Below are 55214 nucleotides of genomic sequence, written 5' to 3' on the forward strand. Positions count from 1 at the left end.
TACTCAGGCGGGCGTCAGCGCCGCGGCGAAGCGACGCGGCTTCAGAAGAGCATTAGCGCCTCTTGTTCGGCGACACGATCCTGCACCAGTGCAAGCGCCCGCTCGACATCAAACTCGACCCCCGCCTCAACCGCCGTCGCCTGAGAGTCTCGAAGGATAGCGTCAGGGTCGGTCGGGAGCTTCGACAGATCGATGCGCGCGAGGAGCTTCTTCGTGATCGGGCGCTTTGAGTCCCAGAACACCAGCGACTCGATGAAAAGCCGAGCCTCGGCGCTGTTGAGCTGAGCGGCCACGACGGCGGCCTCCGTGCCGTCCTCGAATGGCAGGAAGTAGCAGGTGTCATCAAGTACCACTGGCTGGTCCTGGATCGGCGCGACCAGGCGGAAGATTGCCTCCTTATGCAGACCCGACACGGCGACCTTGAAGGGCGCGTACGTGTAGTCACCGTGGCCGAACACCGAGAAGCGCGGACGGTTGCGATAGATCGACGACTTACGCCCGTCCAACGCCTCAGCATTAGCGCTCAGGTAGTCCCACAGCTTCGGTGCGACCATCGCGAGGTGCGACGTGTCCGCGCCAAAGGTCTTCTGGGGTACCAGCACCCACTTTCTGAGCGCGCGGTGCTTGCCTCGGAAGATGTCGGTGCACTTGAGCAGGGGAAAGACGTACTCACTCTCAACATCGAGAACGACCCCCTGCGCTGTCGTCGGCGCGGGCGTGGCATCAAGTTCGAAGACCTTGGAGGCGTCATGCTTCAACCCCGAGCGCCAGACCAGGGACGAAACCCCGTCGGCCTCGCGAACGGCGAGGTATCCATCGACATCAGATACGAGACGACCATCGACCACGCCAAACCGGCTCGTCGGCTCCGCGTCCGGAGCGAACACATCCTCAAAGACGTTCACCGTGTAATCGGGGGTGTTGCTCGGGTCAGCCGTGACGACGAACAGACACGCATCGACGGCGGCATCGAACCACCGCTTCGCATCAATCCGGTACACACTGGCGGAGGCGATGGGAAGCTTCGCCGCCGCCGCGTGCTCGATGACGTTCCGAGCAACCTGCGTCTTGCAGAGCATCGCAAGCTGGAGCGCCTCTTTGCGCAGGTCCCCGAGGCACTTCAAGATGATGTACTCGCACACGTCGAAGTTTGATCCTCCGAGCAGGGCGTCGAAGCCCTTTGCGCCCTTGAAGTTCTCCTTCGGCGGGAGGTTCTTGGAGTCCATGCGGTTGAGTTCCGCTGAAGTGACCCACGGTGGGTTGCCCACGACTCGTAGTGGGCCGTTGGTCTGCCACTCGACATCCGTCGCAAGGTCACTAAGGAAGATGTTGCCGACCGATACGCGCGCCCACTTCGATGCCTGTTCGGCGTACTCCGGCTGGATCTCAAGACCGACCCGCTCTGTGCCCGGCTGCAGGACTGCCGAGGCATGGAGGAAAGAGCCGACCCCGCACGTCGGCTCTAGAACACGCGCGTCATCCGGGAGCCCCACCACGCGGAGGCACTGCTCCGCCAATGCGAGCGGAGTCTGGAAGTCGCCGAACTCGTTGTTAGGCACTTAGATCCACCACTTCGGGCGCGATGGTCCCCGCGATAGCGGTCGAGATCGCTCGACTATACGCAAGTCTCCATTGGAGCGCGTTGGAGATCGTGAGCACACCCTGTTCCGGCACATCATCGACCAAGCGCTCGGCGAGTACACGCCGACTCACTTCATCAAGGGGAATGTTCTTGTCTTCGAGCAGGGCGTCGAGGTCGTCTATCACGGATTCCCGATTCCCGAACGGACCATCTGACAGTTGTTCGACCATCGATCGGATCTGAGTGGTCAATATATAGTCGCCGGTCCGCGCCTGATCGATGTAGACCACATGCTTGATGTCGAGGAAGGCCGCCCGTTGTTCGGAGTCGTCTACCTTGACGTAGACAATGACGAGCAGATTGTACCCGAGCCCGTAGATCTTCTGGGTGGCGTCCCGGTACGGGCACGACGACTGAGGCTTCGACAGGGAGGTTACTTTGAGGTCTGTGTTCAGAGTTGGGAAGTCGAGACCGTTTGCCGCGTTGCCAACGGTGAGGTCGAAGCGCTGTTGGAGGTACGTCTTGAATCCCGCCTCAACTGCGGTCCCAACCGCCTTGCCATCGGTGGCGTTATACAGGCCGGGGAATGGCGTCGTTCGCAACTCGGCGGCGAACTCGGATGCCGCAACGTGGAACAGATCACGTGTGAGCGGGGGTAGGGACGGCACAGGCGGGACCTCAGGATCTCGGAGAGCGGTTCGGTGGGAGCGCGCGTAGAGGCTCATCATTGATTACGTGCAAGAGTACCGAGCGCGTATGCCCGACCCCGTGAACGCCGCGCAACGGCCACAGGGACACTAGCCCGGCTGAGAAACTGCCTATCGCCGCCGCTCCGCTCGTCGCTGTCCATGCCACAGCCAACATCGGCGGGCAGCAACGGTCACAGGCGAGGCAGCTGGGATGCGCGAGTGAGATCAGTCGCCGGGCGTCGCAGCGGAGGGTCGACGCCCGGCGATGCGATCGGAGAGCAGCTTGGCTCCCGCCGGCGAGGTGAAACCGCCGTCGACCGGCGCCTCGGCTCCCGTGACGTAGGCGGCATCATCCGACAGCAGGAAGGCGACGACCGAGGCGACATCGGCGGGGGAGCCGACGCGCTCGAGAGGGGTGAGCTCGAGCTGCGCCTCGCGCATCGTCGGAGGCGCGGATGCCGTCATCTCGGTCTCGATGAATCCGGGGTGCACCACGTTGACGCGGATGCCGCGAGGGCCGAGCTCCGTCGCCGCGGCGTGGACGAGGCCGCGCAGCCCCCATTTCGACGCGGTGTACGCGGCCGGGTAGTGGCCCATCAGCGCTGCCGAGGATCCGATGCAGACGATCGAGGACCCCGCCGTCATCAGGGCGCTCATCGTCTGGATTCCCCGCAGCGACCCGGTGAGGTTCACGTCCAGAACGCGCTGCCAGTCGGCGACGGCGATCTCACCGACACGTGCGCGGTGCGTGGTGCCGGCGTTGCTGACGAGCCCCTTCACCGGCAGCTCGCCGAACGTGTCGACGAGCCACGCGGCGAGAGCGTGCCACGACGCCTCGTCTGTCACGTCGAGGCGTCGGTAGGCGATTCCCGGCCGATCGAGTGCCTCGGACGCCGAGTCGTCGAGGTCGGTCGCGACCACCTGTACCGCGTGGGCAGCGAGGTGCTGAGCGACGGCAGCTCCCAGGCCCCTGGCAGCTCCGGTGACGATGACGACGGACCCGTCGCCGAAAGATGCGTGCATCTCTCCGATGCTACGCACTGCGCCGCGTCCGCCACGATGGCAGTGGTGATGCCGGGTATCCACCACGCTGAGGTCGCTCCGACGCGGCGGTCGATGGCGCGTGCGGCTCTTCTGCGGGTCGGTTCCGTTCCGCGGTCTTCGGCTCGGTCCCGATATCGATGGAACGCCATCCGGTAAGGTCGCGGTCATGGCGACCGCAACGACGCAGACACCACGACGCGAGGCCTTCGGGTCGCGGAACGTGTTCATCCTCTCGGCGATCGGCTCTGCTGTCGGGCTCGGCAACATCTGGCGATTTCCCTACGTCGCGTATGAAGGCGGGGGTGGGGCGTTCCTCATCCCGTACCTGTGCGCGCTGCTGACCGCCGGCATCCCGCTGCTGTTCTTCGACTACGCGATCGGTCACCGCTTCCGTGGCTCTGCGCCGCTCGCCTTCCGGCGGATGCATCGTGCGGCCGAGCCCCTGGGGTGGTGGCAGGTGCTCATCTGCGTGGTCATCGCCGTGTACTACGCGGTGATCATCGCCTGGGCGGCCATGTACACGTGGTTCTCGGCGCAGCTCACCTGGGGCCCGGGGAACGAGAACGACTTCTTCTTCACCGACTTCCTTCGCTCGGCCGACGTCGCGGAGGTCGGGGTGTCCACCGACTTCGTACCGCAGGTCGGGATCCCGCTCGTGGTCGTCTGGCTCGTCGTCATCGGCATCATGGCGCTGGGGGTCAAGCGCGGCATCGGGCGCGCGAACATGATCCTGATGCCGTTGCTGACGGTCATGTTCGCGATCCTCGTCGTGCAGTCGCTCTTCCTGCCGGGAGCGGCGGAGGGACTCGACGCCTTCTTCGCCCCGAACTGGGAGGCGCTGGCCGACCCCGCCGTCTGGGCCTCGGCCTATGGCCACATCTTCTTCTCGCTCTCGGTCGCCTTCGGCATCATGGTCACCTACTCCTCGTACCTGAAGCGCAAGACCGACCTCACCGGCTCGGGTCTCGTCGTCGCCTTCGCGAACTCGGGCTTCGAGATCCTCGCCGGCATCGGCGTGTTCGCGGCGCTCGGGTTCATGGCGCAGGCGCAGGGGACGGATGTCGCCGGAGTCGCGACATCCGGCATCGGGCTCGCGTTCATCGCCTTCCCGACGATCGTGTCGCAGGCGGCGGGCGGGTCGATCATCGGCGTGCTGTTCTTCGGCGCGCTGGTCTTCGCCGGCATCACCTCGCTGATCTCGATCCTCGAGGTCATCGTCGCGGCTCTCCAGGACAAGCTGGGCTGGGGGCGCATCCGCACGACGCTCACCGTGTCGATCCCGCTGGCGGTGATCTCGATGGCGTTGTTCTCGACGACGACGGCGATCTCCGTCCTCGACACCGCAGACGCGTTCGTCAACGCGTTCGGGATCATGGCCGTCGCCTTGGTCGCCGTGATCGTCGTCGCCTGGTTCCTGCACAAGCTGCCGACGTTGACCGATCACCTCAACCGGCGCTCGAGCTTCCCGGTGGGCAGGCTCTGGAAGATCCTGATCGGTGTGCTCGCTCCGCTGGTTCTCGGCTACCTCTTGGTCACGGGGCTCATAGAGAAGATCTCCGAACCTTACGGCGGCTACCCCTCCTGGTTCGTCGCGGTGTTCGGCTGGGGGATGGTGATCGCTCTGGTGATCATCGCCTTCCTGCTCTCCGCGTTGCCGTGGGGACGCCGTTCGCACGCGAAGGACGATCCCGAGTACGACGACTTCCTCGAAGAGGAGAGCTATCCCGCCGACCCCGAGACGGCAGCGGTTCCCGTGTTCACGGCGAAGGAGACGCGCGCATGACCACGACAGCCATCGTCATGATGATCATCGCCATGGTCACGGTCTGGGGCGGCCTGATCGCCGCGGTCGTCAACCTCGCCCGTCATCCGGAAGAGTCCCAGACCGAGCCGGCGCCGCCCGTCGAGCTCTGACGGCGCCTCGTCCTCTCCGGCTCCCGTCGGCGCGACCCGATCGGATCGGTCGCGAACGATCGGGTCTGCGGCCTACCCTCGTGACGACGATGGAGGGGTAAGGAGGACCGCATGATCGGAACGCTCAACGCCCTGGTCGATCTCGCCGAGCAACACACGGATGACGAGATCGACGTCGCGGTGTTCGCCCGCGAGCACGGCACGACGGAGTACCATCTGCGCCGGATGTTCTCGGCGCTGGCGGGCATGCCGTTGTCGGAGTACGTGCGTCGTCGCCGGATGACGCGCGCCGGAGCGGAGCTCGTCGCCGGGGCGCCCAGCCTGCTCGATGTCGCCGTGCGTCACGGCTACGGATCGGTCGAGGCGTTCGGCCGCGCGTTCCGGGCCGTGCACGGCATCGGGCCGGCGGATGTACGCCGAGACGGTGGTCCTCTCCGCACACAACCCACGCTCCGGTTCCGCCTGAGCGTCGAAGGGAGCACCCCGATGCACGTCACCATCACCACCCGACCCGAGCTCGTGCTCGCCGGACATGCAGCCACCGTGCCGCTGATCCACGAGGGCGTCAATCCACACATCCAGCAGCACATCGCCGGAATCCCCGCAGAGGAGCACGTCCGCCTGAAATCGCTCTCCGACGCCGAGCCCGGCGGCATCCTGGCGGTCACCGCAGACGTCGAGCCGGATGCGCCGGAGGGGTCGCCCCTCACCTACCTGCACGGCGTCGCGCTGCAGGCGTCCACATCGGTGCCGGACGACCTGGACCGGATGCCTCTGGAGGCCGGCGCCTGGGCCGTGTTCGCGTCAGAGGGCCCGTTCCCTGAGACGCTGCAGAACCTGTGGGCGGCGACCGCGACGGAGTGGTTCCCGTCGAACCCCTGGCGACTGCGTCCCGGCCCGTCGATCGTGCGCTACCTCGAGTTCACCGGCACGCACGCGTCGTGCGAGCTCTGGCTCCCGGTCGAACCCGCGTGAGATCCTGACCCGGTGGGCGCGTCCTTCGGGGACGGGCCCACCGGTGTCCGCGCCCCGTGCCACACTGGCCCCAGAAACAGAGGAGGCCACGGCATGGCGATCGATCTGAAGAAGTCCCTCGACGCGTATCAGGCGAAGAGGGGTGTCTTCCGCATCGTGGAGATCCCCGCGATGCGGTACTTGATGATCGACGGTGCGGGAGATCCGAACTCCGCGCCGGAGTACTCCCACGCCGTCACCGCGCTGTTCTCGCTGGCGTACACGCTGAAGTTCGCGAGCAAGAAGCAGCTCGGCATCGACACGGTCGTGATGCCGCTCGAAGGCCAGTGGCATGCACCCGACATGGAGTCGTTCACCACGCACCGCGACAAATCGGCCTGGTTCTGGACCCTGATGATCATGGTCCCCGACCACGTGACCGACGAGATGTTCGCGGCGGCGGTCGATGCGGTGGCGAAGAAGAAGGATGCCTCGCCGAGCCTGCCGTCGGTCAGGTTCGAGACGCTCGACGAGGGGCTCTGCGTGCAGACGCTGCACGTCGGCTCCTACGACGACGAGGCGCCTGTGCTCGCCGACCTGCACGACCGCTTCATCCCGGAGCAGGGCCTCGCGATGCGCGGGCTCCACCACGAGATCTATCTCAGCGATGCGCGCCGCGTCGAGCCGGCGAGGCTGCGCACGATCCTCCGGCAGCCGGTGTCGCGCGTCGGCTGAGGTCAGGCGGTCGCGGGCTTCTCGCTCCACACCAGCAGGAAAGCTCCGAGGCCGATCATCATTCCGCCGCCGGTCGCTGACATGGCCGAGATCCGCCGCGGCGAACGGCCGAACCAGTCGCGGGCCGCGCTCGCGAGCAGCACCCACACGGCATCGCACGTGACGCCGATGACGACGACGATCGAGCCGAGCACGAACAGCTGGAGCGGCACCGATCCGGCGTGCAGGTCGACGAACTGGGGGAGGATCGCCAGGAAGAACGCGATCGACTTCGGGTTGGTGATCCCCACGACGAAGCCCTCGAACAGCAGCCGCCACCCTGACTTGCGCTGCACCGCGCCGGTGACGGCGGCAGCAGCATCCTTCCGATGCCGGATCGCCTGGATGCCGAGGAACATCAGGTAGCCGGCTCCGGCGACCTTGACGATCGTGAACAGCACGACGGACTGCGCGATCACCGTGCCGACCCCGAGCGCGACCGCGAGCACCAGGATGATCGAGCCGACGGCTGTCCCCACGATGCTGAGGAACCCGCCGAACCGCCCGAGTGCGATCGCGCGTCCGATCGTGAACAGCACGGTGGGCCCGGGGATCACGACCATGATGAACGCCGCGGCGATGAACGCGAGGAGCGTGGGCGTGGCGATCATGAAGCGAGCCTAGGGGGTCGGCGGGCGCGAGTGACAGGGCCGGGTCGTGGACGACTGGGCGACCGCCCACGCCCCGGTGGTATCAGGCTGCGCCCCAGAACCGATCTTCCGCCGCCTGGTCCTCGCTGATCAGCCACACCTCGGCGATCTGCCCGTCCACGACGCGGAACACGTCGATACCGTGCTGGTCGAGATCCGGCTGGCCGGCACGCTGCGCGCGGAACCGCACGGTCGCCGACACGAGGTCGCCGCTCTCGGTGGCGGACTCGGTCTCGAGAGCGAACGTGCCGCCGCTGAGCTCCATGAACCGGCCCAGGTGCGCGAGGATCGCATCGGGTCCGACGTGGTCGCCCGAGACCTGGTTCGCGCCGGGCTGGTGCCACACGGCATCCGGGTGGAAGGTGGCGGCCAGAGCGGCCATGTCTCCTGCGGCCATGGCCGCTCCGTACTGTCCCACGACGTCGATCGCCGACATGATGTTCCTCCTGATGGCTCGGTATTCTGAGCATCCAGCGTCTCGATCGGGGCGTGGTTACTTCAACGTCACCGGATGGAGCGATGCATGGGCGCCGGGTGGACCGTGTTCTCGGCCAAGTGCCCGTCGCGCGCCTCGCTCGCCCGGATCGCCAACAAGTGGACCGCGATGATCGTGGTGCTCCTGCACGAGGAGCCGCTGAGGTTCGGGGAGCTGCATCAGCGCGTGGACGGCATCGCGAAGAAGGTGCTCGCCGACACCCTCCGCGCCCTGGAGCGCGACGGCATGCTCACACACGGCGTCGACCCCGATGGCCATGCGCGGTACCGTCTCACCCCGCTCGGCCGCACCCTGCACGAACCGCTCCAGGCGCTGCAGGTCTGGGCGGAGTCCCACGTGGATGAGGTGCGCGAGGCGCAGGACCGCTACGACGAAGCGGCCGACGAGCGCGTGCTCGACGGCCGCTGATCGCCCCGGCGATGTTTCCGGATGGTAACCGCTGTGTGACCGTTCTGGCAACGCCGTTCTCTTGATCGATCTGTGCGTCTAGCGTGGGCGGCACCGACGAAAAGAGGAGTCCGCATGTCTGCGAAAGCCCCCATCGCTCCTGAATTCGACTCAGAGTGCCCTGCCGACCAGGTGGAGGAGCACGCTGCCCCTGACACACCGCACACGGAACGCGTCGATCTCGACCGCTACGTCGTGGTCACGGACGCAGCGATCGGCTACGTGGAATGGGTGGCGCCGGTGTTCGTCTGCTACGCGGGGCACCCGTATCGGAACTCCGAGGAGATCGCGCAGACGCATGGGTTCGACGAGGCTGTGAAGCTGGTCCTCGACCACGCCTCCCGGAAACGCGCTCTGTGAGCCACGAGGTCTGGCCAGGATCCCCGTATCCGCTGGGTGCGACTTTCGACGGGCAGGGCACGAACTTCGCCCTGTTCAGCGAGGGCGCGGAGCGGGTCGAGCTGTGCCTGTTCGACGAGCACGGCGAAGAGGAGCGTGTGCCGCTCTCGGAAGTGGATGCGTTCGTCTGGCACGGATACCTGCCCTCCGTGCAGCCGGGACAGCTCTACGGGTACCGCGTGCACGGTCCGGCCGAGCCCGCCGAGGGCAAGCGCTTCAACGCCAACAAGCTGCTGCTCGACCCCTACGCCAAGGCGGTCGCCGGCGACATCGAATGGGGGCAGTCGCTGTTCGGGTACGACTTCGGCGACCCCGACTCGCGCAACGACGACGACTCCGCCGAGGCGATGGCCAAGGGCGTGGTGATCAATCCGTTCTTCGAGTGGGCGGGCGACCGTCTGCCGAAGACCCCGTACGCGCAGACCGTGATCTACGAGGCGCACGTGAAGGGGCTCACCTTCACCCACCCCGACATCCCCGAGGATCTGCGCGGCACGTACGCCGGCGTCGCGCACCCCGCGATCATCGAGCACCTCGTGCATCTGGGCATCACGGCCCTCGAACTGATGCCGGTGCACCAGTTCGTGAACGACTCGACGCTGCAGGAAAAGGGTCTGTCGAACTACTGGGGCTACAACACGCTCGCCTTCTTCGCCCCGCACGCGCCCTACTCCTCGAGCGGCCAGCATGGACAGCAGGTGCAGGAGTTCAAGGCCATGGTGCGCGCGCTGCACGCCGCGGGTATCGAGGTCATCCTCGACGTCGTCTACAACCACACCGCGGAGGGCAATCACCTCGGTCCGACGTTGTCGATGCGAGGTATCGACAACGAGGCGTACTACCGCCTCGAGGAGGACCGCCGCTACTACACCGACTACACCGGCACCGGGAACAGCCTCAACGCCGGGAGCCCGCACGCGCTGCAACTGCTCATGGACTCGCTGCGCTACTGGGTCACGGAGATGCATGTGGACGGCTTCCGCTTCGACCTCGCATCGACCCTGGCCAGGGAGTTCTACGACGTCGACCGCCTGTCGACCTTCTTCGAGCTCGTGCAGCAGGATCCGGTGGTGTCACAGGTCAAGCTCATCGCCGAGCCCTGGGACGTCGGGCCCGGCGGGTATCAGGTCGGCAACTTCCCTCCGCAGTGGACGGAGTGGAACGGCAAGTACCGCGACACCGTCCGCGATTTCTGGCGCGGCGAGCCGCAGGCGCTGGGCGAGTTCGCGTCACGTCTGACCGGATCCGCCGACCTGTACGAGCACTCCGGTCGCCGCCCCGTGGCATCGATCAACTTCGTCACCGCGCACGACGGGTTCACCCTGCGCGACCTGGTCTCGTACGACGAGAAGCACAACGAGGCGAACGGCGAGGACAACAACGACGGCGAATCGCACAACCGCTCCGACAACCAGGGAGTGGAAGGGCCGACGGACGACGAGCAGATCAACCGGCGTCGAGCGCGCCAGCAGCGCAACTTCCTCGCGACGCTGCTGCTGTCGCAGGGCGTGCCCATGATCGCGCACGGCGACGAGTTGGGGCGCACGCAGGGCGGCAACAACAACGGCTATGCGCAGGACAACGAGATCACCTGGATCGACTGGGAGTCCGCGGATGCGCCGCTGATCGAGTTCACCGCGGCGGTGGCGCGCCTGCGGCGGGCACATCCGACGTTCCGACGCAGCCGATTCTTCAACGGTCGCCCGGTGCGCACGGACGACGGTGAGCGCGTGCCCGACGTGGCCTGGCTGCGCCCGGATGCCGCGCCCATGGCTCCGGAGGACTGGGATTCGGGGTTCGGTCTCGCTGTGGGGATGTTCCTCAACGGGGGAGGGATCCGCGAGCGGGATCTGCGCGGGCGGCCGGTCACCGATGTGAACTTCCTCGTGTACTTCAACAGCGGCGACGAGGTCGAGATCACGCTTCCGGATGACCGCTACGCGCCGCGCTGGCAGGTCATGGTCGACACCGCCGGCGAGCACGGGAACGAGCCGGCGCTCGCCGCGGGGGCAGAGTTCACGCTCGATGCGCGGGCTCTCGTGGTGCTGCGCGCGACCGATGGGGAAGAGGTCGTGCCCGATGACTCGGTCGACGCGTCGCTGCGCATCCAGACCGAGCAGGCCGGCATCGCCTCTCCTGCACCGACAGCGGAGCACCGCGCATGACGTGGCGACCGCTGTCCACGTATCGGCTGCAGATCCGTTCGCAGCTCACGCTCGACGACGCCGCCGGTCTGGTGCCGTACCTCGCCGACCTCGGCGTCTCCTGGGCGTACCTGTCGCCGCTGCTGGCCGCCGTGACGGGTTCCGATCACGGCTACGACGTGGTGGACCACTCCCGCGTCGATCCCAGCCGCGGCGGAGAGGCCGGGCTGCGCCGGTTCGCCGACGCCGCGCATGAGGCGGGACTCGGCGTGCTCGTCGACATCGTGCCCAACCACGTGGGGGTCGCGGTGCCGCGCGAGAACCCCTGGTGGTGGGACGTGCTGCGCCTGGGCCGCGGGTCCCGCCACGCCACCGCGTTCGACATCGACTGGCGCCATGGGAACGGCAAGCTCCGGTTGCCGATCCTCGGATCGGTCGTCGAGGCCGCACTCGACAACGGCGACTTCGTGGTCGACACGCGTGCATCCGACGACGCCCCCGACGGCACGCTGTCGTACTTCGAGCATGTGCTGCCGCTCGCCCCCGGATCGGGGGAGCTGGCATCCGACCTGCCGGCGCTGCTGGCCGCCCAGCACTACGAGCTGCGGTTCTGGCAGGACCAGAACGCCGAACTCAACTACCGTCGCTTCTTCGCGGTATCGGAGTTGGCGGGCATCCGCGTGGAACTGCCCGACGTGTTCGCCTCCTCGCACCGCGAGATCGTGCGGTGGATCACCGAGGGGCTGGCAGACGGCATCCGCGTCGATCATCCTGACGGTCTCGCCGACCCCGGTGCCTACCTGGAAGAGCTCGCCGGCGCGACGGGGGCCGTGTACACGCTGGTCGAGAAGATCCTCGAGCCGGGGGAGGCGCTGCCGTCGTGGTGGCGCACCGATGGGACCACCGGGTACGACGCGCTCGGCGAGATCGACCGCGTGCTCATCGATCCCGACGGCGTCGCGGCGCTGTCGAACCTGGATGCGCGCCTGCGCGCCGAGACCGGGCTCGCCGAGGCGCAGAGCTGGCCTGAGCTCATCCACACGACCAAGCGGATGATCGCCGATGGGCTGCTGCAGTCCGAGATCCGTCGACTCGTGCGCAGCCTTCCCTACGGGGTCGTGGGCGCCGAGGATGCGCTGGCCGAACTGGTCGCCTGCTTCCCGGTGTATCGCGCCTACCTTCCGGCCGGGCGCGAGCAGCTGCGCGCGGCGTTCGCGGCGGCACGGGAACGGCGTCCCGACCTCGCGGACGCCTTCGACGAACTTCGACCCCTGATCGTGGACGAGCGCACCGAGGTCGGCGTCCGGTTCCCGCAGACGACGGGTGCCGTGATGGCGAAGGGCGTGGAGGACACCGCGTTCTACCGCTGGACGCGGCTCGGCACCCTGACCGAGGTGGGCGGCGACCCCTCGATCGCCGCGCTGTCGACAGCCGAGTTCCACGATGCGCAACAGGCGCGACTGGCATCCTGGCCGCACGCGATGACGACCCTCTCCACGCACGACACCAAGCGCTCAGAAGACGTGCGCGCCCGCCTGAGCGTGCTGTCGGAGATCCCGGAACGCTGGTCGGAGGTGCTGGGGGAACTGCGCGCGATCGCGTCCACCGGTCATGGCCCGCTCGACGCCCTGCTCTGGCAGGCCGTGGTCGGAGCGTGGCCGATCGGACCGGATCGTGTGCTCGCCTATGCGCAGAAGGCCGCGCGGGAAGCAGCGGAGGCGACGGGGTGGCAGCATCCCGACGCGGTCTTCGAGAAGGGGTTGGCGGCGATCGCCGATGCTACCGGGGGAGCTGCGCGCACCACGGTGGAGCGCTTCGTCGCCGAGATCGACGGCTTCGGCCGCTCGAACTCGCTGTCGGCCAAGCTGCTGCAGCTCGCGGGCCCCGGCGTGCCGGATGTGTATCAGGGCACCGAGTTGTGGGACCACTCGCTGGTCGATCCCGACAACCGTCGCCCGGTCGACTTCGCGGCGCGGGCGCGTCTGCTGCGCGAACTCGACGGGGACGTCGCCCGCGGTGTGCTGCCGCCGATCGACGACTCCGGACGGGCGAAGCTGCTCGTCACCTCGCGCACGCTCCGGCTGCGCCGCGACAACCCCGAGCTGTTCGCGCTGTACCGCCCTGCGGTCGCGGCGGGCCCGGCATCCGCTCATGCGGTCGCGGTGGACCGAGGAGGTGTGACGGTGGTGGCGACGAGGCTGCCCGTCGCGCTCGCGCGGCTCGGCGGATGGGGTGAGACACAGCTCCTGCGCCGCGACGTCGCCGCGGTCGACGCGCTGACCGGCCGCCGGATCGAGCCGGGACCGGTGCGGCTGGCGGAACTGCTCGCGGACTATCCGGTGGCGCTGCTGGTGGACGATCGATGATCGAGGTGTGGGCTCCCCGCGCGCGACGCATGCGGGTGCGCACTCTGACCGATGACGGTGCACTGATCGCCGAGCATGAACTCAGTGGTCCTCGTGCGCGCGACGGCGTCGCCGGCTGGTGGTCGGTGGATCTCGATCTGGATGAGGGCGAGCGCTACGGCTTCCTGATCGACGACGGCGATCACGTGCGCCCGGATCCGCGCTCACGACACCAACCGGACGGGGTGCACGGCCCGTCCGCGGTCTTCGATGCGCACCGATTCGCCTGGACGGACGGCGCATGGACGGGGCGCCAGCTCGCCGGCGGCGTGCTCTACGAACTGCACATCGGCACGTTCACCCCCGACGGCACCCTCGACGCGGCGATCGGCAAGCTCGACCACCTCGCAGCGCTCGGCACCACCCACGTGGAGCTGCTGCCGGTCAATGCGTTCAACGGCGTATGGAACTGGGGCTACGACGGCGTGCTCTGGTACGCCGTGCAGGAGAGCTATGGCGGCCCGCGCGCGTATCAGCGGTTCGTGGATGCCGCGCACGCCAGGGGCCTCGCCGTGATCCAGGACGTGGTCTACAACCACCTCGGCCCCAGCGGCAACTACCTGCCGGAGTTCGGGCCCTACCTGCGCGCGGGCGAGGGTAACCCCTGGGGCGACTCCGTGGATCTCGGCGAGACGGCGGTGCGCGAGTACGTCCTCGACAATGCCGAGATGTGGATGCGGGACTTCCATGTCGATGGTCTGCGGCTCGATGCCGTGCACGCGCTGCACGACGAGTCGCCCACGCACATCCTGCAGGAGCTCGCGCAGCGCACCGATGCACTGTCGGCCCGGCTGGATCGGCCGCTGAGCCTGATCGCCGAGTCCGATCTGAACGACCCGACGCTGATCCTGCCGCGCGAGGCGGGCGGCTTCGGGCTGACGGCGCAGTGGTCCGACGACTGGCACCACGCCGTGCACGTGGCGCTGACGGGGGAGACCACGGGCTACTACGCCGATTTCGCCGCGGCAGATGCCGTGCCCAAGGTGTCGCGACACGGCTTCTTCCACGACGGGACGTACTCGTCGTTCCGCGGCAGGGCGCACGGCAGCCCGATCCCCGACGCGGTGCCGGGCTGGCGGCTGGTCACCTTCGCGCAGGATCACGACCAGGTCGGCAACCGGGCCGCGGGCGACCGCCTCTCCGCGGCCTTGTCGCCCGCCCGACTCGCGGTCGCCGCCGTGCTCACCCTGACGGCGCCGGGAACGCCCATGCTTTTCATGGGCGAGGAGTGGGGTGCGTCGACGCCGTGGCAGTTCTTCACGTCGCACCCCGAGTCGGAGCTCGCCCGCGCCGTACGCGAAGGTCGGGTGGCCGAGTTCGCACGGATGGGATGGGATCCCGCCGATGTGCCCGACCCCCAGGACCCGGCGACGTTCGAGCGCTCGCACCTGGACTGGAGCGAGAAAGATGCCCCCGACCACGCCGCGCTCCTGGCTCTGTATCGCGACCTGATCGCGCTGCGGCGCACGCGCCCCGAGCTCACCGATCCCGACATGACCCGCACGCACGCGACCGTGACGGCGGACGACGGCGACGATGATCCGAGCCTGCGTGCGTACCGGATCGATCGGGGCCCCTGCGCGGTGCTGGTCAACCTCACCGCGAATGCTGTCGCCTTCGACATCGACCCCGACGACGCCGTGCTGCTGGCCACGGCCGCCGTGACTCCGGCTGCCGGTCGGCTCCTGGTCCCGTCCGAGGCGGCGGTCGTGGTGGGGCCGCCGCTACCCTGAACACGGACGCGGGGCGAGACGTCGCGACCCGCACCTCGTCGCCAGATGAGAAGCTAGAAGGATGAGCGTCACCCCTGCTGCCGACGTCCTCGCACCGCTGAGCGAAGACGAGGTTCGGCGCATCCGCGAAGACTTCCCGATCCTGCAGGCCCAGGTGAACGGGCATCCGCTGGCCTACCTCGACTCCGGTGCGACCTCGCAGCGCCCCTTCGCTGTGCTGGATGCCGAGCGCGACTACGCCTCGACCACGAACGCCGCCGTGCACCGCGGTGCGCACACCCTGGCTGCCGAGGCCACCGAGCTGTTCGAAGACGCGCGGGCCACGGTCGCCCGCTTCCTCGGTGCCGACGACGACGAGATCGTCTGGACCTCGAACGCGACCGAGGCGATCAACCTGGTCGCCTACTCGCTCTCGAATGCCTCGCTGGGGCGGGGCGGGGCGGAAGCCGACCGTCTCCGGCTGCGTGAGGGCGACGAGATCGTCACGACCGAGATGGAGCACCACGCCAACCTGATCCCCTGGCAGGAGCTCGCCGCGCGCACCGGAGCGACGCTGCGCGTGATCCCGCTCGACGACGAGGGGGCGCTCCGACTCGACGAGGCCGCCGCGATGATCGGCGACCGCACGAAGATCGTCGCCGTCACGCACGTCTCGAATGTGCTGGGCGTGATCAACCCGGTCGAACAGATCATCGCGCTCGCGCGTCAGGTCGGCGCCCTCGTGCTGCTCGACGCCTGCCAGTCCGCCCCTCACCTGCCGCTCGACGTGCGCGCCCTCGACGTCGACTTCGCGGTGATCTCGGGCCACAAGATGCTCGGACCCACCGGCATCGGCGCGCTCTACGGTCGCCGCGAACTGCTCGCCGCGATGCCGCCGTTCCTGACCGGCGGATCGATGATCACGACCGTCACCACGACGCAGGCCGAGTACCTGCCGCCGCCGCAGCGCTTCGAGGCGGGTACGCAGCGGGTGTCGCAGGCGATCGCGCTCGCCGCGGCGGTGGACTACCTCACCGCGGTCGGCATGCCGCGCATCGCCGCCCATGAGGCTGCCTTCGGTCGCCGCCTGGTCGAGGGACTGCGCGCGATCGACGGCGTGCGCGTACTCGGCGCCGGCATCGAGCTGCCGCGCGTGGGGCTCGCGAGCTTCGACGTCGACGGCATCCACTCTCATGATGTCGGACAGTTCCTCGACGATCGCGGCATCGCGGTGCGCGTGGGGCACCACTGCGCGCAGCCGCTGCACCGCCGACTCGGCATCACCTCGTCCACGCGGGCGAGCACCTATCTCTACACGACCGAGGCCGAGGTGGAGGCCGTGATCGACGGCGTCGCCGCGACCATCGACTTCTTCGGAGTGCACGCATGACATCCGGCGACCTGCAGAACCTGTACCAGGAGCTCATCCTGGATCATTCGCGCACCCCGCACGGCTTCGGTCTGCGCGAGGCCGTCGCGGCGCAGTCGCACCAGGTCAACCCGACCTGTGGCGACGAGGTCACACTGCAGGTGCACCGCGCGGCCGACGGCACGGTCGAGGCGATCGCCTGGGAGGGGCACGGCTGCGCGATCTCGCAGGCATCGGCGTCTCTGCTGGCCGAGCTCGCCGAAGGACTCTCGGTGGCGGACCTGGAAGTGCGCATCGATGCGTTCCGGGAGGCGATGCGCTCGCGCGGCAAGATCGAACCCGACGAGGAGTTGCTCGGAGATGCGGCAGCGCTGGGCGGGGTCTCCCGCTATGTCGCACGGGTGAAGTGCGCGATGCTCGCCTGGGTGGCCGCGGAGGACGCGCTGCACAAGTCGGCCTGATCGGCCCCATCGGTCGCCCGCTCCGTCGCGAGGGCGGAGGATGGAGGGTATGACCGTACGCCTGACTCCGTTGCCCGCCGCACGTTTCGACGACTGGAGCGCGGCTACGAGGGAGCGTCTCATCCGCCTGCGCCAGGAGTCCGGGCTGCGCCTCGGCGACGAGGCGGTCGCGCAGGCGGGGCAGTACTTCAGCGAACTGCTGCCGCACGGGCTGGACTCCACGGCTTCGCAGGTGCTGCGGATCGCCGATGGTGCCGAGGAGCTCGGCACGCTCTGGTTGGGCGCGAACGCCGGGCGCGTGTTCGTGATCGATCTCGCGCTCACGGTCTCGCCCTCGGCGTCGCAGCTCGACGAGATCGTGGCGGCTCTGCGGTCCATCGCGAGGGGCGAGGAGGCGTCGATGATCAGCATCGGTCTCTTCCGACAGGATGCCGAGGGGCATCGCCTCGTCGACGGGCGGGGCTTCCGGGTCGCCTCGATCCAGATGCTGCTCGAACCGCTCCCCGACCGTGCCGTCGCCGATCATGTGGTCGTGGCGCCGATGACCGAGGAGCGCTACCCGCGCTTCGCCCGCGAGTCTGAAGCGGCATTCGCGGAGGACCTCGCGGCGTCGGGCCGCTACACCCCCGAGGAGGCAGTGGTCGAATCACGGCGGCAGTTCCTGCAGGAGCTGCCCGAGGGCTTGAGCACGCCGGGGCAGGAGCTGTTCACGGCCACGGTCGACGGGGTCGAGGTCGGCATCCTCTGGATCGGGATGCGGGACCGAGGAGGTCGCCCACACGCCTTCATCCTCGACGTCGAGGTCGCCGCGGATCAGCGCCGGAAGGGGTACGGGCGCGAGCTGATGCATGCGACCGAACGTGAGGCGCGCCGGTTGGGTGCCGACTCGGTCGGCCTGCACGTGTTCGGTTTCAACGACGCGGCGGTGACGCTGTACGAGGGGCTGGGTTACCGGCGGCTCGAGGAGCAGTTCATCCTCGATCTCTGATCCGGCGCGGGGGAGTTCGTGACTCTCGGTGTCGGTGCGGGAATACCGCTGCGCGCGCCGCGTTGGTCCGACACATGACAACTCTCGGAATCATCGGTGCAGGACACATCGGATCGCAGGTCGCACGCGTGGCGGTCGCCCACGGCTACGACGTCGTGATCTCCAACTCGCGCGGCCCGGAGACGCTCGCGGCGCTCGTCGAGGAGCTCGGGCCGCGGGCACGTGCCGCCACGGCCGCCGAGGCCGGTGAAGCGGGCGACGTGGTCGTGGTCACGGTGCCGCTGCGCGCGCTCGACCAGATCCCGGTCGAGCCCCTCGCCGGCAAGATCGTGCTCGACACGAACAACTACTACTTCGAGCGCGACGGACACATCGAGGCTCTCGACAAGGGTGAGACCACGACGTCTGAGCTCCTGCAGCAGCACCTGCCGACGTCGAAGATCGCGAAGGCGTTCAACCACATCTACGCGGCCGACATCACCACGGACGGCGCGCCCGCCGGTACCGAGAACCGTCGGGCGCTCGCGACCGCGGGCGACGACGCCGAGGCTGTGGCGTTCGTGACCCGCTTCTACGACGAGATCGGGTTCGACACGGTCAACGTCGGGCCGTTGAGCGAGTCGTGGCGTGTCGAGCGCGACCGTCCGGCCTACGTCGTGCGTCAGAACGCTGCGGAGCTCGAGGCCAACCTCGCGATCGCGAACCGACTTCCCTGAGTTCGCGGCCGCGGACGTGAGGACGCGACGGGATGGGATACCAAACTTGTCCCGGCTGTCGCCGAGTGGGAGAATCGCGGGATGACGGCGGCGGAGGCTACCGGCGAACTCGAGTCGGCCAGGGTCACGCGCATTCTGCGCGATGACATCATCCTGGGACGCCGTGCGCCTGGATCCCGGCTCGTCGAGCGGGACATCGCTGCCGAGCTGCACGTCTCGCGGCTGCCGGTGCGCGAGGCGATCCGCGCGCTGGTCAACGAAGGGGTCGTGGTGGCGCGCCCGCGCACCTGGGCGGTCGTGCGAGAGTTCACCCACCGTGACATCAAGGACTTCGCGGAGGTGCGCGAGGCGATCGAGACCTTGATCTTCGTCTTCGCCGCCGAACGTCACGATGAGGCGGGGATCGCGCGGCTGCGGGCTGCGTACGAACGTGAGCGGGATGCGGCAGAGGCGAGCGATGCCGAGGGGGCGCGCATCGCCGCGGCGGAGTTCCACGAGATCGCGGCGGAGCTGGCGGGCAACGAGATGCTGGGCGAGCTGATCGGCGTGTTCATCACTCGGCTGCGCTGGCTCTTCGGGCAGCACGACGATCTGCCAGCGATGGCGGAGGAGCATCGCGTGATCCTGGAGACGTTGGCCGCGCGCGACGTCGACACGATCCGCACGCTCATCCCGCAGCATCTGGCCAACGGACAGGCCGTCGCCGAGCGCCGGCTCGCCAACGGCTACCAGATCTGACCGAGATCACATTTGGGGAATGCCTCGGGAAGACGTATCGTTGTGCAGGAGCAGGTACCCCTAGGGGGTATTGGTCACATCGAGCGAGGAGAGCTTCATGAACACCACCACATACGCGGTCACCGGCATGACCTGCGGACACTGCGAAGGTTCCGTGCGGGCCGAGGTCGCCAAGATCGACGGCGTCACCGCGGTCGACGTCAGCGCCGCATCCGGCGAGCTCGTCGTGAGCTCCGACATCGCCCTCGACGACGACGCCATCTTCGCGGCTGTCGACGAGGCCGGCTACAGCGCGGTACGCGCCTGACGCCGTGACCATTCCAGACGCAGGGGTCGCTTACGATCTCGAGATCGGCGGCATGACGTGCGCGTCGTGCGCGGCGCGGATCGAGAAGCGGCTCAACAAGCTCGAGGGCGTCTCCGCCTCCGTGAACTACGCGACCGAGAAGGCGCATGTGCAGCTGATGCCCGGCGTCGCGGTCGACGAGCTGATCTCGGAGGTGGTGCGCACCGGGTACACCGCGGCACTTCGCCGGGAAGAGGAGTCCGAGACGGTCGACCCCGGACACCGGCTCCTGCGTCTGCGGCTGATCGTCGCGACTGTGCTCGCGGTCCCCGTGATCGTGCTGGCCATGGCCACGCCGTTGCAGTTCCCCGGATGGCAGTGGGCCTCGCTCGTGCTCGCCACCCCGGTCGTCACCTGGGCGGCGTGGCCGTTCCATCGGGCGGCCTGGATGAACGCGCGCCACCGCGCCGTCACGATGGACACCCTGATCTCGGTCGGCGTCTCGGCTGCCTATCTGTGGTCGCTGTACGCCCTGTTCTTCGGCACCGCGGGGATGTGGGGGATGACGCATCCGTTCCGCTTCGCGATCGAGCGCGGCGACGGGCTCGGCAGCATCTACCTCGAGGTCGCGGCCGGCGTCACGATGTTCCTCCTCCTCGGACGCTTCCTCGAGCAGCGCTCCAAGCGGCGTGCCGGTGCGGCGCTCCGCGCGCTGGGAGAGCTGGGTGCGAAGGATGTCGCCATCCTCCATGACGGCGTGGAGGAGCGGATGCCGCTGGCGCAGCTCGCCGTGGGCGATGAGTTCATCGTGCGTCCCGGCGAGAAGATCGCCACCGACGGTGTCGTGCGCGAAGGGTCGTCGGCCGTCGATGCCTCCATGCTCACGGGCGAGTCCGTGCCCACCGAAGTCGGACCGGGCGACACCGTCACCGGCGCCACCGTGAACATCGGCGGTCGGCTGATCGTCGCAGCCACCCGCGTGGGGGCGGACACCCAGCTCGCCCGCATGGCGCAGCTGGTGGAGGACGCGCAGTCCGGCAAGGCGGAGGCCCAGAGGCTGGCGGATCGGCTCTCGACGGTGTTCGTGCCGATCGTCTTCGGGATCGCCGCCGTGACCCTGGTGGCGTGGCTGCTCGCCGGAGGCGGGGCGGCCGCCGCGTTCACCGCCGCCGTCGCCGTGCTCATCATCGCCTGCCCCTGCGCGCTCGGGCTCGCTACACCGATGGCTCTGCTCGTCGGCACGGGGCGCGGGGCGCAGCTCGGCATCCTGATCAAGGGACCGGAGGTGCTCGAGTCCACCCGTCGCGTCGACACGATCCTGCTCGACAAGACCGGCACGGTCACGACGGGACGTATGACGCTCGCCGACGTGATCGCCGCAGAGGGGGAGGATGCCGACGAGGTGCTGCGGCTCGCTGCGGCGGTGGAGGATGCGTCGGAGCATCCGATCGCGCAGGCGATCGTGAGAGCCGCCGTCGAGCGCTTCGGGGACGTCGCGGATGTCGCCGATTTCCAGAACATCCAGGGGCGAGGCGTCACCGGTGTGGTCGATTCTCACGCGGTGGTCGCCGGACGCCCCGCGCTTCTCGCCGAGTGGGGGCTGCACCTGCCGGCCGATCTGCTCGCGGCTTTCGATCGCGCAGAGGACGCGGCTCGCACCGCTGTCGCCGTCGCCTGGGATGGCAAGGTCCGCGGCGTCGTGGTCGTGGCCGATCAGATCAAGCCCCGCAGTGCCGCGGCGATCGCCGCGCTGCGCGGCCTCGGTCTGACGCCGATCCTGCTCACCGGCGACAACGCCAAGGCGGCCGCCCAGGTCGCCGCAGAGGTGGGGATCACCGAAGTGCGCGCCGGCGTGCTGCCGGAGGGCAAGGTGGCGGAGGTGCTCGCACTGCAGGGTGCCGCCCGCTCGGTGGCGATGGTCGGCGACGGCGTGAACGACGCCGCGGCGCTCGCGCAGTCCGACCTGGGCATCGCGATGGGAACCGGCACGGACGCCGCGATCGAGGCATCCGATCTCACCCTCGTGCGCGGGGATCTGTGGGGCACCGTCGACGCGATCCGGCTCGCACGTCGCACTCTCGGCACCATCCGCGGCAACCTCTTCTGGGCGCTGGCCTACAACGTGGCGGCCATTCCGCTCGCGGCCCTCGGTCTGCTGAACCCGATGCTCGCCGGTGCAGCCATGGCATTCTCAAGCGTGTTCGTCGTGCTGAACAGTCTGCGTCTGCGCCGGTTCCGCAGCGCCGCGCCTCGGATCTAGGGAGGGCACGCGGCGGGGCAATCGCTATATATTGAGGCGTATCGGAATCGTTCCGGAACTGTCGTGTTGTCCTGGGGAGCGAGATGCGAGGTCTTGCTGTCGCTGTCGGAGGCCTGCTGCTGGTGGGCGGGGCGGTCCTCGTCGTGGTCGCGGATCAGGAGCGGGTGGCGGCGTTGGATGCAGTCAAGGCCCAGGTCGTCACGACAGAGCGGCTCTTCGCCGACACCCGTGCCCAGAATCTCCGGCTGGCGGAACAGCTCACCGCACTGCGGTCGCAGATCGCCGAGCAAGACGCGGCGCTCGCTGATTCCACGGGGTTCCTCCCGTGATCCGTCGTCTCGTCTCGGTCTCCATCGCGGCCGCGATGATGCTCTCGGTCGGCGTCATGGAACGCGCGAACGGTCTCGACGCCGAGCGGGCGGAGGCCGTGGCCGAGCTGGTGGCGTTGAGCGGCAGCACTCGAACGGCGCTGCAGCGCACCGACTACCTCGAAGGCGCCGTCGAGCGTGCCGAGGAGGACACGGCGGATCGGGCGGCGGTGCTCGAGGTGCGTCCGGCGTTCCTCACAGAGATCACGGCATTGAGCAAGGCGCTCGCCCGCGCGAAGGGCAAGGTCGACACGTCCGCTCATCGGGCCGCGGCACTCTCGGCGCAGCAGGCCGTGCTCGACGAGCGGGTCGACCCCGACACTGTGAAGAATGCGACGGCAACCGTGCATGCGCTCACCGTGAAGGTCGGCGAGCAGGTCGCGTCGTGGCAGGCGACCCAGCTCGCCCAGAGCGCCGGTCCCGGAGGTCCCGCCTGGAGCACGAGCGGACCCGACGGCTACGCGCGGGTGCGCGCCGCCCTCGACCGCGTCGGCGGCGGGGGCGTCGGGCTCTACGAGTCCGCGTCGTGCGCCGGCGGCAACGCGCCGGCGTGCGCGAACAGCAACGGCTACATCAAGTACCGCGCCGACATCGCGAACTGGAGCGAGGGACAGTTGAACTGGGCGATGGCGCATGAGCTCGCCCACATCTACCAGTTCCGGGTGTGGGGAGCGTTGAACTCGTCGGGGGCCTATCGGTCGATGTTCGGCGGCGATCCCGAGTTCCTGGCGAACTGCATGGCGGTGGTGCGCGGTTTCCCCGGCGGCGTGGGATGCGACGGCGATCAGCAGGCGTGGGCGTCGGGCATCTGGGTCGGCGCGGTGCGCTGAGACGCGGGCGTCAGCGAATCGGTGTGGTGGTGTCGATCGCCTCACGCAGCGGGCCGCGCATCACGCGCCAGTATGCCGATGGCGCCAGTCGCACCAGCACATCGATGAGCCGCGCCTCGCGCCCGACCATCGTGCGGGCGCGGCGGCGCTTCGTCGCCTGCACGATCCGCGCCGCCGCATCGGAGGGTTCGGTGTGGTACATCGCCGCCTGCGCCTCGGCGGCTCGTGCGGCGACGGCGGGATCGATCGCGGCGGCGTAGCGTCCGTGCAGGATGATGCCGGTGCGCACCCCCGCCGGATACACCGCGCCGACGGATACCGAGGTTCCCTCCAGCTCGTGCCGCAGCGCCTCCGAGAACGCGCGCACGGCGAACTTGCTCATCGCGTAGGGGATGCGCCCTGCGGGAGAGGCGAGCGCGTAGACGCTGGCCAGGTGAGAGATATGCGCAGCCGGTGCCTGGCGCAGCGCCGGGAGCAGGGCCTTGGTGATCGAGACGGTGCCCCAGAGGTTCACGTCGGTCAACCAGCGCATCTCCTCCATCGTCAGCTGATCGAGGTTGCCGAGCATCGACGACCCGGCGCACGTGATGAGGGCGTTGATCCGCGGATGTGCGGCCGTGATCTCGGCGGCGGTGGCGAACACGGCGTCGTCGTCGCGGAGGTCGACCACGTGCGTGGTCACCGTCGTGCCGGTGAGCTCTACGGCGACCTCGGCGAGAGCGGCGGCATTGTGGTCGAGCAGGGCGAGATGCGCGCCCTCGGTCGCGAGCAGCCGCGCGATCGCCGCGCCCATGCCGCTCGCCGCACCGGTGATCACGGTGGTGCTCCCGGCAAGGTGGAGGTGCTTCATGCTTCTCCTTCTGGCGCGCGGCGGTGCGCGCCGTCGGGGGTGGTCGTCGGGCCGGGTGAGATCCCGATCCGAACCATTCTGGCCGACGCTTCCGGCAAGCGATACCGGTACGCTCGTGGGAGGAGGTACCGGTGGGACGGACAGCGGATGCCATTGCTGAGGGCGTCGCGATCGCGACCGCTGCGGCGCGCCTGGCCGTCAAGAACCACATCCTCGTCGGCACGATCGCCGAGAACGGGGTGTTCGACACCGACAAGTACATCGACGACGCCCGAGAGGCGTTGCGCGCGATGGCCGAGGAATCCGAAGAGGCCGCAGCCAACGTGACGGCCCTGCGCAAGCGGGCACGCGGTCGGCACTCCGACCCTTCGGGCACGCACGACTATCGTGACCGCGACGTGCGCAACCTCCGCCGCCGCGCCAAGCAGTCCAGCGGTGTCGCCGCCAAGCTGCGCGCCATGATGGAGGACCGCGAGCAGCTGCGCGTCATCGTCGAGGAGGCGCGAGAGGCGGCGTGGGCCGACGTGCGCCACAACCTCGACCGCCGACTGAGGGTCGAGGGCATGCGACCGGATCAGGACCCCGACTACGACCGCATGCGCGAGGCGCGGATGCAGGCGCTGCGGCTCGTCGATCTGCAGGCGCTGTCGTCGCAGCAGCGCGCCAAAGCCAAGCGCAAGAAGAAGCAGAAGGCCGATGCCGAGGCCGAGTGAGGCCCCGTTTCGCTTTCCCGTCGCGACTGTTGTAGGCTGTTCTACGGCCCGCTGAGCGGTCCAGGAGCGCCCGTAGCTCAATGGATAGAGCATCTGACTACGGATCAGAAGGTTAGGGGTTCGAGTCCCTTCGGGCGCACAGAAAAACCGCCTCTCATCTGGGAAAACCAGGGAGAGGCGGTTTCTCCGTTCCCGGCCCATTCAGGATGTGGTCAGGATGCGACCGAATCCGACAGAGTTAACCGCTAGTCTGCGCTCATGGATTACGAAGCAGTTGTTCAGCACATCATCACCACGCAGGGCGTCACGGTAGTCGAGGTTAAGAGGATGCTCGCCGCGCAGGGGGTCGAGGTCGAGGGCGATCTAATGCTCTACTGGCCCTATGCGCCGGTCGCGATCTGGGCGGGGGCAAGCGACGAACTGCAAGAGGTTCTGGGGCGTCTCATCCAGGATGATCGGGTGGAGATCACGAACACCCAGAACCTTGTGTACATGATCGACGGCGAAGGTCTGACGCTTCCCCTCGCGAACATCAATTCGGTGCTCCGTCAGCACCCCTACAAGTCTGATCGCTGGCTTCCCATCGTCTTCAACCGAGCTTAGAGACTTCACTCAGAGCGTGCGTCCGCGCTCTCGACATCGCGGCGGTGACTTCGTTCAAGCGATCCGGCCACAGCTTCGCGTACGTATTCAGGGTCTCGGTCGCGCTGGCGTGCCCCAGCATCCGTTGAACCACGAGCACGTCAGCCCCTGCCGCGATGGCGAGCGATGCGGCGGTGTGCCTCAGTCCCTTGGGGGTCAGCCCTGCCGGTGCTCCTGCCGCTTGCTTTGCCTTGGTCCAGTTTCGCGCGCGCCAGTTGTACAGGTTGAGCCGGTCGCCGCGTGGCGACGTGAAGAGGGGGTCGCCGTCGTCGCGGCCCTCGGTCAGAGCGTTGAGGTCATCGAGCAGATGCGGGGGGATGGGTACCGCGCGGATGCCCGCCGCCGTCTTCGGAGAGTCCCCGATCACGTGACGGCGGTCATCGTCAAGCGTTACCGTCTTCGAAACGTAGATACGCTTAGCGGGAATGTCCACGTCGGCCACGTCGAGCGCGACGGCCTCACCTGGCCTCAGGCCGATGTTCCCCATGACGGCCACCATGACTGCATCGGAGAGGTTGCCCGCCTGCCGGGTGCCGTCGATGAGCGCTTCCAGTTCAGGATGAGTCAGGAAGATGACGGGTTCTGTCTTCGCCTTCGGCGTCTCCACGCCGGTCGCCGGGTTCTGCCTGATCCAGCCCTCGCGCACCGCGTACCGGAAAGAAGCGTTCAGGACGGTGAAGATGCCATCGATGCTCGCGGGGGAGAGCACGCCTGAGAAGGCCTTAGCGTCCGCTCTGCGGGGCGCGGTGCCGTCCGCGAGGTCGCTGATCCATGCTTCGATGTCGGGGCGTTTGACGGCGCTCAGGGGCAGATGACCCCAGCGCGGCAATGCGTAGTTGTCGAGGTCGTCCCTGTACTTACGACGAGCGGCGGGCTTGATCCGCTTCTTGCTCTTCATCCATGCCTCGGCGGCATCCGCGACCGTGAGCGCCGCCACCTCCGGCGACAGGTAGGTGTCTGACCTCAGCGAGTGCTCGATGAAGGTCTGGTGTCTGTCGGCGTCGGCCTTCTTCTTGAAACTCTTGCTCTTCTCGCGCTTGGTGTCGGGATCGATCCAGACGACTTGCCAACGCAAGCCGGTGCCCGTCTTCTCCCCGCGCCACCTGTCGGCAATCCATACTTTCTTGCTCATGCTGTATCCCTACGGCTCGGCGGTCGATTCGTTAAGTTGGGTGATCTTTTGGAGATGGTCGAGGTCATGCGTATAGATGCACCATGACGACGAACACTGACGAACAACTCATGACGCCCGCCACGCTCGCCGCGTTGCTCGGGCGCTCTGTCCCTGCTCTTGCGCAGATGCGCTATCGCGGGACTGGCCCCCGCTTCATCCGGGCTGGAGGGCGTATCCGTTACCGCCGTAGCGATGTGAACGCTTGGCTTGAGGCCGGGGAGCGTGACGCCACGTGAGCACTGCACCATACGATGAGATTAACCGAGATGAGGCCTACCTGTGACACACAACGTGACGTGTAACAGATGTGGACGCGAGTTCACGGCGCGACGCAGTGATGCCCGGTTCTGTTCGTCCAGGTGTCGGACGACGGCTCATCGTGAGGCCAAGAATCCACCACGCCGGAAAGACTTCAGCCGCTCGCTCGCCATCCGTAACAGTGAGTTCATTCTGGCGATGGACCGGCTCGAAACGATCACCAAGCTCGACGGCTTCGAGAAGTGGGCACGGCGCAACCCCGACGCTAAGCAGTGGGTCCGCAACATCGCACGTCGGCTTCTCGCGGTAGCGGATGCGTGGCCAGAGCCGTCACAACCGAAGGGTTCAGAAACGGCTACGGAGACGGACGGCCCTACGGAGCGGATCACCCCTCTGTAGGTTTCGGGTGGCCCTAGCCGTGCTTAAAACGGGTCGTCCGACAGCAGGTTGTCGAGACCATCGAGCAGTAATTGCGCTTTCTGGGGAGCGCCGGTGACGCGCCGCACGATCTCGCCGTACAGGCCGGTGAGCCTCTGAGACGCGCGCTCTTCGGGGGTCTGCTCCCACGCTGAGCTATCGAACGGAGGAGAAAGGAACTCAGCGACCTCTTCTCCGCTCTCCGTGAGGATGCGGAGAAGGTACGGAAATTCACCGTCGTAGTCTTTGGATCGCACGTTGTAGATCGCGTTGCCCGGTATCGAAGCCACGAATCCGGGCGGCTCCTCGAACGGGTTGTCGTCGCCGGACCACTGAAGCTTTCCGCTCGAAGTCGCTTGCTCCAGCTTGCTCACGAAAGCGAGCCACTCTTCGCCTGAGAACTGCATAATCACTCCTCCGTCAGTACGTATTTTTGAGCGGTCTCGATGTCCAGCAAGGAGTGAGACAGTTCAGTCAAGGTGGGCAGTAGGACGCCGGTGTACGTGCGGACCTTTGGCGCTTTCCGCTTCGCGAGGTCAGCCTTGACCGTTGAGGCTAGCTTGCTCGTCTTGTCCAGCACCTCGATCAGCTTGGCATCGACCGATGGACTGCCTTGATCTCTCGCGAGCGTGACCCCTCTGCGCATCGCATCCGCAAGCTGAACTAGTGCAAACTTGGCGACTTCGACGTTATCCGTCTCCGTCGCTGATTCGACGTGCGCGGCGGCTTGGCGAACTGTCGCGAACTCGTTCATCAGGTCAACTGTGACGAGCCTGGCGCGAGTCGCGGTAATAGCGGTCTGCGCCGCCTCAGCCGCGGTTGTGGCTTCCTGGGCTTGCTTCCATGCGCGGTACAACCCGTAGCCCGTCCCGACGAAACCCAGAACAGTCAGAACTGCCATCGCCCAGTCGAGCCAGGTGATGCCGTCCATCAGGTTCATAGCTCAGATAGTACTTGGGTGCGGGTCGATACCGACGATGCTGTCGCAGGTCGGCACGCTCGGTTCATCGCTCAGGAGTGATCCCTTGAAGTTCGTCGAATCGGCTTCTGATGACCGTGTACCGCCTTCGGGGAGCGGACGCATCTGCTTCAGCGGCTTCGAACTCTTCCAATAGGCTGAGAAGATCGACGTCGTCGAGCGCGATGACATAACCGTGATTGTCCACGGCAGCAGAGCGACACCGGTCGAGGAGCCGTTGCTTGTTGCTGACCGTCCTGCATACCAGGAATCCGATCTCGCCTCTCGCCGGGGACAGTCTCATTGCGATCTGGTCAAGCTCGGGGTTGGCTGGATCGTTGAAGTAGTTCTTGCACTCAACCGGAACGGAAGCAGCCGCATGATGTAGCCCGAACCACCTGAAGAGTCCATCACCGGCAACGTTGTCGTACGTGATGTCGATGCGCTTGAGTCCGTGAAGCGTGACCTCTAGACGCTGGTTTCCGAGACTCCCTGTGAAGAGGGCCGTAAGGAACGCAGCGACGGCTCGGTGGTAGGCGGTAGCTCCGGCCTTTCCCGGTTGGATTGCGAGAATCTCCTCGTAGAGTTCACGCAGGCTCGGCTCTGGCGTTCCAGTTTGAGTCGCGAGTGCCTCAAGCGAGAGCGGCACCTGAGCCTCGACGGCCTTCATCTGGCGGTACTTCTTCATCGCTTGGGGGAATGATTCGGCATTCTCGGCGATCTTCGCCTTGGTTGTCCCGAGATTCTCGTCCAGTTGACCCATGTTCACTTTCAGGCGCGCGTTCTTCTTCCCCGCGCGTACCAATCTGACGAACTCCGACGAAACCCCCTTGCTTAGCTCGATGCCCTCGAAGAACGGACGCAGGTACCCACGGTAGAACTGGCCCTTCTCGTAGGTCGGGTGGAGGCGGACGATCGCTTTCGGGACTAGTAGGAGCAGGCCCCGTGGTCCGCGCGGCAGGTCGAAGTAGTCGTCGCGCCATACTCGCTGTTCTGAATCCCAGAACAAACCACTGATCTGGTTCTCCAAGGGAATCCCGTGGAATCGACACTGATTCACTGTGTACTCGATCAGGTGAGCTCGAATGATGCAGGTAGTGATGTCACTCAAGATGTCCCGGCCAACGCCGTCTACGAACAGCACCGTGTCCTCAAGGTCTTCGATCAACCCGCTCTTGATCGCACGGCTTCGCCTCAAGGCGGCGACAAGCTGATCTGCCTTCTTTTGACTGCCGAGTGAGCGTCCTCTCGCCAGGCCCTTGCTAACTCCCAGATGCGTCTCGTTCGGCTCGCTGAGAGGGTAGATCAGTGATCTGATCTTCGGAAGGTCATCTGCACGGATCGCTCCAAGCAGCTCGTCGAAGAAGGTATAAAGACCGTGAGCGCACGCTTCGACCCAATCGCCGGCTTGAACACGGATCGCTGTGGGATCGATGTAGACGGGCACGTCGCCGTTCACGTCCACGTCGACGAAGTCGAGACCGCCTTGCTCTACCCCAAGACTGAAATAGCCCGAGACTCTCTGCACCTGCGTCATCGTCGACACTTCCCTCCCGTGCTGTGAAACCAGCCTAGCGAAGGGATATATCACAGCAGGGGAGCGCCGCTCAGAAGAACGAGCGCGCTTCAAGCCGCTCGCGCCCCCTACCGATCGCTAGCTTCCAGGCTGCGCCCTCTGCCCATTCAGGCACCGGTGGCGCTACGTATGGATTCTGGACGCTGCTCCTCGCAGAAAGAACTGGGGCGTCAACGACGATGCCATGTTCGCGATGCTCGACGCCAAGTTCGGATACGACCCAATCGTCGGAGATTACGTCGAGCAGCTTGCCTCTGCTTCGCCAGGAGCCGTCATCGCCACGCCGACCCGCCATGCCCTCCTCGAGGCCGAGTTTGAAGAGCCGGAACATCCGGTCGAGGTTCAACCCACGGGCTTCAGGCCCGTAGCCAACGCGCACCATTTCAGACCTCAGGCGGGCGAAGACCTCGATCGGATCGTCGGCCTCGTCCCAGTTGGCCTCGACGACGTAGGCCGTGCCGAGGAGTTGGGTATCGACTGAGAGCTTGAGGCCGACGATCACCGGTTCGTCGTACCCACCTAGATAGTCCTGTTGTTGGTAAGTCTTGAGTCCGACACTGACCACGGGAGCATCAATTGCTTCGCCCGCAGTGACCAACAGTTCGTAGTCGACCACTCCCAGTTGTCTTGCTGTCATCAGGGCGTTCATGACGTTTCCGTACGATATATCGCCGGACAGTGCTGAAACGGCGGAATCTTCGTGCGCTACCTGATCCGCGAGCTGTTCCTCGAAACGATCCTGGATAGCATCAAGTCGCGCAGTGAGCACTTTCGTTGCTTCCTCTGCCGCGACGGTGGCTGCCGCCGACGCTGCTTCAGTTGCAGCCTCTTTAGCTACGGTGCGGGTCGTTGCCACGAGCCGACGTTCCAGCCAGACCAGGAATCCGGCGAGGAAGATGGTGGTGCCGAGATTCACCAGAACAGACGACCAGAACTTGCTGTCGCTCCATCCGTCTGCGAGCCAGGTTGCTGTCGCAAGCAAGAGAAGTCCCACGAGGGTCCACAGAATGATGAAGCCTCGACGGATGCCGCCGTCCTTTTTGTCAGTCACGTAGGCAGACTATTGGGGACCTAAGACGAAGAGGGGCATCCCATCGGCGGTGCGAGGTTCGGGCCGCGCGCTCGCGCCGAGGCCTCATGCTCCGACAGGGGCCTCCGCTTGGGAGGGTCAGTTATAGCTGCCCCAGGTGCTGCGCGTCACGAACCAGTTCGGCGTCCAGGTGACGAACGCAGAGGGATCGAAGGTCGAATTGAGGACCCTCACACTCAGGATCTGGCTTGCGGGTAGAGAGAGCACGTGGTTACGAGGACTGTCGCTCTCGAAATCCCAGAAGTGATAGCACGGCGTTTTGTCGTTGGCGCGCGCTCTCGGAGCGAAGTCCATTGGTGCGCACCGACGTGTCAAGATCGCTCCGCCATCTTCTTTCGAGCGGAAAGAGACGTGGACCTCCGCGAGGTCATGGATCGCGGTGATGATCTCGTCGTGGTTGCTCAGTTCCATGTCTGGTTCCCTCCGTCGTTCGATGTGAGGACCGACTAGGACGCCTCACTAGAATCAAACTATGACAGGGAAGTTCGGTACGGCGAAGGAGTGGTTCACCTTCGGCTTGTCAGTCTTCTTTCCCGGTCTCGCGGTATTCGGAGGATCATTCGCATCGTTCGTCGGGGAGTTCGAGTTCGCTGCGCGTATGGTGGGCATCGTTGCAGCAACAGCAGGTCTTGCGATCGTTCTCGCAGGGCTTGCAGTGTGGCGGTACAACCTTAAGCAGGAATCGAAAGCTTCGGTGGTCGTAGTAGGAAGATCTTCATCGGGCGAGAACCGGCGGAGCGACCTCTCAGCCAAACGCGATTCTTTGGAGGTCGAGCGAGCAGGTCTGCAGCCATTCATCCGAATCGGTCTTGATAGCAACTTCGCCGTTTCGAGCATCATTCGACGGATGACTCCGGAAGAAGCCAGTATGCACGCCGAGAGCGAGCGAGCCAGGACTCGTGACAAGCAGATCGGCCTAGAGATACGGGCCATCGACCAAGAGTTGATGGATCTACTGACGCAGAAACCAAGTAAGAGTTAGGAGTCGCGTGCTCCTACTTGCTCTCTGCAAGTCAGCAACGTTGACGATGAACCTCGACTGCTCAGCCTGCGTCAATTCATCCGTGCCAGTCAACTCCATTGGACCTCTGCTGGAGTGAATTGTACTTCGTGAGGACCTCATTCACGGGGCCGACAGCGCACACTCGCGGGAGACTACGCCGGGTTCTTGATCCGTCACGTGGTGCTCAGAGCGCGGTACACGCTCGCACGGCTCACACCCGCCAGCTTGACAATCTCGGAGGGCGTGCGGCCCTTGGCCTTGAGTTTCTGGACTTCAGCCACCTTCGACGGGGAGAGCGCGGTACGGGGTCGTCCCGCGATCTGCTCACCGGACTGAGCGCGGGCGGCGCGAGCGGCCCTAGCTTCTGCCACGCGCTCGGCGTTCATGTTCCGCTCAAGCTCTGCGACGAGCACCATGAGCTTACGCACGAACTCGCCAGTAGCGCCCGTGAGAGCCGCCTCAGACTCCTTGAGGCTGTGGACCGTCACGCCACGTTCTTCGAGGTCTGCAATCGTCTGGAAGACGTGCAGGGCGCTCCTACCCAATCGGTCCAGGCTGTGAACCGTGATCGAGTCGCCGGGGCGTACGCGAGAGAGAAGATCATCCAGGCCGGGGCGTGAGGTTCGGGTGCCGCTGATCCTGTCGCTGAACACGTCGGCGGCGTCGATCCCGTCGGCGGTCAGTGCGTCTTGCTGTCGGCCCAAATCCTGGGCCACGGTCGAGACTCGGATGTATCCAAAGCGCTTCGAGGTTGTCATGTCTCACACTGTATCTGTTACAGTATTCTGAGACAAGTCACAGATACAGCTTTAGAGACAGTGAATCGGGTCTATCCGTACAACTTCCCATCGGGTGTAACGGGTGTTTCAAAGTCATGGTTCTGAGACGGGGTAGGACAGCCCTCCCGACGGACCTTGACGAAGTAGAGCCGGGAGGGCTGTGGAGGTCGTCGTCCCTCCCTGTAGGCGAGGACGACGGGTGAGCGGGGTACCAATCCCGCTCGGGCCTGCGCGGGCTGACAGAAGACGCGCGCAGAGGTTTTCTACTTGTCGAGCAAATCGCCTAGCAACCCTGCCAGCCGCTCGACCTCGGGATTCTGTGCCGGTGCGGAGGTCAGGCGGCGCACTTCTCGGTTGTTCGGATCGAGGGCCTTGGCGATGTCCGCCTCAGTCCACGTGAAGAACTGCTTAGCTTCCTCGATGGCGGCGCGTTCTGCATCTCGGTTGGATGCGATCACGGCCCTGAGCATTGCGTCGTCGTCAGTCATTCTTGGTTTCCAATCTCAGAGAGTCGGCGTAGAGCACGGTGGATGTCGTCGGCGGTCCCGACAGTGACGGTGAGCTTCCCGTCGTGGATGTCTTGCAGGACATCGAGAAGGGCGAGCATGGCGCTATCCGTCTTCAGCGTGACGGCGCTCATCGGGATTCCTGATGCAGGTCGAGAAGGTACTTGCCGCACTCGACGTTCACGGCCTGCAATGCGGCCTTGCGCTCGGCGGGATTCGTAATCTTCTTCGCGGCGTCGAGCGCCGTGATCGCGCGCTTGAACCATACGGCGTCGTCATCTTCACCGATGCCCATTCCCTCGGGTGCCGGTCCCCCAGCGAACTTCTGCATCCCCCATCGCTGTACCTGCTCGTCGGCGGTGAGGTCGAGCCATGTCCTGCCTAGCCGGTCGCGAGTGGCGTCCACCTGTGCTGGGGTCAGGGTAATTGTCTGGCCCTGATAGAGGACGATGCCGGGGGCGGCGTCTCCCGCTTCGGTGATTTGCGGGACGGTTAGCCCCGTGCTCCTGGCGTGAATGGTGATGCTCTTGTCAGTCATTCTTCTTATCTCCAACTACGACGCGCAAGGCGTCCTTCAGTTCTGACAGGCGCGGATGCGCCGCCATAGTACGGAGGAGGGAGCGAGCCGCCTCTGGGTCACGCTTCGCGAACTCGCCAAGTGCCGCGACAAGCTCCATGGCCTCCTCGAACACACGCTCGGCGGCGGTATCGTCAATGCCCAGATGATTGATGAGCACCGATAGTGCCTCGCTCTCAACCTTGATCGCCCTGGCTCGGGCCACCGGCGTGGCATGGCGGGAGCGCTGGCGGAGGTCGCGGGCGTCGTCCGCGATCTGCACCGCACGCACGATCACGTCTGTGGTGCTCGGCTCATCCTCCGCGAGCTTCGCGAGGTCTGACTTTCGAGAGATTGCAAAGCGACTTAGAGCACTCAAGCTCAAGCCTGTCCACGTACGAATGGACTCGTACGTCTCACCGGCATCCAAAGCCGCTTCAATGCGCGCTCGGGCAGGATGTGTCTCCACTGTGGAGGGTCTGCCGGTTCTGCTCATTGGGTGTACTTCCTAGTGATATGTAGGGGAAGCAGAGAATCTGAAGCTTTCGTGCAGTATCCGGTGAAGGATTAGACGAGCCGGATACCGTTACCGCTCTGCTTCCCTATAGCTACTATCGAACGTTTTGACTCGTACGCGTCACTTTCGAGATGTACCTCCATTCTCGGTATTCTTTCGAGAAGGAACGGGCGTTATCCAGAAATAGTCAACGCTATCTGCGGGCCTGTAATTGAATCCACGTCCACGGCTACCTGACAATGCGCGTCAGGCGCTCTACGGGGCTTCTGTGGCTTCTGAGAGGGCATTCACGATTTGCCTAAGCTGCTTTAGAGTTACCAGTTCGTCAATGCGACGCGATGCCTCGGTGACGGTCATCGAGTGCCACGACGATTCCGGTTCGTCGAGCTGGTCTTCGAGCGCCGTCCCGTAGGCTCTATGCTTCGCCGTCGCTGGCCAGTTGTTGCTGGTCATGTGACCTCACCTGTTTCTGTGTTGATGTTCTTGTAACGCTTGCGCATGTTGTGGACGTTCCTGACCTTGATCCCCAGGTGCTCGGCGGCTTGCTTCGCTGCCATCCCCTGAGTTTCTAGAAAGTCCTCCAGGGTGTAGGTGCAGTACGCCAGCCCGCCCTTGCGCCCGCGCTCCTGCTTCTGCCGGTACGTCTCGGCGCTGAAGTTCTCGATGCACTTCTCTGCGGCGCGCGTGCACTGGTACAGGGCTTCCGATGAGAGGTAGTCGCCGGTGTACTCGGTGATCCCGCATTCGGCCATCGCCTCGCGCTGAGCATCCTTATAGACATCGCCCCACAAGTGGTACCTCAGATAATCATGGGTGCACCCCTTACCCAACTCGCGCATTCCTGCCTTAATGAGTTTCTGGAAAAGGATTCTGAAGTAGTTCTGAGCCAAGCTGAGCTTGGGGTCGTACTTCAGAGGCTTCGTAGTGAAGTTCGTGTTCCGTCGGCGGCTGTGCTCGACCTGTTCGGCCAGCTTCTCCCACGCCTCATCCTCTTCTCTTATGGATAGTGTTAGTTGTTGCACACCAAGAGAAGGATCAGGAACATTAGCCTCATGAGTAGAGGAATCCTGTAGAATTGTCATTGCTTCATCTCCTATGACCCCGCTTCGCTGTCCGGCAGGCGGGGTCATTCATGTTTACGTGTTACTTGGGTGAATTCGCAGAACGCTTGCGCTCACGACGTTGGCGCGCGTACTCGGTGGCGGTGGCTCGGCAGAGGTCACATCGACATTTCCTATTGGTGTACATCGGCAGAGTGCCGTGCTGACCGGGTGCGACCTGCTCGCCGTCGAGTGCCTTGGTCGGCTCGACGTAGCGCACCGTCACCGGTCGCCGCGTGTGGTTGTCGGCCTGCGCTCGCTCGACGCGCTGAGGAGCCTTCTGGGGCTTGCTGGGGGCATCCCTGAGTAGCTCGATGAGTCGGTCCTTCCCCATGCGGGTAGCGCGTCGAATCTCATCCAGTCCTGCACCCTGCGCGTGTAGGCGGAGGGCGTGGGCTTCCTGCTGTGCGGGATCGGCGCGGAACTCGATACGGCGCTCATTCGCCGCCGCTGATTCAGCGAGCGCCACGGCGTAGGCGGTATCGGTCAGCATCGCGGACCTGGCGCGCTCGATGAGGGTTCCGTACTTCACCCTGAGACCGGCGCGGTAGACGGCATCCAACTCGCGGGCCTCCTCGATGGCAGGTCGGCGGGTCAAGTCGTCTTTGCGACGAGCAGAGCGGGTCAGCATGCCCCTGATCCGCTCTCGGTCCTCCTGTGACAATCGGAGGTCTTCGAGTTCGGCTACTGCTTCGCGGTGAGTCATCATGCTCTTCACTATCGAGCGAAACGCGCGGGCCTAAATGGGCGGCTCTGCGCCACCGAGACATGCCCTGAGTGGCACATGATTTCATGCACAGGTGCACCATCTAGGCGTCTCACGGCATGGGTAGCCGCATCCGCTCCAGTCAGGATTCAGTCAGGATGACTTCGAGAAGGTGCGGAAGTGGACGTAACGGCCATTTTCTAGAATCAGGCTTCTGACCTGGAGTTACTGCCCGACACGATCACGGAGCGTCACGCTCGATTCCGGTCTATTTCGCCCCTAAGCGATCAGAAGGTTAGGGGTTCGAGTCCCTTCGGGCGCACAGATCCAGAAACGGCATCCACTTCGGTGGGTGCCGTTTCTGCGTTGCCGCTCCATCCCTGAGGGGTCATGACACGCCGTGCTCGAGGGCGGAGTCGCGGCGTGTCCTGACCCCTCACGGCGCGAAGTTACCCGAGCAACTCCACCCCGAACCCGGCCACCACGGCGCGCAACTCCTCAAGGTAGCGCTGGGCCTGTTCGGTGAGCGGGATGGAGGAGTGGTCGATCCAGCCGATCTCGATCCGCTCGTCGATGTCGAGCGGGATCGCGACGATCTCGGGGTCGAGGTCGTCGCTGATGATTCCGGTCGAGATCGTGTAGCCGTCGAGTCCGATCATGAGGTTGAAGATGGTGGCGCGGTCCGCGACCCTGATCTCCTGCTTGCTCGACAGCGTGGAGAGGATCTCCTCGGCGAAGTAGAACGAGTTGTTCGCGCCCTGGTCGAAGGTGAGTCGCGGCAGATCGGCGAGATCGTCGAGCGTGACGTGATCGCGCGAGGCGAGCGGGTTCTTCCGGGAGATGAAGATGTGCGGGTCGGCGAGGAAGAGCGGATGGAACGCGAGCCCTGAATCTCGCAGGAGCTTGTCGATGACATTCCTGTTGAAGTCGTTCCGGTAGAGGATGCCGAGCTCGCTGCGCAGCGTGCGGACATCCTCGATGATGTCCCAGGTGCGCGTCTCGCGCAGTGAGAACTCGTACTCGGCCGCATTGCTGCCCTTGACCATGCGCACGAATGCGTCGACGACGAAGGAGTAGTGCTGGGCAGAGACGCCGAGCAGGCGCCGCGAGGGTGGCCGCCCGAGGTAGCGCTGTTCGAGCAGTTCGACCTGCTCGGTGACCTGTCGCGCGTAGCCGAGGAACTCGGCCCCATCGGCGGTGAGCGTCACTCCGCGGGCGGAGCGGAGGAAGAGCGTGCGTCCGACCCGCGCCTCGAGGTCCTTCATCGCCGCCGACATGGTGGGCTGGGCGACGTAGAGCAGATCGGCCGCCGCGCTGATCGATCCCTCCGCGGCCACCTCGATGAAATAGACGAGCTGCTGAAGGGTGATGCTGTTCGATCCACGTGCCATAGTCACAGACTATAGGAACGCATAGCTGTGACGACTTACCCGATATCTGCCGAACGGCTGCACGATGGAGACACAGACTTCCCCGCGGCCGACTCCGGCCGATCACAGCAACCAGATGGGCCGCTCATGGCGAACGAATTCACGTTCAGCATCTCCACCACCCGCTTCGACGAGGACTACGCGCCCTCCGAGAACTCGCGCATCACCACGAACTTCGCCAACCTGGCCCGCGGAGAGCACCGCCAGCAGAACCTGCGCAACGCCCTGACGATGATCGAGCGCCGCTTCAACTCTCTGGCGCACTGGGACAACCCGACCCAGGACCGCTACGGCGTCGAGCTCGAGATCGTCTCGGTCGAGCTCGAGTTCACCGCGGGCGACGAGGACAAGGAGTTCCCGCTGCTCGAGGTGCTCGACATCACGATCGTCGACCGGAAGACCGGCGTGCGCCACCAGGGCATCGTCGGCAACAACTTCTCGTCCTACGTGCGCGACTACGACTTCAGTGTGCTGCTGCCGGCGGTCACCGAGGCTGCCGGAAAGTTCACGCTGCCCGACGAGTTCGGCGTGCTGCACGGCAAGCTTTTCCAGCACTTCCTCGCCTCCGATGCGTACCGGGAGCGGTTCACCACCTCGCCCGTCATCTGCATCAGCGTCTCGACGAGCAAGGAGTACCAACGCACGGCCAACCATCACCCGATCCTCGGCGTCGAGTACCAGCAGAACGACTACTCCCTCACCGATGAGTACTTCGGCAAGATGGGGCTGAGCGTGCGCTACTTCATGCCTCCCGGAAGCGTGGCGCCGCTCGCGTTCTACTTCCAGGGCGACCTGCTGAACGACTACTCGAACCTGCAGCTGGCCGGCACCATCAGCACGATGGAGACGTTCCAGAAGATCTACCGTCCCGAGATCTACAACGCGAACGCGGTGGCGGCGCACGTCTACCGGCCGACCCTCGACCAGCAGAACTTCTCGTCGACGCAGATCGCCTACGACCGTGTCGAACGGAGCCAGCTCGCGAGCGCGCAGGGGAAGTTCACGCAGGAGCACTTCATCACCCCGCATCAGGACGTGCTCGACCGCTGGGCTGCCGGCTACGCCGCCGAGGCCGACGCCGACTACGCGACCGCGGTCGCCTGAGCGCAGAGAACCACGATCATGAGCACGCTTCTCCCCACATCGATCGTCGGCAGCCTTCCGAAGCCGTCGTGGCTCGCGCAGCCGGAAACCCTCTGGTCTCCGTGGAGGCTGTCGGACGACACCCTGTTCGAGGGCAAACAGGATGCTCTGCGCCTCGCGGTCGAGGATCAGCGCCAGGCGGGCCTCGACGTCATCAGCGACGGCGAGCAGACGCGGCAGCACTTCGTGACGACGTTCATCGAGCACCTCGACGGTGTCGACTTCGACCAGCGCGAGACCGTGCGCATCCGCAACCGCTACGACGCCAGTGTGCCGACGGTCGTCGGCGCGGTGAGCCGCCAGAAGCCGGTGTTCGTGGAAGACGCGAAGTATCTGCGTCAGCAGACCGACCAGCCGATCAAGTGGGCGCTTCCCGGTCCGATGACGATGATCGACACCCTCGCCGACCGTCACTACAAGAGCCGTGAGAAGCTGGCGTGGGAGTTCGCGACGATCCTCAACCAGGAGGCGCGCGAGCTCGAAGCTGCCGGCGTCGACGTCATCCAGTTCGACGAGCCCTCCTTCAACGTCTTCTTCGACGAGGTGAAGGACTGGGGAGTGGCGGCGCTGGAGCGTGCGGCGGAGGGGCTGCGCGCCGAGACCGTCGTGCACATCTGTTACGGCTACGGCATCAAAGCGAACACCGACTGGAAGGCGACGCTCGGGTCGGAGTGGCGCCAGTACGAGGAGTCGTTCCCGCTGCTGCAGCGGTCCGCGATCGACGTCATCTCGCTGGAGAGCCGCAACTCCCACGTGCCACTGGACCTGCTCGAGCTCATCCGCGGCAAGAAGGTCATGCTCGGTGCCATCGACGTGGCGAGCGACACGATCGAGACGCCGGAGCAGGTCGCCGAGACTCTGCGCAACGCCCTCGATTTCGTGGATGCCGACAAGCTCATCGCGAGCACGAACTGCGGAATGGCCCCGCTGTCGCGCGACGTCGCCCGTGGCAAGCTGGCCGCGCTCAGCGCAGGCGCGGCCCTGGTCCGCGAGGAGCTCGCCACCGCGCAGGTCTGATCGCGCAGCATCCGCGCGAGGGGTCAGAACACGCCGCGACCGCGCGCGGCCGTACGGCGTGTCGTGACCCCTCACGGGCGTGGCTCAGGGATCCAGCTCTGCCAGACGGGGCGGGTCGGCGCCCGGTCGCGATACCGTCACTGCCGCTGCCGCGGCGCTCCGCCGCAGAATCGAATCGATCCGGGCGGTGCTCAGGTCGGCGAGCACGCGCCGAGCCTCGGCGCCATACGCCCCCGTCTGCAGCAGACCATCGATCAGGGTGCCCATGAAGGTGTCCCCGGCGCCGACGGTGTCGACGAGTTCCACCGGAACGCCCGGAACGCGCAGGACCTCCCCGCGGACCACGGCGATCGCGCCCCGTGCGCCGAGCGTGACGACGACCAGTGCCGGACCCTCGGCCGCCCAGCGCCGCGCGACGGAGACGACATCCTCGCCGGGATGCAGCCACGCGATGTCGTCGTCGCTGGCCTTGACGACATCCGCCTGCGTCCTCAGGGCAGCGACCAGGGACCGCACTGCGTCCTCGTCGTCGATGAGCCCCGCTCGGACGTTGGGGTCGTAGCTGACGAGAGCACGTCGGTGATGCGTATCGACGAGGTCGGCGACCGCGTGCGCGCCGGGATCGAGCACGGCCGCGATCGAGCCGACGTGCAGCGCGTCGGCGCGCCTCGTGCGGGCGGTGTCGATCTCCCAGGTGATCGCGAAGTCGTAGCGCGCGGAACCCTGCTCATCCAGATGCGCGGACGCGAGCGAGGTGCGGGCACTCGCCGCGCCCTCGAGGATGACCGCTGATTCGGCGAGCCAGGCGCGGACCAGGCGTCCGTGGGCATCGTCACCGATCGCGGTGAGCAGCCGCGGACTGCGATCGAGCCGGCCGAGCGTCAGGGCGACGTTCGCCGGGCTGCCACCCGGCCGCTCGTCGACGGAGCCGTCGGCACGGTGCACGATGTCGACGAGTGCCTCGCCGACGACGAGGATGTCGGGCCGTCGGGGTGTATGCGGTTCGAAGTGGACCATGTGGAACTCCCAGGTGAGGACGATGAGGAGCGGACCTGCCGTGCGGGCGGGTGAGTGGCTCAGATCGGGGTGCCGAACTCGCGGATCGTGATGCCGGAGAAGGTCGCGGGTCCGCCATCCGCGTACAGCGAGATACCGGTGTCGCTCTCGCGGAAGTGGACCTGCTGCGAGATGACGGTGTGCCCGGCATTGACGAAGACCTCGACGCTCTGCGTGTCGACGAAGATGCGCAGATGCACGGAGCGAGCATTCGAGTCGATCGGCGCTGCCGCTCTGGTGTACGGCACCAGTGAGAATCCGCTGAGGTCCGAGGGCCCCCGGTCGACGTAGAGCTCCGCCCCGTATTTGCCGATGTTGGTGTGGCGTGAGCCGTCTGACGACCGCCCGACCGACACGCCGACGTTCGCTGCGGCGTCCCACGCGATGTCGAGCTCCAGCTCGTAGGCGCGTCCGCTCCACGGCAGCACGACGCTGCCGTCGACGGTCTGGGGTGGGAGAGTCGTCGTCGCTGTGACGTAGTTGCTCAGAGCCTCGACGGGGCGGCTGAGGAGTGAGTACCAGCCGCCGCTCTGGTGCTCGAGACGCAGTTCGCGGACGATCGAGTTCTGGCCGTTGTAGCCGTCGGAGGCATCCGTGGGAACGTCGCGGGCAGCGTACTTCCAGTTGTTCATCCACGCGATCGCGAGCCGCTTCGTGTCGGGTGCGTCGATGGAGGGCCAGGTGACGGCGGCGTACCAGTCCCAGCCCCAGTCGAGCCATTGCGGAGTGAGGTCGTCGGCGTGGAACTCCTCGCCGTCCCACGTGCCCGTCCAATAGGCGTAGGTCATCGGCAGACCCACCCCATAGGCGTCCATGCTCGCGCCGAGCACCCAGTGGCGGGTGCCGTCATTCGCCGTCATCTCGAACAGGTCGGGGCATTCGATGCCGCCGAGCGCGTGGTTCGGATAGTCGAAGTTGCGGCGCAGCACCCAGTCGATCAGGTTCGACGATGTGTAGAACGCCGCGTATCGCGCCCTGCCGATCACGCAGACCCATTCGCTGCGCGCGGTGTCCCAGTGGATCTTCGGGTCGCGGAACCACTCCGCGTTCTCGATCTCGGCCGGTGTCGAGGCAGCCCGTCCATCGGTGTTGACGATGACCGGATCGGGGAGTGCCGTGAACGTGAACCCTCCGTCGGTCGACCAGTACAGGTACTGCTCCTGGAACTTGCGGATGCCGTCGGTCGGCTGCGTGGCGAGCGCCACGACCGCCCCTGCTCCGAATCCTGCGGTGTTCGCCGTGTCGACGACCGCGGACCCCGACCACACCGGGAAGTCCGGCTGCAACGGCATCACCGTGCCGTGGTGGGTGAAGGCGACACCGTCGCTGGTGGTCGCATGGTCCCAGCCACCTGGTCCGTTGTTCTGTCCGGAGTGCAGGTAGTACAGCTGGTACGCACCGTTGGTGGTGACCGGTCGCTGCGGGTCGCACAGCCAACCCGCGGGTGGCGTCATGTGATAGTTCGCTCGCAGGGAGCCCGCCGGGCTCTGAGCGCGCGCGGCAAGAGGGGCAGCGCCGCCCAGGAACAGCGCGAGCGCACCAGCGCCGGCGCCTTGCAAGACGCTGCGGCGTGAGAGGGGATAGGTCATTTCGGTTCCTTTCCAGGGGTCGACGGGCGCGACGATGCGACCGCCGGATCGTGAGACGGCAGGAGGAGGATCTGGTCAGAGGAAGCGGGCGGTTCGGGTCAGGCCGACACGTCCCGTGCGGATGCGGTCATTCTCTCCGGGCTCTCGATGTCGGCGACCGTCATCGTGATCGGACCGCCGTGATCCGTCGTGAGGATCAGTGTGATCGGACCGTCGCCGAGGACGACGAGGTTCGATGCCGTCGCACTGCCGTCGCCGACGAAGACCTCCAGGAGAGGCCCGTCGAGACTCATCAGCAGCGTGACGGGGGAGGTGCCGACGAGAGGGACGGCACTCGTCGAGGGGAAGTCCTGATGCACGGCCTCGGCCGCACGCCCCCTCCGAGTGACGCGCAGCTCGCCGCCGCGTGGATCGTGGTCGAGCTCGACGGTGGCATCCGCATCGCCCGACAAGGCGAACCGGACGGCACCGGTCGATGCCGGATCCCACGATGCCTGCAGGATCGCGTGCGTGCCGAGCATGATCGTCGACGGATGCGCCGTGTCCGCGACCGTCGTCTCCGACCCCTGCGCGAGCAGCTCACCGACGAACGGCGCGGGCTCCTGTACGAGCCGAGCCGCGCCGTCGACCGTCCGCAGGCTCAGTCTGCGTGGCAGCGACATCGCCCCTCGCCAGGGCGCCGAGGGGAAGACGTGCGCGTACCTCCAGTTGCTCATCCAGCCGAGCATGATCGCCTCGCCGCCGGGAGCGCTGTCGAAGGTCACTCCCGCGTACAGGTCGCGCCCATGGTCGAGGCGCTCGAGCTCCGGTCTGTCGGGTGTGAACACGGCACCGTCGAATGCGCCGACGATGTAGTGCATGGACGAACCGTCCGCGTCGGCATCCTCGCCCACCGGGTTCGTGCTCAGCAGCAGGACCCCGCGCAGGTCGTCCGGGTCGCCGTCGAGGGGGAGCAGCACCAGGTCGGGACACTCCCACACCACACCGGCATCGCCCAGGGGGCCGAAGGTGCTCTGCAGACTCCAGGACCGGAGGTCCGTCGATGAGTAGATGAGCACCTGCCGATCATCGGCCTCGACCGTGAGCATGATCCAGCGGGATCGGCCCGTCGGGTCGTCGAATCGGACCACCTTCGGGTCGCGGAACGCGCTCGTGCCCCGGTCCAGGATCGGATTCGCCGGGTCGGGCAGCCAGGTGTATCCGCCGTCGCGGCTGCTCGCGGTCGACTGGGCCTGGTGATCGTCGTCGAACGCGCTGGTGTAGAACGCCGTGAGCGACGTCTCGTCTCCGTCGGTCGTGGCGACCACCGATCCCGAGAAGATCTGCTCGCCGTCCCGGTGCGACAGGGCGACCGGATGCTCTCTCCAGTGCTGCAGGTCGGAGCTCGTCGCGTGTCCCCAGCTCATGTTGCCCCAGTCCGAGCCCGACGGGTTGTACTGGAAGTAGAGGTGCCAGACGCCCCGGTCGTGGACGAGGCCGTTGGGGTCGTTCATCCAGTTCCGTCGCGGCGTGAAATGGAACGCGGGACGCGGCACGATCGTCCGCGTCGCAGTGATGGGTGAAGACATGGGGTCCCTCAGATCGACTCTCGCTGGATCGGGGGGCACGCGACACGCAGCTGCAACGACGGAGCCGGCGGCTCCTCGATCCCCAGCAGCACCCGTACGCCGGCGGCTCCGAGCTCGTAGTGCGGGAGGGCGACGGTCGACAGCGGCGGGCGCAGGTGCGCGGCGATCACATCCTGATTGTCGAAGCCCATCACGGCGATGTCCTCGGGGATGCGTCGACCGTGCTCCCGCAGGCCGTCGTAGAGCCCCATCGCCACCCGGTCGTTGTGGCAGAACACGGCCGTCGCGCCGGATGCCAGCACGCGCGACGTCGCCGCGTACCCGCCCTCCTGCGCCGGCTCGGAGGGGAAGACGAGCGACTCGTCGAAACCGACCCCTGCCGCCGTCAGTGCGGACCGGTAGCCGGCGAGCCGCCCGGACTGGGCCGGCGACGGCGTCGTCGTGTTGATGAACGCGATCCTCCGGTGGCCGGCGGCGAGCAGCTCCTCGGTGGCGGTGCGTCCGCCCTGCTCCTCGTCGGGGACCACGGAGCGCAGACCGCTGCCGTCGGCGAAGCAGTCCACGAGCACCGCATCGGTCTGGTGCAGCGCCTCCGGCACGACGATCTCACGGTGGTACCAGGTCGAATAGAGGATCCCGTGCACCTGGTGCTCGAGCATCATCGCGATCGCGTCGTTCTCGACCGCCGTGTTGCCGTCGGTGTTGGCGACCAGAAGCACGTACCCGTGCTTCCACGCTTCGTCCTGGGCACCGTGGATGATCTGGCCGGCGAACGGGGTCGTGGCGATCGCGTCTGCGACGAGGCCGATGAAGCGCGAGGTGCCCTGAGAGAGCGTCTTCGCCAGCGCGTTCTGCCGGTAGCCGAGCGCCGCGACCGCCTCCTGCACGCGCCGGCGAGCCTCGGCGCCGATGCGGGCACCTGCTTTGTCGTTCACGACGTGCGAGACCGTCGCCACCGAGACTCCCGCGGCCTTCGCGACGTCGCGCATCGTGACCGAGGGCGTGTGCTTGCCGTGCTCGGAGGTACTCATCCCTTGGTCGCTCCACTCTCGAGTCCGTTGATCATGGCTTTGTTCAGCACCAGGAACACCAGCAGCAGCGGCGTCACGGTCACGCACACTGCGGCGAACGTCGCCGTCCAGTCGGTGTTGCCCATCGCCCCGATGTAGTTCTGCAGGCCGAGCGGAATCGTCTTCAATCCGTCGGAGAGCACGAACGTGTTCGCGAAGATGAAGTCGTTCCAGATGAAGATGCTGTTCACGAGCACCACAGTAATGATCGTGTTGACCGATAGCGGGAAGGTGATCTGCGCGAAGATGCGGTACGGCCCTGCCCCGTCCAGGGACGCGGCTTCGTACATCTCCCGCGGAATGTACTCGTAGAACGACGAGAACAGATACACCGCCATGGGGAGCGAGAACGCGGCGAGCGGGATGATCATCGACAGATGCGTGTCAAGCAGTCCCACCTGCGAGTAGTCGATGAACAGCGGCACCAGGGCGATCTGCACCGGCACGATGATGCCGAGCAGGAACAGCGATCGGACGAGAGCGCTGAACCGGAAGCCGAGCACCTGCAGCGCGAACGCGGCCATCATGCCGGCCATCACGATCAGGATGCTCGCCCCCAGGGTGACGATCAGGCTGTTGACGATGTTGAGCCACAGGTTCCCCGAGGCGAAGGCTCGCGCGTAGTTCTCGAGGGTGAACTCGGTCGGCAGCGCGAACGGGTTGCCGCCGGCGAAATCGCTGGCGGTGCGGAAGCTGGTGAGCAGCAGCCACAGGAGCGGGTACACCTGCACGATCACGATCAGCACGACCGTGACGCTGAGGAGGGTTCTCTGGACGCGCACCCGGGAAGAACCGGAGGAGGTCGTTCGACGGCGCGGCGTCACAGGGGGCGCCGGTTCGGTCGACCGAACGGGGGCGGTGAGTACTGGCGCGGTCATGAGTCGTCCCTTCGACGAAGGAGCAGGAAGATGAGGCCGACGGCGATGAGGCACTCGACGACGATGAACACCGAGATCGCGCTCGCGTAGCCGTAGTCGGTGTGGACGAACGCGGTCTTGTACATGTAGGTCGTCAGCAGTTCGGACGACTGGCCGGGACCGCCGTTGGTGAGCAGGTAGGGGATGTCGAAGCCGCGCAGCGCGAAGGTCGTCGCCATGATCGTGGTCGTGATCCAGACCGGGCGGATGTAGGGGAACCGGATGCGCCAGAACACCTGCCACCAGGATGCGCCGTCGAGTCTCGCTGCCTCTTCGAGATCTTTGGGTACCGCGATGAGGGCGGCGTAGATGATGAGCATGTACAGCCCCGTGAAGCGCCAGCCCTCAGGGATCGACACCGCGGCCAGCACGGTCTGCACGTTCGAGAGCCAGGCCGTCTGCAGGTGTTCGAGGCCGAGCCAGGCGAGGAGCTGATTGAGCAGGCCGACGGGCTCGAGCGAGTAGATGCGCTGGAAGAGGAAGGCGATCGCCACGGTCGAGATCACGGCGGGCAGCAGGTACAGCGTCTTGACCAGCTCGCGGGCCCGGGGGAGCGCCGTCAACAGCCCGGCGACGGCCAGCGCGCCTCCGAGCTGCAGGACGAGGCAGATCGCGAGGTAGCCGAGCGCGTTCGAGAACGCCGTCCAGAACACGTCGTCGCGCGTGAGCATCTTGACGTAGTTGTCGAGGCCGACGAAGCCCATCTCGGTGATGCCGTCCCAGCGGAAGAAGCTCAGGACGAGCGACTGCAGGATCGGCAGCAGGACCGCCACACCGTAGAGCAGCAGCGGGGGAATGAGGAACACGGCCACCGAGAGGCGAGAGCGACGCGGCAGCATCGAGGTCAGCGCGCTCTTCGGCTTCCGCGCCCGGGGTGAGCGCGGCGACGCCGCGCCCACCCCGGGCTGTGCGAGATCAGTCATCGAGGTTCTCCGCGAGGCTCGCATCCATGGTCTTGATGAACTCGTCGGGGGTGATGTCACCCTGGACGAGCAGTGTCAGCTCCTGCTGCAGGCGCGTGTTCGTGGCCGGGTCCAGCTGCGTGTCCCAGGGCATCGCGATCTTCGGCCCGACGTTGTCGGCCTCCGTCACCGCCCGTGAGTAGAGGTCGGTGGCGTTGTCGGGGATCGTGGTCTCGACGTTCGTGGTCGGCGAGAGCGCACCGGTCGCCGCATACAGCTCCGGGTAGCGGTCGAGTGCGAACGCGAGGAAGTCCCGGACGAGCGGGTCGTAGGTCTGCGCGTTCACGGCCATGCCGATGCCGGACGGGGTCACGTACTCATTGTCTGCGGTGACGGCGCCGTCGATGGTCGGCAGGGTGAAGTAGTCGACATCGTCGCGCACGGCGGCGTCGAGCGAATCGGTCGCGAGGTTGCCGAGCTCCCAGGTGCCGATGTTGTACACGGCCGCGCGTCCGGAGGTGAAGAGCGCCTGCGCGTCGGCGTAGCCCGTCGAGGAGAAGCCCTCCTGGAAGCATCCGGCCTGACCGAGGCTGTACAGCCACTCCGCGGCGGCGCGACCGGCGGGATCGGCGAACGATGCGTCTCCGTTCTTGAGATCCTGGATGTACTCCGGCCCGGCCATGCGGAACGGGTAGTAGGCCATGTAGCGCTCGAGCGGCCACTGGTCCTGACCGTCCAGGGCGATCGGTGTGATCCCCTGGGCGCGGAGCGCCTCGCACATCTGCGGGAAGTCGTCGAGCGTCGCCGGCACGGTCACGCCGGCGTCGTCGAACAGCGCGGTGTTGTACCAGAAGAACTCGAGCTGGAACTCGAACGGCACCATGTAGAGCGAGCCGTCGTCGAAGCGCTGGTAGTTGAGCGCGGCTTCGCGGTACTCGTCGCTGAGCCCGAGGTCCTCCAGCAGCAGGTCGACGTCGACCATCCGCCCTTGCCCTGCGAGCTTCTGCGCGAACGGTGTGGCATCGGTGTCGAAGAGCTCCGGGAGCTTGTTCGCGGCTGCCAGGGTCTCGTACTTCTGGATGTACGAGGGGCGGTCGGGCGTCGTGATGAGGTTGAGCGCGAATCCGGGGTGCTCTGCGGCGTACTCGTCGGCGATCTTCTCCATCGTCGTGATGACGCCGCCGTCTGCGGGCCGGGAGAGCAGCCAGGAGATCTCGCGGGGGACGATGTCGCCGTCCGGGTCGACATCGGTGGGGTCGGCGCTGCCGGACGTACCGGTGCAGCTGGTGAGTGCGAGAGCGGTGACGGCCAGTGCGGCGAAGAGCGCCACTGCGCGGGGGGTGGTGTGCATGTCGGAATCTCCTTTGATCATGTGCGGTGCAGCGGGAATTCGGGTCAGTTCGTGGACGTGAGGAGGTCGTGCGTCAGGGGAGCGGCCTCGGCGGCGGCGTCGCGCGTCGACACCGAGAATTCGGTGACCGTGACGGTGCCTTCACCGACGAACGCGCCGATGCGGCCGACCGGTCGGTCGTAGATTCGCGTGCTCAGCACCACGGCATCGTCGACGGTCGCGACGCAGATGTCTCCGTCGACGATCACCTCGAGGGTGTGTGGACCGTCGCCGAGCGGCACGGGGCGCTCGAGCTCGATCACGAAGGGGACGTCACCGGAGATCTGCCACTGCTCCGTGCCGGTCTGGCGCCGGGGCCACCGGTCGAGAACGAGGCGATCTCGCTGCGGCTCCAGTCGCAGCACGTAGCCCTCGTCACCGTCGGCGCTCGCGCGCAGGAGCACGCCGCACTCCCGTGTGCCCTCTGCGATGTCGAAGCGGGCCACGACGCGGAAGGAGTCGGGGCTGTCGTCGGGGCTGAGCGCATCGGCGTATCCGTCCGGTGCGCTCAGGATCGTGCCGGCGGGAATGCTGCTGATCGCTTCGTCGAAGGTCTCGCGGAGCTCGGCGGCGGGGTGGAAGGCGAGAGTGCCGTCGGAACGCTGCTCCGCTTCGAGCACCGACATCGTGCCGGCCCACTGCCAGGCACCGTCGTCGGCTGTGCCTTCTCGGGTCGCGATCCACCCGAAGAAGAGACGTCGGTCGCCGCGCGCGGCAGACTTCGCCGCGTAGAAGGCGCGACCGTCGAGAGTGTCATGCGCGGGCACGATCCACGGGCCGTGGAGGCTGCGGGCCATGCGGTACCGGGTCGTGAAGGCGTCGCTGAACTCGGATGAGACCAGATACCACCAGTCGCCCCACTGGAACACCTCCGGGCATTCGTAGGCGACCGTGCGGCGCGGATCCCAGAAGGGAGCCGCGGGCTCCCAGCGGGTGAGATCGCGCGACGTGCACTGTGCGATGACGCCACGGCGTCGGAGCGGCCCGTCGGTGTGGCGGGCGGTGATGAGCATGCGCCACAGCTCTGCGTCCGCATCCCAGAAGACGTAGGGGTCGCGCCAATCGCCGGTCTCGTATCCGGCCGTCGCGCCGAGGGTGTCGGCCGCGTGGCGCTGCCAGGACTGCATGCCGTCACGGCTCGTGGCGTGCAGCACGAGCTGCAGCGGGAGCCCGTCCGCCCCGAGGCGGTCGGGATTCTGCCCTGTGTAGAACGCGTGATGGACACCGTCGTCATCGCGCACGATGCTGCCGGTGTAGATGTTGAAGTCCGCGGCCTGGTTCCCGCCCGAGGCGATGGCGACGCCGGTCTCGTGGAAGTCGACGAGGTTCTCGGTCACCACCCGCTTCCAGGGCATGCCCTCTTTCGGCGTGCGACGCGTCTCGTGCAGGTAGAAGAGATGGAACACGCCATCCTCCTGGTACGGGATGACATCCCCCACCCATGCGCCGTCCGGCCGGTAGAACCCTCGCTGGCTCATCGTCACCTCTTCGTTGATGGTTAATCGGTTACGCATGACGATAGCCGCAGGCGGTGGCGCTGGTCAAGCGGTTAATCACGTTAACCACCAGAACTTCTCCGATGTGTCATCGGGGGCCCTGCGAGCCGTCGGAGGGCGTGGCCGGACGGCGTCCCCTCGCGGTCGGAACTCAGTCGATCAGCGAGGTGATCGCGGGGTCGCGGCGGGCGACCTCGGCCGCGGTCGACACGATCACGCGGCGCATGGCGGCGACGGCGATCGCGGGGGTCACGTCGGACCGGTGCGCGAGGCTCACGGTGCGCGTCATCATCGGATGCGAGAGGCGCACGGACCGCAGTGCCGGACGGTCGAGCAGCACCATGGCCGGAACGACGGCGACGCCGAGGCCGCGCTCGACGAAGCGCAGCACTGCGTCCATCTCGGCGCCGGCCAGCAGCGGCACGGGCGCGAGGCCGGCGGAGCGGAATGCGGCGTCTGTCGTGGCGCGCAGCTCGTAGCTCTCGTCGAAGGCGATCAGCGGCAGGGAGGCGAGGCCGGGAAGGTCGAGCGAGGGCGCCGTGGTCACGGGAGGCTCTGCCGCCGAGGAGACGACGACGAGCTCTTCGGCCAGCAGCGGCATCCGCGTCAGGCTCACTCCGGCCGGCGGCTGTCCCTCCGACGCGGTGACGAGGGCGATGTCGAGCGCGCCCACCGCGAGCTGCTCGACAAGGGTGCGCGACCCCGCCTCCGTGAGCTGCAGCTCGACGCCGGGATGGGCGGCATGGAACACGCTGATCGCCTCGGCGACGAGGCTGATGCACAGCGTCGGAGTCGCCCCGAGCCGCACCCGACCGCGGCGGAGGCCGGCGAGCTCGCCCATCTCCTCGCGGATCGCCTCGGCCTCGGCGAGCATCCGCTGCGCACGGGGGAGCAGCGTCTCTCCGGCGGCGGTGAGCGCGATGTGACCGCGGGCGCGGTGGAACAGTTCGGCGCCGAGTTCGCGCTCGAGCGTGGAGATCTGCCGGCTCAGCGAGGGCTGTGCCAGATGGAGGTGCTCGGAGGCGCGGGTGAAGTGTCCGAGGCGGGCGACTTCGACGAACCCGCGGAGCTGCTCGAGGTTCATGACCATAGCCTACCCGCATCGTTACGACGCCAACTATGCATTGGAGTTATTAGGATGACCTAACTAGCGTCGAAGGCATGAGCACACGCGAACGTCAGATCTCCACCACGGTCCTGGTCATCGGCACCGGAGGATCCGGCCTGCGCGCGGCGATCGAGATCGCCGAACACGGCGTCGACGTCCTCGCCGTCGGCAAACGCCCGCGCCAGGATGCGCACACCTCCCTGGCTGCCGGCGGTATCAACGCGGCTCTGGGGACCATGGATGCCGACGACACCTGGCAGCAGCACGCCGCCGACACCATCAAGGAGAGCTATCTGCTCGCCAATCCCCACACGGTCGAGATCGTCACCCAAGGCGCCGAGCGCGGCATCCGCGACCTCGAGCGCTGGGGCATGGACTTCGCCAGGGAGGACGACGGCCGCATCTCGCAGCGCTTCTTCGGCGCGCACACCTTCCGCCGCACGGCCTTCTCTGGCGACTACACGGGCCTCGAGATCCAGCGCACCCTCGTTCGCAAGGCCGAGCAGCTCGAGGTGCCGATCCTCGACAACGTCTACATCACGCGTCTGCTCGTGCGCGACAACGTCATCTTCGGCGCCTACGGCTTCGACCAGGCCGACGGCACGCGCTACCTGATCCACGCGGACGCCGTGATCCTCGCCGCCGGCGGACACAACCGCATCTGGCGCCGCACCTCCTCCCGCCGCGACGAGAACACCGGTGACTCCTTCCGTCTCGCTGTCGACGCCGGTGCCCGGCTGCGCGACCCGGAGCTCGTGCAATTCCACCCGTCCGGCATCATCGAGCCCGAGAACGCCGCCGGCACGCTCATCTCCGAGGCCGCGCGCGGCGAGGGCGGCATCCTGCGCAACGCGCTCGGCGAGCGGTTCATGCCGAAGTACGACCCGGAGCGCATGGAGCTGTCGACCCGCGACCGGGTCGCGCTCGCCGCGTACACCGAGATCAAGGAAGGACGCGGCACCGAGAACGGCGGCGTCTGGCTCGATGTCTCGCACCTGCCGCGCGAGACGATCATGACCCGTCTGCCGCGCGTCTACCAGACGATGATGGAGCTGCAGATGCTCGACATCACCACCGACCCGATCGAGATCGCGCCGACCGCGCACTACTCGATGGGCGGGGTGTGGGTGCGTCCGGAGGATCACCAGACCGACGTGGAGGGGCTGTACGCGATCGGCGAGGCTTCCAGCGGCCTCCACGGCGCCAACCGCCTCGGCGGCAACTCGCTCATCGAGCTGCTCGTGTACGGGCGCATCGTCGGGCAGGCCGCGATGGCCCATGCCGCCGGTCTCGAAGCGCAGCAGCGGTCGGCGGAGGCCGTCGCTGTGGCTCGGGCGGAGATCGCCGACCTCCTGTCCGCCGACGGCCGGGAGAACGTGCGAGCGCTGCAGCGCGCCATCCGCAACACCATGACAGAGTACGCGGGCGTCGTCCGCGACGAGCAGGGGCTGCGCGCCGGCCTCGCCGAACTCGACATGATCGAGGGACGCATGGAAGACATCGGCATCCATCCGGACATCGCCGGGTTCCAGGACCTCGCGCACGCGTTCGACCTGAAGGCCTCGGCGCTGGCGGCACGGGCGACGATGGAGGCCGCGCTGGAGCGGCGGGAGACCCGCGGATGCCACAACCGCAGCGATTTCCCCGACACCGACCCGACCCTGCAGGTGAACCTGGTGTGGAGCCCGCGCGAGGGCATCACGCACGAGGCGATCCCCGAGATCCCTGCCGAGATCGCCGAGCTCATGCGCGAGGTCGACACCGCAGGGAAGCTCGTCGAGTAGCTCCCGGCGATCCCGAGCCCGTCCCACCCGTTCCTCGCCCGGCGTGCCCGTCTCTTCCCCGTCTCGCCCGTCTCTCGCCCGTCTCTCGCCCGTCTCTCGCCCGTCTCTTGCCCGTCTCGCCCGCTGAGGGGCCAAGACATGCCGCTGACCGGTCGGTCCGTGCGGCGTGTCTTGACCCCTCACCGGAGTCACGCGTCACGAGCGCCCCTCGCCCGTGGCCTCTGTCGCACGCACCTCGCGCCGTGGCCATCTCTGCGGTGCGCGGATCCTCATCGCTGAGGGGTCACGACATGCCGCTGACCGGTCGGTCCGTGCGGCGTGTCTTGACCCCTCACCGGAGTCACGGGGTCACCGAGGACACCGGGGTCACGGGGTCACCGAGGACACCGAGGTCACGGGGTCACGGGGTCACGGGGTCACCGGTCACGAGTAGCGAGTCCTGAGTCATGGGTCACGAGAGCGCCTTGCCCCCACGCGTGGGCGCGTGCGTCAGCCGGCCTGCGGCTCCTCGGTGTCGATGACGCCGATGCCGACGGCCTCGTGGTCGGGCTCGGGCTCGTCGCGCTTCGGGGCCACCGGCTCCTCGCCCGGGTCCTTCTCGGTGCTCGGCTCCTGCAGCTGCTCGGTGCTCGGCACCTCTTCGGGATCCGCCTGCTCGGCCGATTCCTCCTGCGCGGGCGACTCGGCCGTCACCTCTCCGGCATCCGTTCCCGATGCGGGAGTGGGGGTGGGAGCCTGCGTCTCGGCAGACGGTTCCTGCTCCGGTGTGCTGTTCGTCATGGTCGCCCCTTTCGCGATGTCTTCGCGTTCAGGATGCCGCCGGAACGAGGCAGGATGAAGGGGCTTGACGAGACAGCATGATTCCGTGTCATAGCTCCTGCGGGCAGGTTGATGAGACGGAAACGAAACCGGCAAGGCGGCGTAACCTGGACGCGTGACTGCGTACGTCTCGGCTTTCGACCTGTTCTCCATCGGAGTGGGACCATCGAGCTCCCACACGGTGGGTCCGATGCGCGCGGCCCTGGACTTCGTCCACCGGCTCGGCGCGAGCGAGACGCTCGCACAGGTAGCGAGGATCGAGTGCACGCTGTTCGGTTCCCTGGGCGCAACCGGCATCGGACACGGCACGCCGGATGCGGTCGTGGCGGGCCTGCGGGGGCTGTCGCCGGAGAGCTGCGACCCCGCGGAGGTGCGTTCCGCCTGGACCGAGTATCCGGCGGGCGAGCCGCTCACGCTCGATGGGAGGCGGCAGATCCCGTTCGCGAAGACCGACATCGTCTTCGCCCCGCGCACCCGACTGCCCGGCCACCCCAATGCGATGACGATCACCGCCCGGGACGATGCCGGGGCGACAGTCGCGGAGGAGACGTACTACTCGATCGGCGGAGGCTTCATCCGGCGCGAAGGGGAGAGCACGTCGATCGCGGCTGCGGGATTCCCCTACTCCTATGCGGATGCCGCGTCGCTGCTCGCGCTGTGCGATGAGCACGGGCTGTCGATCGCCGAGGTCGCGCGATTGAACGAGACCGCTGTGCGCAGCGAGGAAGACGTGGCCGCAGGGTTGGACGCGATCTGGAACGCCATGTCGGCGTGCGTCGAGGCAGGGCTGCACTCCGACGGTGTGCTGCCGGGCATGCTCAAGGTGAAGCGGCGGGCGGGCACGATCCGCGCACAGCTCGAAGAGGTCGAGGCCGAGGGGCATCGTGAGCTCCCCGGCGAATGGCTCGGGGCCTTCGCGCTCGCCGTGAACGAGGAGAATGCGGCGGGCGGAAGGGTCGTCACCGCACCGACGAACGGCGCGGCCGGCATCCTGCCCGCGGTGGCGATGTACTGGTGGCGATTCCTCGCGGACTCCGGACTCGGTGCGGGCAACGCCGTCACGCCGTACGGCGAACTGGTCGGCAGCGCGCTGTTGGGCTTCGGCCCCGACGGCCGCAGTCTCGCCGCACAGGCCGACGCCGACCTCGATCCGGAGCAGACCGCCGAGGCGAACCGCCGCCGCGGCATCCGTCGCTTCCTGCTCACAGCCACCGCGCTGGGTTCGCTGTTCAAGGCGAATGCCTCGATCTCGGGGGCGGAGGGCGGATGCCAGGCCGAGGTCGGGTCCGCGTGCGCGATGGCGGCCGGGGGGCTCACCGCGGTGATGGGCGGCACGAACCGGCAGATCGAGAACGCGGCCGAGATCGCGATGGAGCACCACCTCGGCCTGACCTGCGACCCGATCGGGGGACTCGTGCAGATCCCCTGCATCGAGCGCAACGCGATCGCGGCGTCGACCGCGGTGACCGCCGCGCGGCTGGCCCTGCGCGGCGACGGCAGCCACTACGTGTCGCTGGATGCCGTGGTCGAGACGATGCGTCAGACCGGCGCCGACATGTCGACCAAGTACAAGGAGACGAGCGAAGGCGGCCTCGCGGTCAACGTCATCGAGTGCTGAGGTCGCCGGCGCGGGTGTCGGTGATCGCAGGTAGCCTCCTCGAAGACCGAGCGAGGGGAGTCTGATGGATCCGTTCTGGGACCCGAAGAGTCGGCGCCGGCGCCAGCAGCCGGTCGTGGCCGTGCAGCCGACCGACGACGCCCCCACACCCGGCGCGCAGTGGCCGACGAGCATCCCGGCCGTCGCGCAGGTGCTGAGGGACGGCATCGACCTCGACCCGGGGGTGACGTTCCTCG

General features: G+C 66.7%; 58 protein-coding genes and 1 tRNA gene (1 of these 59 only partly in view). 28 read left to right on the forward strand and 31 right to left on the reverse strand.

The features are described from left to right. Positions 1 to 41: 41 nt before the first annotated feature. The 3 genes from KZC51_RS05820 to KZC51_RS05830 form a co-directional block, all read right to left on the reverse strand. Positions 42 to 1559 (reverse strand): hypothetical protein, encoded by a 1518-nt coding sequence (locus KZC51_RS05820; protein ID WP_247629065.1) that lies wholly within the window; start codon positions 1557 to 1559, stop codon positions 42 to 44. Further along, positions 1552 to 2310: a hypothetical protein gene (locus tag KZC51_RS05825; protein ID WP_247629066.1), complete on the reverse strand. Its 759-nt coding sequence runs from the start codon at positions 2308 to 2310 to the stop codon at positions 1552 to 1554. The genes KZC51_RS05820 and KZC51_RS05825 overlap by 8 nt, the downstream gene beginning before the upstream one ends. Positions 2311 to 2496: 186 nt before the next feature. Beyond that, on the reverse strand, positions 2497 to 3294 hold the full coding sequence (locus KZC51_RS05830; protein ID WP_247629067.1) for an SDR family NAD(P)-dependent oxidoreductase: 798 nt from the start codon (positions 3292 to 3294) through the stop codon (positions 2497 to 2499). Positions 3295 to 3481: 187 nt separating this feature from the next. On the opposite strand from KZC51_RS05830, the gene KZC51_RS05835 reads away from it, so the two are divergent. The 4 genes from KZC51_RS05835 (at position 3482) to KZC51_RS05850 (ending at position 6918) form a co-directional block, all read left to right on the forward strand. Continuing rightward, on the forward strand, positions 3482 to 5098 hold the full coding sequence (locus KZC51_RS05835) for a sodium-dependent transporter (protein WP_247629068.1): 1617 nt from the start codon (positions 3482 to 3484) through the stop codon (positions 5096 to 5098). Continuing rightward, positions 5095 to 5229 (forward strand): methionine/alanine import family NSS transporter small subunit, encoded by a 135-nt coding sequence (locus KZC51_RS05840; RefSeq protein WP_247629069.1) that lies wholly within the window; start codon positions 5095 to 5097, stop codon positions 5227 to 5229. The genes KZC51_RS05835 and KZC51_RS05840 overlap by 4 nt, the downstream gene beginning before the upstream one ends. Positions 5230 to 5340: 111 nt before the next feature. Then, complete coding sequence (locus KZC51_RS05845) at positions 5341 to 6204, forward strand: AraC family transcriptional regulator (RefSeq protein WP_247629070.1); 864 nt, start codon at positions 5341 to 5343, stop codon at positions 6202 to 6204. 93 nt (positions 6205 to 6297) lie between these two features. Beyond that, positions 6298 to 6918, forward strand: coding sequence for a GyrI-like domain-containing protein (locus KZC51_RS05850; protein ID WP_247629071.1), 621 nt, complete (start codon positions 6298 to 6300; stop codon positions 6916 to 6918). A 2-nt stretch (positions 6919 to 6920) separates the two neighbouring features. Here KZC51_RS05850 and KZC51_RS05855 read toward each other — a convergent pair whose 3' ends face one another. Together KZC51_RS05855 and KZC51_RS05860 are read right to left on the reverse strand one after the other, a co-directional pair. Continuing rightward, on the reverse strand, positions 6921 to 7568 hold the full coding sequence (locus KZC51_RS05855; RefSeq protein WP_247629072.1) for a LysE family translocator: 648 nt from the start codon (positions 7566 to 7568) through the stop codon (positions 6921 to 6923). An 82-nt stretch (positions 7569 to 7650) separates the two neighbouring features. Next, on the reverse strand, positions 7651 to 8043 hold the full coding sequence (locus tag KZC51_RS05860; RefSeq protein WP_247629073.1) for a nuclear transport factor 2 family protein: 393 nt from the start codon (positions 8041 to 8043) through the stop codon (positions 7651 to 7653). Between the two features lie 87 nt (positions 8044 to 8130). Between KZC51_RS05860 and KZC51_RS05865 the strand changes: the two genes are divergently transcribed. The 14 genes from KZC51_RS05865 to KZC51_RS05930 all read left to right on the forward strand — a co-directional run bounded on the left by KZC51_RS05865 (position 8131) and on the right by KZC51_RS05930 (position 23226). Beyond that, on the forward strand, positions 8131 to 8511 hold the full coding sequence (locus tag KZC51_RS05865) for a winged helix-turn-helix transcriptional regulator (protein ID WP_247629074.1): 381 nt from the start codon (positions 8131 to 8133) through the stop codon (positions 8509 to 8511). A gap of 114 nt (positions 8512 to 8625) precedes the next feature. Next, positions 8626 to 8910, forward strand: a complete 285-nt coding sequence (locus KZC51_RS05870) for a hypothetical protein (RefSeq protein WP_247629075.1) — start codon at positions 8626 to 8628, stop codon at positions 8908 to 8910. Next, entirely contained in the window at positions 8907 to 11114 is a 2208-nt protein-coding gene (gene glgX / locus KZC51_RS05875) for a glycogen debranching protein GlgX (protein WP_247629076.1), read from the forward strand. The genes KZC51_RS05870 and glgX overlap by 4 nt, the downstream gene beginning before the upstream one ends. Then, positions 11111 to 13459, forward strand: coding sequence for a malto-oligosyltrehalose synthase (gene treY / locus KZC51_RS05880; RefSeq protein ID WP_247629077.1), 2349 nt, complete (start codon positions 11111 to 11113; stop codon positions 13457 to 13459). Before glgX ends, treY begins: the two co-directional genes overlap by 4 nt. Beyond that, entirely contained in the window at positions 13456 to 15231 is a 1776-nt protein-coding gene (gene treZ / locus KZC51_RS05885) for a malto-oligosyltrehalose trehalohydrolase (protein WP_247629078.1), read from the forward strand. The genes treY and treZ overlap by 4 nt, the downstream gene beginning before the upstream one ends. Before the next feature lie 61 nt (positions 15232 to 15292). Next, positions 15293 to 16600 carry an aminotransferase class V-fold PLP-dependent enzyme gene (locus KZC51_RS05890; protein WP_247629079.1) on the forward strand — a complete coding sequence of 436 codons (1308 nt, stop codon included), beginning with the start codon at positions 15293 to 15295 and terminating at the stop codon, positions 16598 to 16600. Beyond that, positions 16597 to 17040, forward strand: coding sequence for a Fe-S cluster assembly sulfur transfer protein SufU (gene sufU, locus KZC51_RS05895; RefSeq protein WP_247629080.1), 444 nt, complete (start codon positions 16597 to 16599; stop codon positions 17038 to 17040). The genes KZC51_RS05890 and sufU overlap by 4 nt, the downstream gene beginning before the upstream one ends. Before the next feature lie 49 nt (positions 17041 to 17089). Then, positions 17090 to 18028: a GNAT family N-acetyltransferase gene (locus tag KZC51_RS05900; RefSeq protein WP_247629081.1), complete on the forward strand. Its 939-nt coding sequence runs from the start codon at positions 17090 to 17092 to the stop codon at positions 18026 to 18028. A 62-nt stretch (positions 18029 to 18090) separates the two neighbouring features. Then, complete coding sequence (locus tag KZC51_RS05905; protein WP_504925992.1) at positions 18091 to 18744, forward strand: NADPH-dependent F420 reductase; 654 nt, start codon at positions 18091 to 18093, stop codon at positions 18742 to 18744. Between the two features lie 81 nt (positions 18745 to 18825). After that, entirely contained in the window at positions 18826 to 19482 is a 657-nt protein-coding gene (locus KZC51_RS05910) for a GntR family transcriptional regulator (RefSeq protein ID WP_247629083.1), read from the forward strand. A gap of 97 nt (positions 19483 to 19579) precedes the next feature. After that, complete coding sequence (locus tag KZC51_RS05915) at positions 19580 to 19789, forward strand: heavy-metal-associated domain-containing protein (RefSeq protein WP_247629084.1); 210 nt, start codon at positions 19580 to 19582, stop codon at positions 19787 to 19789. Between the two features lie 52 nt (positions 19790 to 19841). Beyond that, positions 19842 to 22028: a heavy metal translocating P-type ATPase gene (locus KZC51_RS05920; RefSeq protein WP_247630593.1), complete on the forward strand. Its 2187-nt coding sequence runs from the start codon at positions 19842 to 19844 to the stop codon at positions 22026 to 22028. Between the two features lie 83 nt (positions 22029 to 22111). After that, a complete protein-coding gene (locus KZC51_RS05925) occupies positions 22112 to 22357 on the forward strand; it encodes a hypothetical protein (protein WP_247629085.1) in 246 nt (81 codons plus the stop codon). Continuing rightward, complete coding sequence (locus tag KZC51_RS05930) at positions 22354 to 23226, forward strand: hypothetical protein (RefSeq protein ID WP_247629086.1); 873 nt, start codon at positions 22354 to 22356, stop codon at positions 23224 to 23226. Before KZC51_RS05925 ends, KZC51_RS05930 begins: the two co-directional genes overlap by 4 nt. Positions 23227 to 23236: 10 nt before the next feature. Here KZC51_RS05930 and KZC51_RS05935 read toward each other — a convergent pair whose 3' ends face one another. Beyond that, positions 23237 to 24076 (reverse strand): SDR family NAD(P)-dependent oxidoreductase, encoded by an 840-nt coding sequence (locus KZC51_RS05935; RefSeq protein ID WP_247629087.1) that lies wholly within the window; start codon positions 24074 to 24076, stop codon positions 23237 to 23239. A 131-nt stretch (positions 24077 to 24207) separates the two neighbouring features. Here KZC51_RS05935 and KZC51_RS05940 point away from each other — a divergent pair, with 131 nt between their 5' ends. The 3 genes from KZC51_RS05940 to KZC51_RS05950 all read left to right on the forward strand — a co-directional run bounded on the left by KZC51_RS05940 (position 24208) and on the right by KZC51_RS05950 (position 25392). After that, entirely contained in the window at positions 24208 to 24789 is a 582-nt protein-coding gene (locus KZC51_RS05940) for an asparagine synthase (protein WP_247629088.1), read from the forward strand. Between the two features lie 66 nt (positions 24790 to 24855). Further along, positions 24856 to 24928 (forward strand) — tRNA-Arg (locus KZC51_RS05945). Positions 24929 to 25047: 119 nt separating this feature from the next. Then, complete coding sequence (locus tag KZC51_RS05950) at positions 25048 to 25392, forward strand: hypothetical protein (RefSeq protein WP_247629089.1); 345 nt, start codon at positions 25048 to 25050, stop codon at positions 25390 to 25392. Here the strand turns inward: KZC51_RS05950 and KZC51_RS05955 are convergent. Next, entirely contained in the window at positions 25379 to 26563 is a 1185-nt protein-coding gene (locus KZC51_RS05955; RefSeq protein ID WP_247629090.1) for a tyrosine-type recombinase/integrase, read from the reverse strand. The two genes, KZC51_RS05950 and KZC51_RS05955, sit on opposite strands and share 14 nt — an antisense overlap. A 110-nt stretch (positions 26564 to 26673) precedes the next feature. Between KZC51_RS05955 and KZC51_RS05960 the strand changes: the two genes are divergently transcribed. Continuing rightward, positions 26674 to 26841, forward strand: coding sequence for a helix-turn-helix transcriptional regulator (locus tag KZC51_RS05960; protein ID WP_281731905.1), 168 nt, complete (start codon positions 26674 to 26676; stop codon positions 26839 to 26841). A gap of 444 nt (positions 26842 to 27285) precedes the next feature. On the opposite strand, the gene KZC51_RS05965 is transcribed toward KZC51_RS05960, so the two are convergent. The 5 genes from KZC51_RS05965 to KZC51_RS05985 all read right to left on the reverse strand — a co-directional run bounded on the left by KZC51_RS05965 (position 27286) and on the right by KZC51_RS05985 (position 31315). Beyond that, positions 27286 to 27687, reverse strand: coding sequence for a hypothetical protein (locus tag KZC51_RS05965; RefSeq protein WP_247629091.1), 402 nt, complete (start codon positions 27685 to 27687; stop codon positions 27286 to 27288). Positions 27688 to 27689: 2 nt separating this feature from the next. Continuing rightward, positions 27690 to 28220, reverse strand: coding sequence for a hypothetical protein (locus KZC51_RS05970; protein ID WP_247629092.1), 531 nt, complete (start codon positions 28218 to 28220; stop codon positions 27690 to 27692). Positions 28221 to 28284: 64 nt separating this feature from the next. Further along, positions 28285 to 29775 (reverse strand): DUF8370 family protein, encoded by a 1491-nt coding sequence (locus KZC51_RS05975; protein WP_247629093.1) that lies wholly within the window; start codon positions 29773 to 29775, stop codon positions 28285 to 28287. 70 nt (positions 29776 to 29845) lie between these two features. Further along, positions 29846 to 30865 carry a hypothetical protein gene (locus KZC51_RS05980; RefSeq protein ID WP_247629094.1) on the reverse strand — a complete coding sequence of 340 codons (1020 nt, stop codon included), beginning with the start codon at positions 30863 to 30865 and terminating at the stop codon, positions 29846 to 29848. A gap of 117 nt (positions 30866 to 30982) precedes the next feature. Beyond that, positions 30983 to 31315 carry a hypothetical protein gene (locus tag KZC51_RS05985; RefSeq protein ID WP_247629095.1) on the reverse strand — a complete coding sequence of 111 codons (333 nt, stop codon included), beginning with the start codon at positions 31313 to 31315 and terminating at the stop codon, positions 30983 to 30985. A 61-nt stretch (positions 31316 to 31376) separates the two neighbouring features. Between KZC51_RS05985 and KZC51_RS05990 the strand changes: the two genes are divergently transcribed. Next, positions 31377 to 31886, forward strand: a complete 510-nt coding sequence (locus tag KZC51_RS05990; protein ID WP_247629096.1) for a hypothetical protein — start codon at positions 31377 to 31379, stop codon at positions 31884 to 31886. Between the two features lie 194 nt (positions 31887 to 32080). Here the strand turns inward: KZC51_RS05990 and KZC51_RS05995 are convergent, their stop codons facing one another. From KZC51_RS05995 to KZC51_RS06035, 9 genes are all read right to left on the reverse strand, one after another. After that, positions 32081 to 32665: a recombinase family protein gene (locus KZC51_RS05995; RefSeq protein ID WP_247629097.1), complete on the reverse strand. Its 585-nt coding sequence runs from the start codon at positions 32663 to 32665 to the stop codon at positions 32081 to 32083. Positions 32666 to 32949: 284 nt separating this feature from the next. After that, complete coding sequence (locus KZC51_RS06000) at positions 32950 to 33174, reverse strand: hypothetical protein (protein ID WP_247629098.1); 225 nt, start codon at positions 33172 to 33174, stop codon at positions 32950 to 32952. After that, positions 33171 to 33326, reverse strand: coding sequence for a hypothetical protein (locus KZC51_RS06005; RefSeq protein ID WP_247629099.1), 156 nt, complete (start codon positions 33324 to 33326; stop codon positions 33171 to 33173). Before KZC51_RS06005 ends, KZC51_RS06000 begins: the two co-directional genes overlap by 4 nt. Next, positions 33323 to 33730 (reverse strand): hypothetical protein, encoded by a 408-nt coding sequence (locus KZC51_RS06010; protein ID WP_247629100.1) that lies wholly within the window; start codon positions 33728 to 33730, stop codon positions 33323 to 33325. The genes KZC51_RS06005 and KZC51_RS06010 overlap by 4 nt, the downstream gene beginning before the upstream one ends. After that, positions 33723 to 34244, reverse strand: coding sequence for a hypothetical protein (locus KZC51_RS06015; protein WP_247629101.1), 522 nt, complete (start codon positions 34242 to 34244; stop codon positions 33723 to 33725). The genes KZC51_RS06010 and KZC51_RS06015 overlap by 8 nt, the downstream gene beginning before the upstream one ends. Positions 34245 to 34520: 276 nt before the next feature. Next, positions 34521 to 34718, reverse strand: coding sequence for a hypothetical protein (locus tag KZC51_RS06020; RefSeq protein WP_247629102.1), 198 nt, complete (start codon positions 34716 to 34718; stop codon positions 34521 to 34523). Continuing rightward, positions 34715 to 35347: a hypothetical protein gene (locus tag KZC51_RS06025; protein ID WP_247629103.1), complete on the reverse strand. Its 633-nt coding sequence runs from the start codon at positions 35345 to 35347 to the stop codon at positions 34715 to 34717. The genes KZC51_RS06020 and KZC51_RS06025 overlap by 4 nt, the downstream gene beginning before the upstream one ends. A 61-nt stretch (positions 35348 to 35408) precedes the next feature. Beyond that, a complete protein-coding gene (locus tag KZC51_RS06030; protein ID WP_247629104.1) occupies positions 35409 to 35963 on the reverse strand; it encodes a hypothetical protein in 555 nt (184 codons plus the stop codon). A gap of 557 nt (positions 35964 to 36520) precedes the next feature. Next, on the reverse strand, positions 36521 to 37462 hold the full coding sequence (locus KZC51_RS06035; RefSeq protein ID WP_247629105.1) for a LysR family transcriptional regulator: 942 nt from the start codon (positions 37460 to 37462) through the stop codon (positions 36521 to 36523). A gap of 126 nt (positions 37463 to 37588) precedes the next feature. On the opposite strand from KZC51_RS06035, the gene KZC51_RS06040 reads away from it, so the two are divergent. Together KZC51_RS06040 and KZC51_RS06045 are read left to right on the forward strand one after the other, a co-directional pair. Then, complete coding sequence (locus KZC51_RS06040) at positions 37589 to 38605, forward strand: DUF1852 domain-containing protein (protein ID WP_247629106.1); 1017 nt, start codon at positions 37589 to 37591, stop codon at positions 38603 to 38605. Between the two features lie 18 nt (positions 38606 to 38623). Beyond that, a complete protein-coding gene (locus KZC51_RS06045) occupies positions 38624 to 39661 on the forward strand; it encodes a methionine synthase (RefSeq protein ID WP_247629107.1) in 1038 nt (345 codons plus the stop codon). A gap of 84 nt (positions 39662 to 39745) precedes the next feature. Here KZC51_RS06045 and KZC51_RS06050 read toward each other — a convergent pair whose 3' ends face one another. The 9 genes from KZC51_RS06050 to KZC51_RS06090 all read right to left on the reverse strand — a co-directional run bounded on the left by KZC51_RS06050 (position 39746) and on the right by KZC51_RS06090 (position 50739). Beyond that, positions 39746 to 40678: a carbohydrate kinase family protein gene (locus tag KZC51_RS06050; protein ID WP_247629108.1), complete on the reverse strand. Its 933-nt coding sequence runs from the start codon at positions 40676 to 40678 to the stop codon at positions 39746 to 39748. Positions 40679 to 40737: 59 nt separating this feature from the next. Further along, entirely contained in the window at positions 40738 to 42306 is a 1569-nt protein-coding gene (locus KZC51_RS06055) for a glycoside hydrolase family 32 protein (RefSeq protein ID WP_247629109.1), read from the reverse strand. 98 nt (positions 42307 to 42404) lie between these two features. Then, a complete protein-coding gene (locus KZC51_RS06060; protein ID WP_247629110.1) occupies positions 42405 to 43874 on the reverse strand; it encodes a glycoside hydrolase family 32 protein in 1470 nt (489 codons plus the stop codon). Between the two features lie 8 nt (positions 43875 to 43882). Further along, positions 43883 to 44905, reverse strand: coding sequence for a LacI family DNA-binding transcriptional regulator (locus tag KZC51_RS06065; RefSeq protein ID WP_247629111.1), 1023 nt, complete (start codon positions 44903 to 44905; stop codon positions 43883 to 43885). Beyond that, complete coding sequence (locus KZC51_RS06070; protein ID WP_372491755.1) at positions 44902 to 45822, reverse strand: carbohydrate ABC transporter permease; 921 nt, start codon at positions 45820 to 45822, stop codon at positions 44902 to 44904. Before KZC51_RS06070 ends, KZC51_RS06065 begins: the two co-directional genes overlap by 4 nt. Beyond that, positions 45819 to 46700: a carbohydrate ABC transporter permease gene (locus KZC51_RS06075; RefSeq protein WP_247630596.1), complete on the reverse strand. Its 882-nt coding sequence runs from the start codon at positions 46698 to 46700 to the stop codon at positions 45819 to 45821. Before KZC51_RS06075 ends, KZC51_RS06070 begins: the two co-directional genes overlap by 4 nt. 76 nt (positions 46701 to 46776) lie before the next feature. After that, positions 46777 to 48114, reverse strand: a complete 1338-nt coding sequence (locus tag KZC51_RS06080; protein WP_247629112.1) for an ABC transporter substrate-binding protein — start codon at positions 48112 to 48114, stop codon at positions 46777 to 46779. A gap of 44 nt (positions 48115 to 48158) precedes the next feature. Further along, entirely contained in the window at positions 48159 to 49631 is a 1473-nt protein-coding gene (locus tag KZC51_RS06085) for a GH32 C-terminal domain-containing protein (protein ID WP_247630597.1), read from the reverse strand. 169 nt (positions 49632 to 49800) lie between these two features. Then, positions 49801 to 50739: a LysR family transcriptional regulator gene (locus tag KZC51_RS06090; RefSeq protein ID WP_372491756.1), complete on the reverse strand. Its 939-nt coding sequence runs from the start codon at positions 50737 to 50739 to the stop codon at positions 49801 to 49803. A gap of 71 nt (positions 50740 to 50810) precedes the next feature. On the opposite strand from KZC51_RS06090, the gene KZC51_RS06095 reads away from it, so the two are divergent. Further along, entirely contained in the window at positions 50811 to 52541 is a 1731-nt protein-coding gene (locus KZC51_RS06095; RefSeq protein ID WP_247629114.1) for an L-aspartate oxidase, read from the forward strand. A 489-nt stretch (positions 52542 to 53030) separates the two neighbouring features. Here KZC51_RS06095 and KZC51_RS06100 read toward each other — a convergent pair whose 3' ends face one another. Continuing rightward, positions 53031 to 53321 (reverse strand): hypothetical protein, encoded by a 291-nt coding sequence (locus KZC51_RS06100; RefSeq protein ID WP_247629115.1) that lies wholly within the window; start codon positions 53319 to 53321, stop codon positions 53031 to 53033. Between the two features lie 154 nt (positions 53322 to 53475). Here KZC51_RS06100 and KZC51_RS06105 point away from each other — a divergent pair, with 154 nt between their 5' ends. Next, positions 53476 to 54978, forward strand: a complete 1503-nt coding sequence (locus KZC51_RS06105; RefSeq protein WP_247629116.1) for an L-serine ammonia-lyase, iron-sulfur-dependent, subunit alpha — start codon at positions 53476 to 53478, stop codon at positions 54976 to 54978. 64 nt (positions 54979 to 55042) lie between these two features. Then, on the forward strand, positions 55043 to 55214 hold the start of the coding sequence (locus tag KZC51_RS06110; RefSeq protein ID WP_247629117.1) for an AAA family ATPase. Its footprint extends 581 nt past the window's final position; 172 of the gene's 753 nt are visible here — the first part of the coding sequence; the start codon lies at positions 55043 to 55045; its stop codon lies beyond the right edge, outside the window.

The organism is Microbacterium croceum, from assembly GCF_023091245.1.
GTDB classification, from domain to species: Bacteria; Actinomycetota; Actinomycetes; order Actinomycetales; family Microbacteriaceae; genus Microbacterium; species Microbacterium croceum.

Excerpts from the sequence above, each read along its gene's own strand:
- KZC51_RS05990 (WP_247629096.1), top strand. The coding sequence starts at position 31,377 with ATGACAGGGAAGTTCGGTACGGCGAAGGAGTGGTTCACCTTCGGCTTG.
- KZC51_RS06070 (WP_372491755.1), bottom strand. The coding sequence starts at position 45,822 with ATGACCGCGCCAGTACTCACCGCCCCCGTTCGGTCGACCGAACCGGCG.
- KZC51_RS05850 (WP_247629071.1), top strand. The coding sequence starts at position 6,298 with ATGGCGATCGATCTGAAGAAGTCCCTCGACGCGTATCAGGCGAAGAGG.
- KZC51_RS06025 (WP_247629103.1), bottom strand. The coding sequence starts at position 35,347 with ATGACAATTCTACAGGATTCCTCTACTCATGAGGCTAATGTTCCTGAT.
- KZC51_RS05870 (WP_247629075.1), top strand. The coding sequence starts at position 8,626 with ATGTCTGCGAAAGCCCCCATCGCTCCTGAATTCGACTCAGAGTGCCCT.
- KZC51_RS06090 (WP_372491756.1), bottom strand. The coding sequence starts at position 50,739 with ATGGTCATGAACCTCGAGCAGCTCCGCGGGTTCGTCGAAGTCGCCCGC.
- KZC51_RS05970 (WP_247629092.1), bottom strand. The coding sequence starts at position 28,220 with ATGAACCTGATGGACGGCATCACCTGGCTCGACTGGGCGATGGCAGTT.
- KZC51_RS06045 (WP_247629107.1), top strand. The coding sequence starts at position 38,624 with ATGAGCACGCTTCTCCCCACATCGATCGTCGGCAGCCTTCCGAAGCCG.
- KZC51_RS06075 (WP_247630596.1), bottom strand. The coding sequence starts at position 46,700 with ATGCTGCCGCGTCGCTCTCGCCTCTCGGTGGCCGTGTTCCTCATTCCC.
- KZC51_RS05995 (WP_247629097.1), bottom strand. The coding sequence starts at position 32,665 with ATGACAACCTCGAAGCGCTTTGGATACATCCGAGTCTCGACCGTGGCC.
- KZC51_RS06085 (WP_247630597.1), bottom strand. The coding sequence starts at position 49,631 with ATGAGCCAGCGAGGGTTCTACCGGCCGGACGGCGCATGGGTGGGGGAT.
- KZC51_RS05860 (WP_247629073.1), bottom strand. The coding sequence starts at position 8,043 with ATGTCGGCGATCGACGTCGTGGGACAGTACGGAGCGGCCATGGCCGCA.
- KZC51_RS06055 (WP_247629109.1), bottom strand. The coding sequence starts at position 42,306 with ATGACCTATCCCCTCTCACGCCGCAGCGTCTTGCAAGGCGCCGGCGCT.
- KZC51_RS05960 (WP_281731905.1), top strand. The coding sequence starts at position 26,674 with ATGACGCCCGCCACGCTCGCCGCGTTGCTCGGGCGCTCTGTCCCTGCT.
- KZC51_RS05840 (WP_247629069.1), top strand. The coding sequence starts at position 5,095 with ATGACCACGACAGCCATCGTCATGATGATCATCGCCATGGTCACGGTC.
- KZC51_RS05935 (WP_247629087.1), bottom strand. The coding sequence starts at position 24,076 with ATGAAGCACCTCCACCTTGCCGGGAGCACCACCGTGATCACCGGTGCG.
- KZC51_RS05975 (WP_247629093.1), bottom strand. The coding sequence starts at position 29,775 with ATGACGCAGGTGCAGAGAGTCTCGGGCTATTTCAGTCTTGGGGTAGAG.
- KZC51_RS06040 (WP_247629106.1), top strand. The coding sequence starts at position 37,589 with ATGGCGAACGAATTCACGTTCAGCATCTCCACCACCCGCTTCGACGAG.
- KZC51_RS05830 (WP_247629067.1), bottom strand. The coding sequence starts at position 3,294 with ATGCACGCATCTTTCGGCGACGGGTCCGTCGTCATCGTCACCGGAGCT.
- KZC51_RS05910 (WP_247629083.1), top strand. The coding sequence starts at position 18,826 with ATGACGGCGGCGGAGGCTACCGGCGAACTCGAGTCGGCCAGGGTCACG.
- KZC51_RS05925 (WP_247629085.1), top strand. The coding sequence starts at position 22,112 with ATGCGAGGTCTTGCTGTCGCTGTCGGAGGCCTGCTGCTGGTGGGCGGG.
- KZC51_RS06100 (WP_247629115.1), bottom strand. The coding sequence starts at position 53,321 with ATGACGAACAGCACACCGGAGCAGGAACCGTCTGCCGAGACGCAGGCT.
- KZC51_RS06020 (WP_247629102.1), bottom strand. The coding sequence starts at position 34,718 with ATGACCAGCAACAACTGGCCAGCGACGGCGAAGCATAGAGCCTACGGG.
- KZC51_RS05845 (WP_247629070.1), top strand. The coding sequence starts at position 5,341 with ATGATCGGAACGCTCAACGCCCTGGTCGATCTCGCCGAGCAACACACG.
- KZC51_RS06005 (WP_247629099.1), bottom strand. The coding sequence starts at position 33,326 with ATGAGCGCCGTCACGCTGAAGACGGATAGCGCCATGCTCGCCCTTCTC.
- KZC51_RS06060 (WP_247629110.1), bottom strand. The coding sequence starts at position 43,874 with ATGTCTTCACCCATCACTGCGACGCGGACGATCGTGCCGCGTCCCGCG.
- KZC51_RS05950 (WP_247629089.1), top strand. The coding sequence starts at position 25,048 with ATGGATTACGAAGCAGTTGTTCAGCACATCATCACCACGCAGGGCGTC.
- KZC51_RS05920 (WP_247630593.1), top strand. The coding sequence starts at position 19,842 with ATGACGTGCGCGTCGTGCGCGGCGCGGATCGAGAAGCGGCTCAACAAG.
- KZC51_RS06010 (WP_247629100.1), bottom strand. The coding sequence starts at position 33,730 with ATGACTGACAAGAGCATCACCATTCACGCCAGGAGCACGGGGCTAACC.
- KZC51_RS05955 (WP_247629090.1), bottom strand. The coding sequence starts at position 26,563 with ATGAGCAAGAAAGTATGGATTGCCGACAGGTGGCGCGGGGAGAAGACG.
- KZC51_RS05965 (WP_247629091.1), bottom strand. The coding sequence starts at position 27,687 with ATGCAGTTCTCAGGCGAAGAGTGGCTCGCTTTCGTGAGCAAGCTGGAG.
- KZC51_RS05835 (WP_247629068.1), top strand. The coding sequence starts at position 3,482 with ATGGCGACCGCAACGACGCAGACACCACGACGCGAGGCCTTCGGGTCG.
- treZ (WP_247629078.1), top strand. The coding sequence starts at position 13,456 with ATGATCGAGGTGTGGGCTCCCCGCGCGCGACGCATGCGGGTGCGCACT.
- KZC51_RS06080 (WP_247629112.1), bottom strand. The coding sequence starts at position 48,114 with ATGCACACCACCCCCCGCGCAGTGGCGCTCTTCGCCGCACTGGCCGTC.
- KZC51_RS05865 (WP_247629074.1), top strand. The coding sequence starts at position 8,131 with ATGGGCGCCGGGTGGACCGTGTTCTCGGCCAAGTGCCCGTCGCGCGCC.
- KZC51_RS06065 (WP_247629111.1), bottom strand. The coding sequence starts at position 44,905 with ATGAGTACCTCCGAGCACGGCAAGCACACGCCCTCGGTCACGATGCGC.
- KZC51_RS05985 (WP_247629095.1), bottom strand. The coding sequence starts at position 31,315 with ATGGAACTGAGCAACCACGACGAGATCATCACCGCGATCCATGACCTC.
- KZC51_RS06000 (WP_247629098.1), bottom strand. The coding sequence starts at position 33,174 with ATGACTGACGACGACGCAATGCTCAGGGCCGTGATCGCATCCAACCGA.
- sufU (WP_247629080.1), top strand. The coding sequence starts at position 16,597 with ATGACATCCGGCGACCTGCAGAACCTGTACCAGGAGCTCATCCTGGAT.
- KZC51_RS06095 (WP_247629114.1), top strand. The coding sequence starts at position 50,811 with ATGAGCACACGCGAACGTCAGATCTCCACCACGGTCCTGGTCATCGGC.
- KZC51_RS05890 (WP_247629079.1), top strand. The coding sequence starts at position 15,293 with ATGAGCGTCACCCCTGCTGCCGACGTCCTCGCACCGCTGAGCGAAGAC.
- KZC51_RS05900 (WP_247629081.1), top strand. The coding sequence starts at position 17,090 with ATGACCGTACGCCTGACTCCGTTGCCCGCCGCACGTTTCGACGACTGG.
- KZC51_RS06015 (WP_247629101.1), bottom strand. The coding sequence starts at position 34,244 with ATGAGCAGAACCGGCAGACCCTCCACAGTGGAGACACATCCTGCCCGA.
- treY (WP_247629077.1), top strand. The coding sequence starts at position 11,111 with ATGACGTGGCGACCGCTGTCCACGTATCGGCTGCAGATCCGTTCGCAG.
- KZC51_RS06035 (WP_247629105.1), bottom strand. The coding sequence starts at position 37,462 with ATGGCACGTGGATCGAACAGCATCACCCTTCAGCAGCTCGTCTATTTC.
- KZC51_RS05915 (WP_247629084.1), top strand. The coding sequence starts at position 19,580 with ATGAACACCACCACATACGCGGTCACCGGCATGACCTGCGGACACTGC.
- KZC51_RS06050 (WP_247629108.1), bottom strand. The coding sequence starts at position 40,678 with ATGGTCCACTTCGAACCGCATACACCCCGACGGCCCGACATCCTCGTC.
- KZC51_RS05855 (WP_247629072.1), bottom strand. The coding sequence starts at position 7,568 with ATGATCGCCACGCCCACGCTCCTCGCGTTCATCGCCGCGGCGTTCATC.
- KZC51_RS05825 (WP_247629066.1), bottom strand. The coding sequence starts at position 2,310 with ATGATGAGCCTCTACGCGCGCTCCCACCGAACCGCTCTCCGAGATCCT.